Source organism: Amycolatopsis orientalis (assembly GCF_000943515.2).
GTDB classification, from domain to species: Bacteria; Actinomycetota; Actinomycetes; order Mycobacteriales; family Pseudonocardiaceae; genus Amycolatopsis; species Amycolatopsis orientalis.
This window is the reverse complement of sequence record NZ_CP016174.1, coordinates 1,535,690-1,593,360: the sequence shown is the minus strand read 5'-3', so window position 1 is coordinate 1,593,360 and position 57,671 is coordinate 1,535,690. Positions and strand designations below refer to the sequence as shown.

Below are 57,671 nucleotides of genomic sequence, written 5' to 3'. Positions count from 1 at the left end.
TGAGTGTTGAGTGTCGTTCTAACGACACTCAACACTCACGACCAGCCCCCGGACCTCAGACTGCGGCGGACGGCGGGGTCACGAGCCCACTCGGATCAGAAGGCGAACGCGGTACAGACCGACGTCGCCGTCTTCGCCGGGTCGGCGATCGACGTCGCGGTCAGCTTGATGTGCGCGACGTGGTCACCGCCCGCGGCCCGCTTGGCGTGTGCCGTCGCCGAGGACCGGCCGCCGAACGGGACGGTGGACAGCTCGTTCGGCAGCCGCACTTCCCAGCCCTTCGCGCTGGTGGACGCGCTCAAGCGGTAGGTGTCGGTGTCGTACGGCGCCGCCGCACCCTTCGCGTCGCCGGTGTTGAACACCGGGAACGAGCAGCTCGCGAGGCCGTTCCTGGCGAACGCCGGGGCCGACGGCCACAGCGAGACACCCCTGGCCTGCGCTCCGGCGCCGTCGAGCGAGGCCACCGTGACGACGTAGGACAGCACGCCCTTGCGGTCGCGCTCGACGTCCGAGACCAGGAACTTCAGCCGGTTCGCCTGATCGGTGTACTCGTACTTGCTCGCCGAACCGGTGCCCGCCTTGAACGCGGCGTCGTTGAGCTGGCGGTAGTCGCCGATGGGGATCGGCACCGGGGTGCCGTCCGGCTTCTTGTAGTCGGTCATGCCGATGTCGGCCGGGTTCGCGTCGACGATCCATTCGAACGGCGCGTTGTCCTGGTTCTTGGTCTTCGCGATGAGGACACCGGAATCGGGTGCGAAGGAATCGCTGCCCATCCGGTCGACGACCTCGACGGTGTAATTGTTGTATCCGCCGCCGTCGCAGAACGGATCCTTCGAGCGGTCGCATTTCGGCGAAAGGTCCCCGCCGGTGAGCGCGATGTTGATCCCGCTGTACGCGCCCTGTCCCGGCAGCACCGAACGCGCCGTGATCCGCGCCGAAACCGGGCCGGACTTCGCGAGCTGGTTGCGGTCGAGTTTGAGCACGTCTTCGGGGTCGATGATGTCGAGCTTCATCTTGGTGCGCAGCATGTGGTGCGCACCCATCGAACCGCCCTGCGTCGCCGGGATCTGCCAGCGGGTGTGCGGTCCGCCCGGGCCGTTGAAGGTGCCGCGGGACATCATCTCCCACGGCCCGGTGTACGCACGGGACGGCGGGTTGCCGAACGGGTTGTTGTAGTTGTCGCCGATGCCGAGAATGTGGCTGAATTCGTGCGCGTAAACGGCCTGACCCGAGCTTTCCGCCTGGGTCGAGGAGCCGGTGACCGCGTTCGGCCAGATGCTCGACGCGGATTTCCACGACGTCCACGGAACGTACCGGGTGGACGCGGCGTTCGGCATTCCTTCGACACCGGGGCCGAATTCGTCGGGGACGTTGCCCGGCTCGCCGAATTTCATCACGCCGAATTCCTGCCAGGTCGAACTCTCGTCCTGACCGGCGGAAAGATAGAAGATGAAGTCGAACTGCTTGGCGACGTCACCGACGTCGGCCCGCCAGGCCGCGCCCGCGTCCGCGCGCAGGTCACGCTTGCAGTTCGCGGTGGGCGGGCAGGCGTCCGGCTGGAACTCCATGCCGTATTCGAAGGACTTGCCCGGCAGCCGGTACGGCCCGAACGCGGTCAGTTCGACGCCCAGCCTGCCGCCGGAGTCCTCCATCCAGTATTCGTTGATCGTGTGGCCGTGGTTGAGCGCCTGCGGCTTGTTGAGGAAGTCCTGGTAGAACTTCGCGACACCATCCCGGGGGATGTTGCTGGCGGCGGGGCCGGGGTTGCCGAACACCGTCGAGTGCGGGGCCTGCGTGACGGCGAATTCCTGATCCGGGTAGTCCGCGAGCACCACGGCGCCCTTGAACATCCGCTTGGTCGGCTTCAGCGCGGGATCGGCCCAGTTGGTGCCGGGTGGCTTGCGGTAGTCGTCCCACGTCATGTGGTCCTGGTTCTCCCAGGTCGACCCGTCGATCGGGGCCGGCCAGCCCCGCACGGGCGCCGCGGCGGACGCGGGCTCGGCGAGAAGGCCCGGCAGCAGTACGGCGGTGGCGAGGACGGCGAGTGTTCTGAGTGGGGTTCGTCGGAGAGACGATCGCATCGGGGTACACCTCCCAGTCGGACCGCCGATCAGGCGGCCTTGGTCGACGTTAGGAGGTGGGCTTTGCCCTGGGCACCGCCGGAAGTCGTGAGTCCCGCTAACTACCCGGCGCCGCTCTCCCGCGTTTCGTCCTCTGGATGCGGTGGTTGCACGCGCAAGTACCGCATCCAGAGGACGAAACGCGAGGGGAAGGACGTCAGGAGACGCGCAGGGCGGTGACGAACCGAGGGCGTCCCGCGAGGTCGAGGTGCCCCTGGACGTCGGTCAGCACCCGGCGCGCCCGGACCAGCGCCGGGACGGCGGAGCCGTGCGTGTCGTCGTGTTCGATCGCCATCCCGCCGGTGGGCCGCAGCAGCCGCGCGGCGGCCGCGATCGCGTGCCGGATCACCGCCAGGCCGCTCTCCTCCGCGAACACCGCCCGCGCCGGGTCGTGCTCGGCGACCTCCGGCGGCACCGGCGTCCCTTCCGGCACGTACGGCGGATTGCACAGGACCAGGTCGACGAGTCCGTCGAGTTCGGCGAACATCGTGCTGTCCGCGACGTCGCCGGAGTACAGCCGGATGGGCGTGTCCCCCGCGTCGGCGTGGACGTCGGCGTTGTGCCGGGCCCAGGCGAGCGCCTGGGCGTCGATGTCGACGGCGTAGACGACGGCGTCCGGCCGCGCGTGCTGCACGGCCAGCGCCAGCGCGCCGGAGCCGGTGCACAGGTCGACCACCACCGGGTACTCGCGTCCGTGCAGCAGTTTGAGGCCCCATTCCAGGAGCAGTTCGGTCTCCGGGCGCGGGACGAAGACCCCGGCGCCGACGTTGACCGTGATGTCGCCGAGCGCGGCCCATCCGGTCAGGTACTGCAGAGGGATCCGTTTGGCGCGCTGGTTCACCAGCTGGCCGATCGCGTCGATGACCGGCGGGTCCACCAGCGGCACCATCGGCAGGCGGCCGCGGTCGACGCCGAGGACATGGGAGGCGATGATCTCCGCGTCCGAGCGCGGTGACGCCACACCGGCCTCGGTGAGGATCCGGGTCGCTTCCATGATGGCGAGGCGCAACGGCTGCCGGTTCACTGATGTTCCTTCACAGAGTCAAGCCTGACACACGAGGCACGCGTGCCGGGGTCGATACACGCGGGCTCAGGGTATCGATTCCCTTCAGCGCACCCGCCACGAGAGCGACGACAACGTCAGCGCCGCTTCGGCCACTCGCCGCGCGAGGTCGGTCTGAAGGCTCTTCGTCGCCGAAGCGATCCATTCGTCGACGTTTTTTACGCCGATATCGCGGTACTCGACGGCCTGAAGCAGCATCTCGAGCTTGTCGGCGTCGCGCGCGTACAGGGCCTCCGGGCTCTGCGCGGTTTCGTACTCCTCGACGGCGTCCCGCACCGAGTCACGGGCGGCGCCGGGCAGGGCCGACGTCTGCGCCGCGGTGATCGCCCGCGGATCCGGCTTCTCGACGAAACCCTTGATCGTATGCGGGAGGTCGCCGGTCCGCGTTTCCTGCGTGTCGTGCCAGAGCGCGAGGTACGCCGCCCGCGCCGGGTCGGCGCCGCCCTCGGCAGCCAGCAGCCCGGCCAGCTGCGCGACCCGCGTGGTGTGCTCGGCGACGGATTCGGGATCACGGACCCCGGCCTGCCACCAGCCCGCCCGCCGGATCCGCTTGAGCACGCCGAGTTCGAATCCGAATCTGGCCAGGGCTTCCACACTGCTCCCTACGCGTCGACGACGAGATATCCGGCCAGTGTCCCCCGCCGCTGCCGGAGCGTGTCGATCCGGTCGTCCATCTCGGCCAGTTCACGGCGGATCTCCGTCACCACCGTCGGGCACAGGTCCAGTTCCGGGAGTTCCCCGTTCGCGCAGGGCAGCACCTTGGCGATGACCTGGGTGCTCAGCCCGGCCCCGAGCAGCGCGCGGATCTGCCGCACGGTGGTGACCGCGTCGTCGTCGAAGGTGCGGTAGCCGTTGGAATCGCGCCGCGAGACCAGCAATCCCTGTTCCTCGTAGTAGCGCAGCAGCCGCTGGCTCACGCCGGTGCGACGGGACAGCTCGCCGATCAGCATGTGACCCCCATCATCCGTGGTTGACCTTCACATCGATGTCAGTACTTAACGTCGCCGGCATGACGAATCATTTCGCTCACGTCGTCCGCGGTTCCGGCCCCGGCCTGCTGCTCGCCCACGGTGGCGGCGGCAGCGTCGAGGGCAACTTCGGCGCCATCCTCGACGACCTCGCACGCACCCACACCGTCGTCGGCCCCGACTATCCCGGCTCCGGGGCCACGCCGCGCGCCACCGGCCCGCTGGACCTCGACTCCGTCGCCGACGAACTCGTCGCCATCGCCGTCGACGCCGGGCTCGAACGCTTCGCGATCCTCGGCTACTCCCTGGGTACCGGCGTCGCCGTGCGGATCGCGACCCGGCATCCCGAACGGGTCACCGGCCTCATCCTGACCGCCGGGTTCACGAAGCCGGACAACCGGCTCCTGCTGGCCGTCGACATCTGGCGCGAGCTGCTGGACGGCGACCGCAGGCTGCTGGCGAAGTTCCTCACCTTCGCCGCCACCGGTGAGCGGCATCTGAACGCCCTCACGCCGGCTGAACTCGAAGCCGCCATCGACGGGCTGGCCGGGTACATCCCGGCGGGCAGCCCCGAGCACGTCGGCCTGGTCGCCGGCGTCGACACCCGCGCCGAGCTGGCCGGGATCTCGGTCCCGGCCCTGGTCATCGCCACGACACAGGACGGCCTCGCCCCGCCCGCGCATTCCCGCGAACTCGCGGCCGGGATCCCCGGTGCCGAACTGATCGAGATCGAGGCGGGACACGGCATCGGCGTCGAGGCCCGCGACGAATGGCTCGCCGCGATTCAAAAGTTCCTCGACGCAAGTGTTGGAGAGGGTACGAACTGATCACCCTGCGGAATCTTCTAAGGTGACGCGGGTGAAGATCCGGGAAATCCGACTGACCCTCGGCGTGTTTTTCGCCGCCCTCGGGGTGTTACTCGTGCGTTTCCTGGTGCCGCGCCCGATCGGCATGGCGGACAACGGCGACGGCTGGCGCATCCTGTGCCGGCTCGGCGCCCGCGAACTCGACAGGCCTTCGGAGTACTTCGTCCGCTTCTCCTACGGCCCCGCCCCGGCCTGCAACAGCGAGTACATCTCCAGCCAGAGCTGGATCGACAAGATCGCCAGTGAGATCGGGCAGCTGCTCGGCTCGTCCGCGATCCTGAACCTGCTCGTCCTGGGTGTGCTGGGCTGCCTGCTGGTCGCGGGCGGGATCGCCGCGATCGTCGTCGGCCTGCGCCTTTCGGCCCGGAACAGCGTCATCGCCACGGTCGCGCTGCTGCTGGTCGCCGCGGACTCGGCCTTCTTCGGATACTTCGCCTCCGTGCTGAGCGAGGGCGCCGCCTTCGTCGGGATGCTCCTGCTCGCCGGCGGGCTCCTGCTGATGCACCGCACCGGGCCGTGGCGCTACACCGGCGCCGCGGTCACCGTGCTCGGCGCGATGATCGGGATCAACGCGAAGTCGCAGACGCTGCTGCTGATCCCGCTGTTCGCGCTCGCGCTGCTGTTCGTCCGCCCGCCGGGCACCCGGGGCCTGGCGCGGTGGGCGCTGCCGCTGGCCGTCCTCGCCGTCGTCGGCACGGGTACCGCGCTGGTGCAGGGCGCGGGCGACTCGGCCAACGCGGAATACCGCGAGGCCAACATGTACCACGTCGTGTTCAACGGAATCGTGGACGGCAAGCACGACACCGCCGGCGATCTCGCCGCGCTGGGCCTCCCACCGGAGTTCGCGAAGTACGTCGGCACGGGCTGGTGGAGCGCGAACGCGGCCTGGCGCTCCCCCGAGTACGCCCAGTACCGCGACAAGATCAGCCGCCGCAATGTCGCCCAGTACTACCTGGAGCACCCGGTGCGCGTGGTCGAGATGCTGCACCGGTCCGCGCAGGAGACGCTGACCGCGCGGGTGCCGAACCTGGGCAGCTTCGGCGAGCACGCCGGGCAGCCGCCGCTCGCCAAGGAGTACCGGATCCCCGTCCTGTCCGGGATCACCGGCTGGATCGCGCCGCTCGGCCTGTTCGCCCTGCTGCCGATCTGGCTGCTCATCGGCTGGGCGGGCTTCCGTGCCTTCCGCAACCGCACCGGCCGCCGTGACGTCGGCATCGTGGTGCTGATGTTCCTGTTCTTCGCGATGGGCCAGCTCCTGGTCTCCGGCCTCGCGGAAGGGATCGAGAACGTCAAGCACCAGCAGCTGACGATCTACCCGACCCTGCTGGCCGCCGCCTTTGCCGCCCTCTCGTTCCTGCCGCGGCGCAAAGAGGAGCCGCCGGTCGTCGAGGAACACAAGCCGGAGACGGCGTCCGTCTCGGGTTGACGCTCATCCGCAGACTTGCGCCTTGTCGGGATTGCGGTCGTAGCGCAGTCCGCTTCGGCCGACGGAGTGGATCAGGTTGTCCCAGAAGCGTTCGAAGGTCAGCGGTGCACGGACGGAGTCGAGCATCTCCTGAGTGTGCGAGCAGGCCAGGGTTCTCCGGATCGCGTCGAGATTGTCCTGCTTGTACTGGCCCCGTGCCGCCAGGTCCTCGGTCGGTCCTTCGGCGAGGCCTGCGACCTCCCAGTTGGAACCGGCGAACTTGCTGTGCCCGATCCGTCGCCCTGGCACGGTGGTGCTGTGCGCGGCCACCGGGTTGGCGAGCCCGATCGGGTCGTGCACCCACACGTCGAGCGGCAGCAGCATGCCAGGGCCGCCGATGTTGAAGTAGCTGAGCACGTCACGGCCGTTCGCCGAGGGATACGCGACCCAGCCCGTGGGGGGCGCGTCCACGTGAACGGCCGGGGCCTGCTGCGCGGCAAGCTGCCTACGCGCGTCGTCGGCCATCTCCACGAACAACCGGAAATCCCGCGCCAAGATCGGGTACTCCGTCCCGCTGGCCGCGACGTAGGCGGCGCGCTCGTCGGCGATGACCTCACGCTCGTCGATCGGTTCCTCGAGTCCGGCATAGGGGGTTCGTAGCCAGCCACCGGCGACCACAGCCCAGACGGCGACCGCGACGACCGGCACGAAAGTCAGCCTGGTGACCCTGATCGCCATCACCGGTAGCAGCAGACAGAACGTCGCCGGAAGCAACATCCTCCCGTGCATGAAGTCGCCACCGACGCGGACGACATACGCCGCCAGCATGACGGCACCCGCCAGCGGCACGGCCACCAGCACCACGATCTGGCGATTCACGGACTTCCGCCAGATCAAGGTCACCCCGGCGAGCAGACATCCGGCGATCGGGATCCACAGCAGATAGGGGTCGGTGAAGTCGCCGAAGTACGCCCATCCGCTGTCCCACAAAGCCTCGGAGGCTTCCTTCACCAGCGCCGTGTTCGGCGTGATCAGACCGTAGTAGCCCATCCGGAACACCTGATACGACGCCGGAAGCACAGCCGCGGCCGCCAGCGGAACCAGAGTATGGCGCCAGCCCCGCCACGTGAGCACCAGCAACCCGGCCATCGCCGTCAAGCTGAACAGAGCGAGATCCGGGCGCACGAGCGGACCGAGCCCGATGACCACCGCGGTCGACCACACCGGGCCGAACGGCCGCTCGGTTCCCCTGCGCACCAGAAGCCACCACGTCCCGCCGAGCCACAGGCCGATCAGCCCGGTCTCCAGACCAGAGGTCGCGAAATCACGAAACGGCGGCAACGCCAGGACGACCAGTGCGCCAGCCGGGAACACGAAGGTGGACGCGGCAGGCCCGGCGAGCCGCCGCGCCCCGTCGAGCCCCAAGAACAGCCCCCCTGCCGAGAACACCAGCCCGACGAGCACCGCGATCCACTCAAGGCTGATGCCCGGGATCCAGCCGACCAGGACAAGTACCGCCGTCCATAGCGTGCTGGTGTTGGCCTCGACCCGCTCGCCCACGTTGAAGACCGGGCCGTTACCCGCGAGGATCTGCCGGACCGTCCGCAACACGATCAGCCCGTCATCACTCATCCAGCGTCGCTGCCAGGCCAAAAACACAAAGGCCACGAGCGTGGCCGCCATTACGCCCCAGTTCCACATCCGAACACTGCTTCGAATGCGAATTTCACCGGCCCCGTCGGGCAGGGATACGGATTCAGCGGTGACTGTGCTCAACTGGTTCTCCAGGTAACTGAAAGACGAACAACCACCCAGAGTTCCGTGACGCGACAACGCTGTCGATGACTGGGCAAGACCCGTAAACGATCTTGCCTCACTCTATCGTGTACACGAAATGGACGTGCGCCGGGCAGGGCAATGGCGCTCTGCCCGGCGCAGGACGGACAAATCAGAATCCGAGCGCGAACGCCCTTGGCACGGTCACCTCTTCACCGAAGGCGAAATCGCCATGCCACAGAACGGACGCACCGACGAACTTCGTCCCATCGGACGCCCCGACATACACATCGCCCCTGGTGCCGCGCGTGTAGGTCACGATGTCAGCCTTGCCGTCACCGGTGAAGTCACCGATCGCGGGCAATTCGGTCCCATAGGCGAAGTTGTCGTGCCACTTCACCGAATTCCCGACGAATCTCGTGCCGTTCGAAATCGCCACATAGACATCGGCCGCCGTCCCACGCGTGAATACCGCGATGTCGTCCTTCCCGTCGCCGTCGAAATCGCCCGACGCGGGGATCTCGTCACCGAATGCGAAGTCACCGTGCCACTGAAGCGAATCGCCCACAAACTTGGCGCCGTCCGAAAACGCCACGAAGACGTCGCCCGCCGTGCCACGGGTGAAGGTGGCGATGTCATCCTTGCCGTCACCGTCGAAATCACCCACCACGGGAACCTCGGCGCCACCGGCGAATCGGCCGTGCCACTTCACGCCGTTGCCCACGAACTTCTTACCGTCCGACAACGCGACATAGACAGACGCAGTCGTCCCACGCGTGAAGACCGCGATGTCGTCCTTCCCGTCGCCGTCGAAGTCACCGACCGCCGGAATCTCCTCGCCGAACGCGAAATCGCCGTGCCACTGCTGCGAGTCACCGACGAACTTGCCACCATCTGACAGCGCCACATACACGTCGCCCAGCGTCCCCCGCGTGAAGGTCACAACGTCCGTTTTGCCGTCCCCGTCGAAGTCACCGGCCAGCGGTACCTCGTTGTTCGTCGCGAACCGGTCATGCCACTTGACCGAATTGCCCACGAACTTGGCACCATCGGACACGGCGGCGTAGACATCCGCTGTGCTACCGCGGGTGAAGGTAGCGATGTCATCCTTGCCGTCACCGGAGAAGTCACTCACCGTGGGGACCGGCGTGGTCGCCGAAGCCACGCCGGACGCCAGATCCGTTCCGTTGGCCAGCGTAGTGACGACCCGGTAGTACAAGGTCTTCTTGGCGGGCAGGGACTTGTGGATGAAGCTGGTTCCAGTCGTCGAACCGATGCGGCGAGCCTCGGTCACTGGAACCGAGGGCTCCTCTCCCGCGTAGACCCGGTACGTCAACTGACCCTGACCCGAGACCGGCGCCCACGTGACCGTGATCGCGTGATCGACCGCCTTGACCGTCGTGACGAAGGTCTGCTGCCGAATCCACTCGCCAAGATCGTCGGTGCGCGTGGCCGTCGTGCCCTGCTGCGTTTCGGTCACGGCGAGACAACCGTGCTGCCAGGAAGTGCTCACCACACCTGCCAACTCGGCGCGGCCGGCAACCTCCCGGAAGACCGCACCCCCGGCGTCACCCTTGCAAGCGTCCGCACCGTTGTCTCCGATGAGCGGGATCTCGGTCGCTGTCGGCGTCCCGACGGCGAAAAGTGCCGAGTGCAGCTTGTCGGGCACCCACTCGGTCGCCGTGCGACCGTAGCCCGCCAGCCGCAGTTTCTCTCCACTCGCGGCGGCGGCGCCCACGGGAACCGGCGTGATGTCGGTGATCGTCGCGTCCAGCCTCGCGAGCATCACGGCTCGACTGGGATGAGCCACGAGGTTCGTCACCTTGGCGACTCGACCGGCGGTACCGGCGAGATTGGTCCGGCCCACAGTGACCGTGGCCGGCTTGGCCGGGACGCCACCCTGCGGATTTCCGGCGAAACAGGATGCCGACGTGATGACCCACTCGGACGCCACCAGAGCCCCGCTACAGGCGGCACCCTCAGTGTTGATCTTGGCGGCGAAGGCGTAGCTCCCGTCCGCCGCCGGAGCGCCACCGGTGACGGCGTTCGCGGTCGCAGCGGCCAGCAGACCACCTACGAGCAAAGTAGCGGTGAGCGCGCCGAACCCCGCGACTCTCGAGCGATGCATCAAGACTTTCCCCTCAGATCGTGATGGCGAGCGAGTCAGCCGACTACGTCGAGCTGCAGAAGCGTGGTGGGCTGGTTCCCAGGACCCGCGCCCACGCCGACGGGAGTGTTTCCGCTCGGATTGACATCGACGACCGTGCGCTGGCCCGCATCCGTCGTAAGCTCGGCCTTCGCCTTGTGACCCGCGCCGGACACCAGGCCGTCACCCCGGATCTCGAACACGGCTGGGATCTTCAGCTTCAGCTGCCCGGTGGCTCCGAGGACCTTGAAGCAGACCAAACCATTCTGCCCTACGGATTCCGTAGTCCGAACCTTCATCAGGCCAATATTTCCCTCGGCCGGTGTCGCGCAATCGGCGAACACGATATGCCCATCACCGGAGATCAGCGTCACTCCATATGTCGTAAAAATCTCGTCCGCGCCGGGGTAGGCAAAATTCTCAACCAACGAAGTTTGCACGTCGGTCACCCCTTGCGCCTCGGAACGACTCGACTGCCCGGCAGTGACACCGCCAATCAGAGCAATCGTCACCGCCCCCAAAGCCAACAACACGTTCCTGAACTTCATAAGGCCTTCCCCCATCTCCGCAGGTGGTCACGTACTACGACCGCCTGACTTATCGACGAGAGGGATGAACCGTTATCGCACACCGAGGTGATCCTAATCACATTTTACTGTAATCTTGCTCTGTGTAGCGTTGGAGATACTCGCTCAAATTCAGTGCGATACAAATATTCCCATGGCGCGGAAACGCGTACGGCGAGTCACACCGCAAGTCAACCTGGGGAGCTCACGGTGCGGATTTCAGCAAAAAGACGCAGCAGACCAAGAATCTTATTCGCGACGCTTGTCAGTGCGATACTTGTCGGTTCTCTGACCATTGTTCCGCCTGCGACGGCAGCCCCTGAACCGGCAGCCGAAGAAAACGCGGGCGAGCGTGCTCAGGTCGTGGCCCTGTGGCGTACCGCCGGGCCGACGGTCCAAGCAGCGGCCGCCCGAGTCCTTGCCGGAACCGACTCGGAGATTCACGCGTTTCTGACCACCGAGTTACCGCGGGCGATGAAGCTCGATGAGCGCATCAGCGTCAATCGTATGCTCGCCGCAGGCGGAACCACCACCAAAGCCGCCGCCCAACTGGCCCTGGATTCGACCAGCGCGGAAGCGCTGACGACATTCCTGAAAACCGGCTGGCAGGCGCCGTCGGCCGTGGACCTGCGCATACGCGTCAACCAGATGTTCGCCGCGGGCGGCCCCGAGGTGCGCAAGGCGGCGCAGGCCGCATTGGACGCCGATACCACCGAGGCGTTGCAAAAGTTCGTGGAAGAAGGCTGGAAGCGGCCGCACGAGAACGACCTACGGATCCGAGTGAATCAATTCCTCGCCGGCGGCGGCACGGAAGTGAAGAAGATCGCTCAACGTTCCTTGGATGCCGGAACGGTCGATGCCTACAACCAATTCCTCGATCATGATCGAGCCATAGCCGAATCGCGCGACGAAGAAGCGGCCACCATCGAGCAACTGGCCAATGCCGCCAAAGACGCGGGCGAACTGGCGACAAGAGAGACTCAAGCCGCGAAAGACGCCTCCGCCCGCGCAGTAAAGGAGGCCGAGCTCGCGAAGGCCGCCGCTCAGGCGGCGGCGGTGGCCAGCGCGAACGCCCAAGGCAATGCCGAGCTGGCCGCCTCTGCCGCGACACAGGCCGCCGAGGCTGCCAACAACGCCGCGATCGCGGCGAAGGAAGCCATCCGGGCCGCGAACACCACGAGCTCCGCCGCTCGGGTAGCAGCCGGGGCCGCTTCTCGCGCCGCCGCGGCTGCGCTCAAGGCCGGCGATGCGGCCTCGAAGGCATACTCCGCGGCAGCATCGGCAATCACCGGTGCGGTCGACGCCGAGGATGCCAGCCGCGCAGCACAAACGGCACGTGGAGCAGCGGTCGGCGCCGAGAAAGCGGCCGAAGCGGCTGGACACGCGGGTATCGCCGCCAACAACGCGAAGGCGGCGGCGGACTCCGCCAGCGCGGCAGGCAGCAGCGCCGCAGACGCGGCACGGGCGGCGGTGGACGCGGGCAACAACGCCGCCAAGGCCGGCGCGAACGCGGCGAAAGCACGAAAGGCGGCCGCTGACGCCCAGGCAGCCGCCGCTCGTGCCGACCGTGCGGCGCGTGCGTCCAGTGCCTTCGCGGCAGCCGCCGCAGCAGCGGCGTTCACGGCTCGCGACGCCGCCAACCGGGCCGCGTCGGACGCCAGGTCGGCGGCCGACGCGGCGGAAGACGCGGCCGCTCACGCGGGTAACGCCACTGACGCGGCCCAGCAGGCCACCAACCATGCGAATGCGGCGACACAAGCGGCACAAGCCTCCGTCGCGGCGGCCAACCGGGCGACGGATGTTTACAAAGCTGCACGAACCGCCGACGCGGAACGCCTGGCCGTCGAGACGGACCAGAATGTCACCACAGCTCTGTCGGTGAGCACGGCGATCGACCGGCTCAACGTGATCAACCGCTGGAATGCCACTCAGGTAGAGCTGCGCTCCGCGGAGACGAACCGGCTGATCGCAGAGGCGACAGCGGAAAACGCCGACCCTGTGGTCGCTGTTCCCAAAGCTCGCAAGGTCGCCATGGCCTTGGCGTCCACCGGTGGTGGCTCGTGGACGAAGACGGCGGCGAGCGACGCCTTGGCCGGTAATGACGCCATCGTGATGGAGTTCGTGCGGGTAGGTATCGCCGTCGCCGCGGGACAAGATGACAGGACAACACTCCGAAACCTGATCCTCACCGGGACCGAGGGATTCAAGACCGCCGCGGAAGCGGCGCTCGCGGGCAGCGATTCGGCTGTACAAGCGTTTCTGCGCAGCCAGGACTACCCTGGTCGCGAGAGCGACGACCGAATCGCGGTGAACCGTGTCCTCGCCACCGCTCAGCAAAATGGCAGTGCCACGCTCCAAGCCGCGGCGCAAAAGGCTCTTGACACCGGAACCGCCCAGGCGTTGCGCGGGTTCCTGAAAACAGGTCAGTTCAGTGCCTCGAGCAGCGACGAGCGAATCAAGGCGAACCAGATCCTGGCTTCACCTGGCAGCGGCCCGGAGTTGAAGGCGGCCGCGCAGGTAGCGCTGGACGGTTCCGCGGGCATGCTGCAACAGTTCCTGGCGGTCGGTCAGTACGCCGCGGCGCAACGAGACCAGGACAGTGCCACCCACAACGCCGCGATGGCGGGTCATCTGGCCCGGGCGGCACAGTTCGCGACAACCGCGACACAAAGCGCGAACGAGGCGCAAGCGACCGCCGCGACAGCACGCGGCGCCGCCGCTGAGGCAGTAGGCTATGAAAAGCAGGCGAAAGCCGATGCGGCCCAAGCTTCGGTCTACGCTCAGAACGCCGCGAAGTCGGCTCGTGATGCCGAGGCGTCCGCTACGCAAGCCGCCCAGTCTGCCGCGACCGCTCGCAATGCGGCGAATTCGGCCAAGGAATCGGCACAAGACGCCTCGCGCTCCGCGGCCTGGGCAACAGCCTCCGAGCGCCAAGCGGCCAGTTTCGCCGCTGAGGCATTCAGGTTCGCGTATGTCGCGTTCAACGCCGCCTTGGATGCAGGAAAGAGTGCCCGCGACGCGGCGACAGCTGCCAGCGACGCCGTTGACAGCGCCATCAAGAAGGTGAACGAAGCCAGAGGAAAGGCAGCGTTCGAACAGGGCATGAACTGCCAGCAGTACAAGGCGATGTCCCAGAAGTTGTACGACGACTGCATAAATCTGATCACGGCGTCCGATTTCGATAAACGGACGCTGATGCTCGCAAACGGCGCCGAATGCGAGCGTCTCTACAAGAAGGGGACCGAGAAGCACCAAGGGTGCCTGCTCAATGTCCTCAGTCCCAGCTTCGCCGCGGATCAAGCTCTCGCGATCCTGCAGCCTGTTCTCGACGAATCGGCGAAGTTCCTCTTCATGGTCGCGAGCATCGAAGCCGCAGGACTGTGCGCGCTCATGGAACCCTGTGGGCTTCTGGCATTATCCATCGTTCCCGAAGGAACAGCGTTCACGTCGTGGTTGACCGCCGCCGGGGCCGGAGCCCTCGCCGCTTCGCGCGTCGGGGCCATGCTCGAGAGATCGGGCGTAGAGACGCATGCTACGCAAGCGCGTCTCGCCGAGGCCTTGGCAGGCCTCTTGAAGCTCTGCAAGACGAACAGTTTCACCGGTGACACCCCGATCCTCCTATCCGACATGTCGAGAAAGCCGATCAAGGATATCCGCGTCGGCGACAGGGTACTGGCCACCGATCCTGCCTCCGGCAGATCGGCTGGCAAGCCGGTCACTCAGTTGATCAACGGCCAAGGCTCGAAACACCTGGTCGAGATCCGACTCGCCGACTCCGCGGACGGATCGGTCCTCCGAACCACCGATGAGCATCCGTTCTGGAACGAGGACACCCGCTCGTGGGTTTCCGCGAAAGACCTTCGGCCGGGCTCGCACCTGCGGAACTCATCAGGGACTTCGGAGCGGGTGGCTTCGGTCCGAAGCTACGACGAGTCGATTCAGGTCTTCAATTTCACCGTCGCCGACCTGCACACCTACTACGTGGCTACCGGAGCAACATCCGTATTGGTCCACAACACCGGTTGCACAGACATCGCCTTGGGGCGCGACCTCACGGTTGACGGGATTTCTTCGCTGGAACTTTTCGCCTGGGAATTAGGCGCGGCTAGCTACAAGCATTGGGACAGAGGAACACCATGGTACCAGCATATTTTGAACGCCATTGAAGATGGAGTAACCAGAATCCACTTCAATCTTGACGGAATTCCCGACCCCATCAAGTTCGCAAATGGCGGCATCAACCGAAACCCGCGTACCGACTTTGGACACCTTACCGCCTGGGAGCTCAACGAGATCAGGAATGCGGCACACTCCTGGAACAGGGTCATCTTCTACTGCAAGGGAAAGGTAGTGGTCAATCCGTTCAACACCGGAGGCCAGCCAGTAAAGCCATGCTCTTGAACCGCAAGGTAGACTGCTCACCACACGTAACCGGGAGGCGGTGTCCAATCTCTTCAGACAAGCAGTCAGTCGACCTGAAGTGGTCCAGCGATCGCGCGTTCAGCCTGTGGCAGTACACGCTCAGTCACTCGCAATTGTTCTTTCATGGCTACAGCGAAAGTAGCGACGACGTCATTCAGGTCTTGTTCGACGGTGTCGAGAGAATTGAATCGGACCGTCACTACCTGCCACCATTCGGGTTCACTTTCGTCGAAGAGCACGGAAGATACCCCGGAGTTCTTCACTTTTCCCGCCTATTGGTCAAGTTGATCGGCGCCAATTCCGACGGATTCGTGGCAGCTTCCGGAATCCGCATCACCAGGAATTCACGAGAAGGCGAAGAACTCGAGTTGTTGTACTTCACATCGAAAACCGAGGAAGATCAACGTTCTTCCTGAACAGGCACCACGTGCGCGTGGTGGATCACTACGATCCACCACGCGCGCTGTGGGCGTGAACACGACGGCCCGATCGCCAACCGCTCCTGTCACCCGTAAGCTGGAAGCACCTGTTGTCGCCGAAGGGCTCGCGAAATAGTCATGGATCTCCGAGAAACGGAAGCCGTCACGCGGATATCCGCGAGTATCGGGACGGACGATTTCGCGGTGGCCATCGAGCTGGGCGAGCGGCTGATCGGCGAGTTCAAGGCCACCGAGCTGGAGATCTGCCGGGCGGACCCGGAGGATGGCTGGAAGGGTTACTCGGTCTCCGTCGGCTATCGCACGGCTCCGGCAGACGACGAGGAGCCTGCCGAGACCCTGCAGCGCGCCGCGGTACCGGCACTTTTCCACTTCGGACTGAACGCGGAGTTCTTCCTGATTCGCGGAACGCCGGAGACCGGCCAGTACGGTAGCTACGATGCCAACGACACCCAGGCCGACGGCTACACGGTCTATTCGCTCATAACGACCTTCGGCGGCACCGACCCGCGCGAGCCAGCGCACGTTCCCCGGCACGATTTCACGCCGCGCGCGGAAACCGACGTTGTCTCACGGGTGCATCTTTACGTTCCCACCGACGACCTGCAGACCGCCGTACGTCTGTGCGGCGCGGCCGCGACGGACATTTCGACGTCGCTGATCAGGATCAGCACGGACGCGGGGCCCTGTGAAGCGGTGCTGCTGTCAGCATTCCCGACAGGCGCCGGAGAGACCGGCGCGGAAGCGCTCAGCCGGGTCGAGAACGAGGTGACCAGCCGGCTTTCCGACGTGGGCATGTCAGTCCGGGCCATCCACACCGGACTGGAAGACGACCCGTTCACCACGGAACCCGGTTAGCGGGCCTTCCCTTTGCCGGCGAGATACGCCAACCGTTCCGCGTCGGTGCGCCGCTGAGCGGTGAACGGCTGCTGGGCCGCGAGCCGAACTGACCGAGTCCGGACGAAGAAGCGTTCTCCGGCAAGGCATCCAGCACCCACGGGACCAGTTCCCGCGGCGCGATCCACCCGCCCCGGGAAGGTGGTCGTCGCAGCAGAGGTAGTAACCGAGCAGTGATCGCCCCGGCATTGAGTCGGCGGAAGCCCAGTTCAGCTCCGCTCACCTGGCCAGTTCCGCGACCCACGGGGCATCCCGTCGGCCGAAGCGTTCCACCAGAACTACGGATACGACGGATTGGTGACACGAGGACGATGTCGCCTGGTATCGGCCCGTCAGCCCGCGTGGGCGGCGAGCCGTTCCTCGCGGTCCGCCGTGATGAGCGCGTCCAGCACACCGTCGAGGTCGCCGTCGAGGACCTGGTCCAGGTTGTACGCCTTGTAGTTCACCCGGTGGTCGGCGATGCGGTTCTCGGCGAAGTTGTAGGTGCGGACTCGCTCGGAGCGGTCGACGGTGCGGACCTGCGAGCGGCGCGCGTCCGACGCCTTCGCGGCGGCCTCCTCCTCGGCGATCGCCTGGAGGCGGGCCTGCAGCACCTGCAGGGCGCGGGCCCGGTTCTGGATCTGCGACTTCTCGTTCTGGCACGAGACGACCACGCCGGTCGGGAGGTGCGTGATCCGCACGGCCGAGTCGGTGGTGTTCACGCTCTGGCCGCCGGGGCCGGAGGACCGGTAGACGTCGATGCGCAGGTCGTTCGGGTCGATCTCGACCTCGACGTCCTCGGGTTCGGGGTAGATGAGCACGCCGGACGCGGAGGTGTGGATGCGGCCCTGCGATTCGGTGGCGGGCACGCGCTGCACGCGGTGCACCCCGCCTTCGAACTTCAGCCGGGCCCAGACACCGTCGACGTCGGCCGAGCGGCTCTTGATGGACACGGTGACGTCCTTGAAGCCGCCGAGGTCCGAGTCCACCGAGTCGAGCACTTCGGCCTTCCAGCCGTGACGCTCGGCGTAGCGCAGGTACATGCGCAGCAGGTCGCCGGCGAACAGCGCCGACTCCTCGCCGCCTTCACCCGATTTGATCTCCATGACCACGTCGGAGCCGTCGTACGGGTCGCGCGGCACCAGAAGCTCGGAGAGCTTGGCCTCGAGTACGGGGATCTTGGCGGTGATCTCCTCGGCCTCGGCCGCGAAGGCGGCGTCTTCCGAGGCGAGTTCTTTCGCCGCTTCGAGGTCTTCGCGGGCGGCGTCGAGCTCACGGATCGTCTTGACGACCGGGCTCAGCTCCGCGTACCGGCGACCGAGCTTGCGTGCGCGCGCCTGGTCGGCGTGCACGGACGGGTCGGCCAGCTGCTCTTCCAGCTGGGCGTGCTCTTCGAGCAGACCCTTCAGCGAACTCGAATCCACCACTTCACCTCTCAACGGCCTGGACGGACAAAACCATGAAAAACGGCGCCCACCCGGACATGCGGGTAGGCGCCGTCGTTCAAGCTACTTGGCGTCTTCGGCCTTCTTGCGCTTGCCGTAGCGAGCCTCGAAGCGCGCGACGCGGCCGCCGGTGTCCATGAGCTTCTGCTTGCCGGTGTAGAACGGGTGGCAGTTCGAGCAGATCTCGACGTGGAGCTTGCCGGAGGTCTTGGTGCTACGCGTGGTGAAAGTGTTACCGCAGTCGCAGTCCACGTTCGTGACCACGTACTCGGGGTGAATACCGCTCTTCATGGTGTCCTCTCTCGTTGGCCCCGGGTCCCCAGTGCGGGGTGAACCGGTGCCGGACTTCAGCGGATGATTTTGCCAGATGCGCTGGCAGTGGGGTTAACGCACCCCTCCCCCGGCATATTCCATCACGTTGAGTTATCAACTATCGACGCCTGGTTGTACGGAATTTGTATTCGTTCACGAGACGGTCCTCCAGTTGGTTATTCCTCAACAGGAGGTACTGATCATGCGCACCATCCTCGCCAAGGTGGCGAAGCCGGCGTCCGTCGCCGCGCTGGCCATCGCGGCTCTCGCCATCGCTCCCGTGGCCGGGGCCGCTCCGGCCGCTCCCGAAACGGGCACCGTCATCACCGCCGCCGACATCAACCCAGCGGCCGGCACGTTCACCACGGTGCCCGAAGGCGACTTCGCGATCCAGGGCGCCGGGGACGGCACGCCCGCCGGCGCCGTCCAGTGGTTCAAGAACCACGCCGGTTCCACCGCGTACCAGGGCCTCTGCGAGAAGGCCGTCGAGAACGCCTACGGCACCACCGGCGTCTGGGCCTCGGCCAACGCGCACTGGAACGGCGCGAGCCCGAAGCACACGACCGGGACGCCGCCGAAGGGCGCCTTCGTGTACTGGAACATCAGCCAGTGGGGCCACGTCGGCATAGCCGACGGCTCCGGCGGGATCTACGCCTCCAGCATCGGCGGCAAGATCGGCCACGCTTCGAGCGTGCACTACTTCAACAACTACCGCGGCTGGACCCCCGCCGCTGTGCCGCACCGCTGAGCCTTTCGGGCTCGTGAGTGGTAATGACGGTTCTAACCGTCATTACCACTCACGAGACGCGACAAAGGGGCCCTCCGCCACAGAGATGCGGCGAAGGACCCCTTCGGCTTGTGTCAGTCGTCGTCGTTCGAGCCGAGGGCCGTCTTCGAGACCTGCATGAGGAACTCGATGTTGGTCTTCGTCTTGCGCAGTCGCGAGATGAGCAGGTCTATGGCCTGCTGCGAGTCCAGCGCGTGCAGCACCCGGTGCAGCTTGTGGGTGACCGCGAGTTCGTCCGGCGAGAGCAGCAGGTCTTCCTTGCGGGTACCGGACGGGTTGACGTCCACCGCGGGGAACACCCGGCGCTCGGCGATCTTCCGGTCGAGCTTGAGCTCCGCGTTACCGGTGCCCTTGAACTCCTCGAAGATGACCGTGTCACCGGTGGACCCGGTCTCGACCATCGCCGTGGCGAAGATCGTGAGCGAGCCGCCGTTCTCGATGTTGCGCGCCGCGCCGAGGAAACGCTTCGGCGGGAAGAGCGCGGTCGAGTCGACACCACCGGAGAGGATCCGGCCGGACGCCGGGGCCGCGAGGTTGTACGCACGGCCGAGGCGGGTGATCGAGTCGAGCAGCACGACGACGTCGTGGCCCATCTCGACCAGGCGCTTCGCCCGCTCGATCGACAGCTCCGCGACCGACGTGTGGTCGGACGGCGGGCGGTCGAAGGTCGAGGCGATGACCTCTCCCTTCACCGACCGCTGCATGTCGGTGACCTCTTCCGGACGCTCGTCGACGAGGACGACCATCAGGTGGCACTCGGGGTTGTTCGTGGAGATCGCGTTCGCGATGTCCTGCATGATCGTGGTCTTACCGGCCTTCGGCGGCGACACGATCAGCGCACGCTGCCCCTTGCCCACCGGCATCACCAGGTCGATGACACGGGTGGTGAGCTTGTGCGACTCGGTTTCGAGACGCAGGCGCTCGTTCGGGTACAGCGGGGTCAGCTTGGTGAAGTCGGGGCGGCGCTTGGCCTCGTCCGGCTCCAGGCCGTTGATCGAGTCGACGCGCACCAGCGGGTTGAACTTCTGCCGCTGCTGCTCACCGTCACGCGGCTGACGCACGACACCGGTGATGGCGTCACCGCGGCGCAGGCCGTACTTGCGGACCAGCGAAAGCGAGACGTACACGTCGTTCGGCCCGGCGAGGTAGCCCGAGGTACGCACGAACGCGTAGTTGTCGAGCACGTCCAGGATGCCCGCGACGGGCAGGAGGACGTCGTCCTCGCGGATCTCCGTGTCGGGCGAACCGCCCTGCTCGCGGCCACCGCCGGCACCCCGGCGGCGACGGTCGCGGAAGCGACGGCCGCGACGGCCGCCTTCCTCGTCGTCGTCACCCTGCTGGCCCTGGCCCTGACGCTGGCTGTTGTCCTGGCCGCCCTGCTGGTTGCGCTGGCCCCGGTTGTCCTGGCCCCGGTTGTCCCGGTTGCCATCACGGTTGCCGTCGCGGCCGCCGTCCCGGTTGCCCTGGCGGTTTCCGCCCTGCTCACCCCGGTCGCCACGTTCGTTGCGCTCGGCGCGGTCGCCACGCTCGTTGCGCTCGCCACGCTCACGCTGGTCGCCGCGTTCCCGCTGCTCCCCGCGCTCACGCTGCTGGCCACCCTGGTCGGGCGAACCCGCGGCGCGGTTGGAGCCGCGACGACGACGGCTGCGGCCGCCCTCTTCCTGCTGCGGCTGGCCGTCCTGCTGGCCGTTGTCCTGCTGGGCGAGCCGCTCGGCGGACGGCGCGGAGCCGTTGTCCGTGACCTTCTCCGCCTTCTCGGCGCGCGGGGCTTCGGCCGGAGCGGCTTCCACCTTCGGCGCGTCGGCCTTCGAGGCCTCGGCCTTGGGCGCTTCGGCCTTGGGAGCCTTCCGTGGTGCTTCGATCCCCTCGAGCGGAAGCGTTTCGCTCGCCGCGGCGGGGGACTTGCGCTTGGTCTTGCCCTGGCGCTCGCGAATGGCCGCGATCAGGTCGCCCTTACGCATACCCGTCGTCTCGCCGATGCCGAGGTCCCCAGCGATCGAGCGCAGTTCGGCGACGGTCTTGCCGGTCAATCCGCCGACCGTGCGCTTGGGAGCGACGACGCCGTTCGACTCGGCGGCGCCACCTTCGACGTCGCTCAAAAGATCGGTGTTGCTCACAAATGTCCTTCCTGACCGATCCACGCCTCCAGGTGGATCAGCGGACCGCCGCTCGCGTCCGATTGCGAAACGGCGTAATTGGCCCCCGATACGGGCGAGCAACTCCTCGGCCGTGTTGAACACAGCTAGAAGGCCTCCAGCACAGGGGTTTGCGTCCTCCAAATGGAGGAAGCGGAATTCGGCACCGCCGGAACCGGGAACCCGCCTGCGTCCCTCCGCCACTCCCGTTTGCCAGACGGTGTGCGGAACTGGCGGATCAACGAAGGATGCGGGCCAAGGATGTCACTGTTCACCTGGACCGGCACCGGGTGCGGAAACGCACGGTGATCGAACGCCCCCGAGGGTAGACCGCGCCACGGCCCGGTGCAACAACCACCCCCCGCGTGGCGGTCCGGGGCTCCCGCACGTGACCGAGGCTTTACTGAGCCGCAACCTGAACGCCGCCCGGATCGATCGGCAGCTCGGTGACGTCGAAAGATGTAACGTCGACAGCGGCCGGGAGTATTCCGCCGGTGGTCAGCGCGAGCACGGTCGGACCGGCCCCGGAGATGGCCGCCGCCACCCCTTCGGCCCTCAGCGCGCGCACCAGTTCACTGCTCGCCGGGTACGCGGATGCCCGATAGTGCTGATGGAGCCGATCTTCGGTAGCGGAGAGCAACAGGTCGGGGCGCGCCGTGAGCGCGTGGACCGCGAGCGCCGCACGGCCCGCGGTGAACGCCGCGTCGGCATGCGGGACCCGGTCGGGCAGCAGTCCGCGCGTCGCGTCGGTCGAGGACCGCAACGCCGGGATCGCCACCACGGGCCGGATGTCGTGATGCGGCTGGAGCCGTTCGGCGCGGAACCGCTCGCCTTCGTTCCAGGCCACCACGAAGCCGCCCAGCAGGCTCGCCGCGGCGTTGTCGGCGTGTCCCTCGAACTCGGCCGCCAGCTGCAGCGCGTCGTCGTCCAGGGCCTTCTCCGCCAGCGCGTACGCGGCCGCGACACCGGTGACGACGGCGGCCGCCGACGAGCCGAGGCCGCGGGCGTGCGGGATGGCGTTGAAGCAACGCAGGTGCAGGCCGGGCGGCCGGAGCCCGAGATGCTCGCAGCCCCGCCGGAAAGCCCGTACGACCAGATGCGATTCGTCGGTCGGCACGTCGTCCACGTCACCCGCGCCGGCGTCGATCACTTCGATCTTGAGCCCGGCGTCGGTGATCTGGAGTTCGACCTTGTCGTACAGCGCCAGCGCGAGCCCCAGCGTGTCGAACCCCGGGCCGAGGTTCGCCGAAGACGCCGGGACGGTGACCTTGAGCAGCGTCATCGCAGGTCCAGCGCGGCGGCGACGGCGGTCGGGTCGACGGCGAGCGGCTCGACCTCGACGTTGCCCTCCAGCGCCGTGGCCGGGTCCTTGAGGCCGTGCCCGGTGACGGTGCACACGACGGTGGAGCCCTTCGGCAGGCGGCCGTCGGCGGCCGTGGCGAGCAGGCCCGCGACGCTGGTCGCCGAGGCGGGCTCGACGAACACGCCTTCCTTGCGGGCGAGCAGGCGATACGCCTCAAGGATCTTCTCGTCGGTGATCGCTTCGAAGAGCCCCGAGGAGGCGTTCTTCGCCTTCATCGCGCCGTCCCAGGAAGCGGGGCTGCCGATGCGGATCGCGGTCGCGATGGTATCCGGATCGGCCACCGGCTCGCCGTGCACGAGGGGCGCGGCGCCCGCCGCCTGGAAACCGAACATCCGCGGGGTGTTCTTCACCACACCGTCACCCGCGTACTCGGAATAACCCGCCCAGTACGCGGTGATGTTGCCCGCGTTGCCGACCGGGAGACAGTGGATGTCAGGTGCCCGGCCGAGCGCGTCGCAGATTTCGAACGCCGCCGACTTCTGGCCGGCGATGCGCACCGGGTTGACCGAGTTGACCAAGGTCACCGGGTAGTCGATCGCGGTCTTCTGCGCAAGTTCGAGACAGTCGTCGAAGTTCCCGTCCACCTGCAGGATCCGCGCGCCGTGCAGGACGGCCTGGGCGAGCTTGCCCATCGCGATCTTGCCCTGCGGGACGAGCACCGCGCAGGTGAGCCCGGCACGCGCCGCGTAGGCCGCGGCCGACGCCGACGTGTTGCCCGTGGAGGCGCAGATGACCGCCTGGAGCCCGCTGGCGAGCGCATGCGTGATGGCCACGGTCATCCCGCGGTCCTTGAACGACCCGGTCGGGTTCGCCCCTTCGACCTTGAGGAAGACCTCGCAGCCGGTGAGTTCCGAAAGGTGCGGCGCGGGCAGCAACGGGGTGTTGCCTTCGCCGAGGGTGATCACCTTCGCGCCGGACGGGACCGGGATCCGGTCCGGGTAGGCCTGGATGATTCCTGGCCATGGTTGGGGAATCACTGGTCTTCGCCTTCCACCCGCATCACACTGACGACCTGGTTCACCACATCGAGCTTGGCAATGTCGTCCACAGTGGACCGCAGTGCCGCGTCCGGCGCCAGATGGGTGACGACGACCAGGCTGGCCGTGTCGTTGGCGTCCCGCTGCCGCACCGCGGCGATGCTGACGCCGTGCCCGGCGAACGCCTGGGCCACCTGGGCGAGGACGCCCGCTCGATCGGCCACGTCGAGACTGACGTGGTACCGCGTCGGCGTCTGGCCCATCGGCCTGACCGGGAGCGCGGCGTGCGCGGATTCGCGCGGGCCACGGCCGCCGACGACCCGGTTTCGAGCCACCGCGACGAGGTCGCCGAGCACGGCACTCGCGGTCGGCGCGCCACCGGCGCCCTGACCGTAGAACATGAGCTCACCGGCGGCGTCGGCCTCGACGTAGACGGCGTTGTACGCGCCGCCGACCCCGGCGAGTTGGTGGTCGCGCGGGATCATCACCGGATGCACGCGCGCCGAAACGGATTCGGTGCCGTCGTCGGCGGTGACGCGCTCGCAGATGGCGAGCAGTTTCACCGTGCGGCCCAGCACCTTCGCCGCGGCGAGGTCCGACGCGGTGACGTCGGCGATGCCCTCGCGGTGCACGTCGGAGGCCGTGACCCGGGTGTGGAACGCGAGCGAGGCGAGGATCGCGGCCTTGGACGCGGCGTCGTAGCCGTCGACGTCGGCCGTCGGGTCCGCCTCCGCGTACCCGAGCCTGCTGGCCTCTTCCAGCGTTTCCGCGTAGCCCGCGCCGGTGGAGTCCATCGCGGAGAGGATGAAGTTGGTGGTGCCGTTGACGATGCCCATCACGCGGGTGATGCGGTCACCGGCCAGCGATTCGCGCAGCGGGCGCAGCAGCGGGATCGCCCCGGCCACGGCCGCCTCGAAGTACAGGTCCACGCCGGACGCGTCGGCGGCCTCGAACAGCTCCGCCGAATGCTCGGCCATCAACGCCTTGTTGGCCGTGACAACGGACTTCCCGGCCTTGAGCGCGTCGAGCAGCCACTGCCGCACCGGCTCGATCCCACCGACCAGTTCGACGACCACGTCGACGTCGTCGGAAGTGACGAGCTTCGTCACGTCGGAGGTCACCAGTTCCGGCGGCAGCTCGGGGTGCTTGTCGGGACGCCGGACCGCGATCCCCGCCAGCTCCACCCTGGCACCGGCCCTGGCGGCCAGCTCCTCGGCCTGTTCGGTGAGCAGCCGGACGACCTCCCCGCCGACCGTCCCGCAGCCCAGGAGGGCGACCCTGATCACACGTCCGTCCACAGTAGACACTTGCTAGACCTCCAGGCGCAGCATGTCGTCCGTCGTCTCCCGCCGCAGCAGCACGCGGGCGCTGCCGTTGCGCACGGCCACCACCGCGGGCCGCGGCTGCCGGTTGTACCCGCTGGCCATCGAGTAGCAGTACGCCCCGGTGGCCGCCACGGCGAGCAGGTCGCCGGGAGCAAGAGTGTCGGGGAGCCAGCAGTCCCGGACGACGATGTCGCCGGACTCACAGTGTTTTCCCACGACCCGGGACAGCGCGGCGGAGACCTGGCCGTCCCCGTCGTCGTCCGAGGTCCGGGATACGAGACGGCAGTCGTACACCGCGTCGTAGAGCGCGGTGCGGATGTTGTCGCTCATCCCGCCGTCGACGCTGACGTAGCGCCGGGCGGCCTTGTCGCCGAGCGAGACGTCCTTGATGGTGCCGACCTCGTACAGGGTGATCGTGCCGGGACCGGCGATGGCGCGGCCCGGCTCGCCGGCGATCTTCGGCACCGGAAGGCCCGCGTACTCGCATTCCTTGCGGACGATCTCGCGGATCTGCGTGATCATCTGCGCGGGCGGCGGCGGGTTGTCCTTGTCGGTGTAGGCGATACCGAAACCACCGCCGAGGTCGACGATCGCCAGCTGGTCGAGCAGGTCGGTGCCGTGTTCCTTGGCGAGTTCGGCCAGCAGGCCGACCACCCGGCGGGCGGCGACCTCGAAGCCGTCGGCGTCGAAGATCTGCGAACCGATGTGGCTGTGCAGGCCGATCAGCTTCAGCGACGGCGCGTTGAGCACGCGGCGCACGGCCTCGGCCGCGTCACCGGAGGCCAGCGAGAAACCGAACTTCTGGTCCTCGTGCGCGGTCGCGATGAACTCGTGGGTGTGCGCCTCGACGCCGACCGTGACCCGGATCAGCACGTTCTGGACGATGTCGTGCCGGGCGGCGACATCGGCCAGCCGCGCGATCTCGTAGTAGGAGTCGACCACGACCGTGCCGACCCCCGCCTCGATGGCGGCTTCGAGTTCGGCGACCGATTTGTTGTTGCCGTGGAAGGTGATCCGCTCGGCCGGGAAGTTCGCGCGCTGCGCGACGGCGAGTTCGCCGCCGCTGCAGACGTCCAGGCTCAGCCCCTGCTCGGCCACCCAGCGGGCGATCTCGATGGACAGGAACGCCTTGGACGCGTAATGCACGAGCGCCGGGTCGTCGAACGCCTCGGCGTAGTCGGCGCAACGCGACTTGAAGTCGGCCTCGTCGACGACGAACAGCGGCGTGCCGTACTTCTCGGCGAGTTCGCGGACGTCGACGCCGGCGATGCGCACGACACCGTCTCCGCCGCGGAAGGTGTTACGGGGCCAGACCTTCGGATACAGCCTGTCGAGTTCTTCGGGACTCGACGGCGGGAAACCGGAAGCGTCGGCGTGGGGGTAGACGTCGGCGTGGCGGGGGCCCGCGGGGTGAGCCATTGCTTTTACATCCGTTCCGGAGCGGAGACACCGAGCACGGTGAGGCCGTTCGCCAGCACCTGGCGGGTCGCTTCACACAGCGCGAGCCGGGAAAACGTGAGAGGGGTGGTCTCCTCGTCGCCCTTCGGCAGGACCCGGCCGACGGCGTTCCACTTGTGGTAGGCGCCGGCGAGTTCTTCGAGATACCGGGCGACGCGGTGCGGTTCGCGCAGCTGCGCCGCTCGGCGGAGGACGGTCGGGAATTCGCCGATCGTGCGGATCAGATCGCCCTCCGCGGGCAGCGTAAGCAGACCGAAGTCGACGTCGCCATCGAATTTGAGCCCGAGGTCGGAAGCGTTGCGCTGCAAGGAGGCCAGCCGCGCGTGGGCGTACTGGACGTAGTAGACCGGGTTGTCGTTCGAGTGCTTGCGCAGCAGATCGAGGTCGATGTCCAAAGTGGAATCGACGGAGTAGCGGATCAGCTCGTAGCGGGCCGCGTCGACCCCGACGGTGCCGACCAGGTCCTCCATGGTGATCACGGTGCCGGCCCGTTTGCTCATCCGGACCGGCTTGCCCTCGGAGACCAGGTTGACCATCTGGCCGATCAGCACCTCGACCACGGCCGGGTCGTCACCGAAGGCGGCCGCGGCGGCCTTGAGCCGGGCGATGTAGCCGTGGTGGTCCGCGCCGAGCATGTAGATGCAGAGGTCGAACCCGCGCTTGCGCTTGTCCTGGAAGTAGGCGAGGTCACCGGCGATGTAGGCCGGGTTGCCGTCCTTCTTGATGACGACGCGGTCCTTGTCGTCGCCGTGTTCCTTGGACTTCAGCCACCAGGCGCCGTCTTCGAAGTACAGGTTCCCGGAGTCCTTCAGCTGCTGGACCGACGACTCGACCGCGCCGGACTCGTGCAGCGAGTTCTCGTGGAAGTAGACGTCGAAGTCGGTGCCGAAGTCGTGGAGGCTCTGCTTGATCTCGGTGAACATCAGCTCGATGCCGACCCGGCGGAACGTCTCGGCACGCTCGTCGTCCGGCAGCGACAGCGCGCTCGGCTCCTGGCGGATGACCTCGGCGGCGATGTCGTTGATGTAGCCGCCCGCGTAGCCGTCCTCCGGCGCGGGCTCGCCCTTGGCGGCCGCGATCAGGGACCGGACGAAGCGGTCGATCTGCGCGCCGTGGTCGTTGAAGTAGTACTCGCGGGTCACCAGGGCGCCCTGCGCGGAGAGCACGCGGCCCAACGCGTCGCCGACCGCGGCCCAGCGGGTGCCGCCGAGGTGGATCGGGCCGGTCGGGTTCGCCGAGACGAACTCGAGGTTGATCTTGACGCCGGCCATCGCGTCACCGAGGCCGTACTTCTCCCCCGCGTCGAGGACCTGCTGGACGATCTGACCCTGCGCGTCGGCGGCGAGCCGCAGGTTGAGGAAGCCCGGCCCGGCGACCTCGGCCGAGTCGATCCCGTCCGCGGCCGCGAGCGCCTCGGCCAGCGCGTCGGCGAAGTCGCGGGGCTTCATGCCCGCCTTCTTGGCCACCTGCAACGCCAGGTTGGTCGCGTAATCGCCGTGCTCGGGGTTGCGGGGACGTTCGATCGTCACCTTCTCCGGCAGCACGGAATCGTCGAGGCCGCGCGCGGTGAGAACCTGCACGGCTGAGTTACGGACCAGGTCGGCGAGAGCTGCGGGAGTCACTCGCGGAATTCTAGGTGTGACCAGGTCCGGGCTTCGCAGCGACCGCCGGAAGGTGTGAGCCAAGCCGGTGATCTTGCGGCTGTTCACCGTGATCAGACGCGCGGTCTCTACACTGGCCCGCGCAGGGACCACCCCCTTTGGAGAACGCAGGAGCCATGGCTAACGGGACAACCAGAAAAAAGGGCGCGCCGAAGAACGCCATGAAGGCAGCCCGTAGTTCCGTCGTGTCCAAGAAGGGCACGCCGTGGGGCACGATCATCGCGGTCGTCGCGATCGTCGCCCTGGCGGCCTCGGTGGTCACCTATTACATGGTCGCCTCGGCGCCTAAGCGTGAGCAGAAGACCCGTGAAGAGGCCGCGGCCGCCTTCGCGCCGTCACAGCAGGACCCGGATCCCTCCAAGCGGATCAACGGGGTCGTCACCACGAAGTACGAGGGCAGTGTCCACGTCACGGCCGCCGAGCGCGTCGCCTACGACAAGACCCCGCCCTACGGCGGCCCGCACGACCAGGCATGGGCCGCGTGCAACGGCGTCGTCTACCCGAACGCCGTCCGCAACGAGAACATGGTCCACGGTCTCGAGCACGGCGCGGTCTGGATCGCCTACAACCCGCAGCAGGTCACCGGTGAGCAGCTCGACCTGCTGAAGGTCCGCGTCGAGGGCAAGCCGTACACGGTGATGTCGCCGTACCCGAACTTGGACAAGCCGATCTCGCTGCAGTCCTGGGGTCACCAGCTGAAGCTGGACAGCGCTTCGGACGAGCGCATCGACCAGTTCATCGCCGCCCTGCGCACCAACCCGTACGGCGCGTACCCCGAGCGTGACGCCACCTGCGACGCGCAGATCGAGCCGGGCGAGTTCAACCCGGCCCCGCCGGGACCGGACGCCAAGCCGATGGACTACAAGGGCACCGCGGGCACGCAGCAGGACGGCCAGCCCGGCGCCGGCCAGCCCTCGCAGCCGCCCGCCAGCCAGCCGTCGGCGCCCGCGACCAAGTAAATGAGCCAGATGGACCCCGATCTCCAGTACGTCGACGAACCGGACGACACTTCGCGGTCGGCCAAGAGCCGATGGCTGGTGATCGGGGCCGCCCTGGTCGTCATGCTGATCCTGGGCTTCGGCCTCGGCGCGCTGACGACCAGGCTGATCGACTCCGATCCGGAAGCGACGACCCCGGGGGCGGGCTCGGTCGAGGTCGGCTTCGCGCAGGACATGTCGGTGCACCACCTCCAGGCCGTCACCATGGCGGGCTGGGCGCGGGACCACACGACCGATCCGGCGATCAAGACCCTCGCGTTCGACATCGAGCGCACGCAGACCGGTCAGGTCGGCCGGATGAAGGGCTGGCTGGGCCTGTGGGGCCAGCCAGAGCAGGCGACCGGCGCCTACATGACCTGGATGACCGAACCGATGCCCGGCCACCCCGGGCACGGTGGCGCCGACGCGAAGCCGTCGAACGGCACGCCGATGCCGGGGATGGCGACTTCGGCCGAATTGGCCAAACTGCGGTCGCTGACCGGCAAGGAGATGGACGTCTTCTTCCTTCAGCTGATGTTGCGGCATCACCTGGGCGGGACGGCGATGGCGCAGTACGGCCACGACCACACTTCCGTGCCGGACGTGAAGTCGCTGACGCAGAGCATGCTCGTCTCGCAGGGCGCCGAAGTCACCCTGATGAAGAGCCTGCTGCAGGAGCGCGGCGCCGCTCCCCTCCCCGACTAGAACGCGTTTCGTCCTCTGGATGCGGTAGTTCGCGTTGCCAACTACCGCATCCAGAGGACGAAACGCATGACGGGGCGGGAGTTACCAGGAGAGTTCCCGGCAGCGTCGCGCGCACTGGGGCACTTCTATCTGCAGAGTCGCGTGCTCGATCGAGTAACGGTTCGCCAAGAGGTTCTGCGCCTCGGTCAAGACCGCGGACTGCTCGACGGTCGGCGCGATCGTGAGGTGCGCCGACGCGACCTCCATCCCCGAAGTCAGCGTCCAGACGTGCAGGTCGTGGACGTCCTCGACGCCCTTCAGCGCGCCCAACTCGGTCTGGATCCCGGCGACGTCGACCCCCTTCGGCGCGTGCTGGAACAGGATCCGCAGCGCGCGGCGGGCGAGGGCGTAGGTGCGGGGCAGGACGAACAAGCCGATCGCGACACCGATGATCGGGTCGGCGTAGCGCCAGCCGGTCAGCAGCGTGATCGCGCCGCTCAGCAGTACGCCGACGGAGCCGATCAGGTCGGCGAGGACTTCCAGGTACGCGCCCCGGACGTTGATGCTCTCCTCGGCGCCCTTGCGCAGGATCAGGAACGAGACGATGTTCGCGACCAGACCGGCGGCCGCGGCCAGCAGCACGGGCAGGCCGGGCACGGCGGGCGGGTCGCTGATCCGGCCGACGGCCTCGAACAGGACGTAGCCCGCGACGCCGAACAGCAGGATGGCGTTGGCCAGCGCCGCGAGCACCTCGGCCCGGTAGAACCCGAACGTGCGGGTGTGGGTCGGGCCGCTGCGCCTGGCCAGCATGATCGCCGCCAGCGCCATACCGACCCCGAGGACGTCGGTGAACATGTGCGCGGCGTCGGAGATCAGCGCGAGCGAGCCGGTGGCGAACCCGACGATGAACTCCATGACCATGAAGCCGGCGCCGATGAACAGGGCGATCGTCAGGCTCTTGAGGTAGCGGCCTGACGCGCTCGACGGCGAGGCCGTCCCATGCCCGTGCCCGTGACCCATTGCTCCGCCTCTCGTGAAGTCGACAGGCCGAATATATTGTCACATGCGCATATGTGCAATACAGGTGAGCCTAAGTTCACCATGTCTTAAGCCACACAAGGAAGCCATCCCCCAGGAGGGCCTTCCCGAAACCTGGAACCGACACGGACTGCTACCGAAGCGACCGGAAGAACCCCCTCACCTGGCCGACAAAGGCCTCAGGCTGCTCGAACGCGGCGAAGTGACCGCCCTTGTCCAGCACCTCGTACCAGCGGAGATCGGTGTAGCGCAGCTCCGCCCAGCGCCGGGACGGCCGGATGTTCTCGCGGGGGAAGATCGAGATCCCCGAAGGGACCGCGACCTCGGAGACGTCCCGCTCCTTGTTCTCCCAGTAGATCCGCGCCGACGACGCCGCGGTCCCGGTGAACCAGTAGACGGAGATCGCGTCGAGCATCTGCCGCCACGACAGCGCCGTCTCCGGCGAGCCGTCATTGTCGGTCCACGCCCAGAACTTCTCGGCGATCCACGCCGCCTGCGCCGCCGGCGAGTCGGTGAGCCCGTAGCCGAGCGTCTGCGGGCGTGTGGCCTGCTGCTGTGCGTACGCGGAGCCGACCTCCCGGAAGCGCGCGAAGTCGGCGATCGACTCCTTTTCGGCCGCCGTCGGCTCCCCCAGCTTGGCCGCGTCGTACGCGACACCCGCCATGTTCACGTGGACGCCGAGCAGCCGTTCCGGGACGAGCTTGGCGAGCATGTTCGTCACCCCGGCACCCCAGTCGCCACCCTGCGCGACGTAGCGCTCGTAGCCGAGGAGGTCCATCAGCTCGTCCCAGGCCCTGGCGATGCGCTCGACGTTCCACCCCGTCGACGACGGCTTGTCGCTCCAGCCGAAGCCGGGGAGCGAGGGCGCCACGACATGGAACGCGTCCGCGGGGTCGCCGCCGTGCGCGGCGGGATCGGTCAGCGGGCCGAGCACGTCGAGGAACTCGACCACCGAACCCGGCCAGCCGTGCGTGAGCACGAGCGGCGTCGCGTCCGGCTCCGGCGAGCGGACGTGCAGGAAGTGGATCCCCAGACCGTCCACAGTGGTCTTGAACGCCGGGAAAGCGTTGACCCGGTCCGCCAAACCGAAGTCGTAGTCCTCGGCCCAATACCGGCACAGCTCTCGCGCGAAGTCCAGCGGGACACCCTGCTCCCAATCGTCCACCGTCGCGGGCTCGGGCCAGCGTGTCGCACGCAGCCGGGTCCGCAGGTCGGCGATGGCGGCTTCGGGGATCCGCACCTCGAACGGTTCGATCACGACGTCCTCCCAGTTCGTTGGTCCACCCCAACGCTAGCGGCTGACGGGACCTCTCCGCAGCGACGACCGAAGCGACTGGAAACGCTGGTCAGAGGCACGTAAGGCGCCTTCGTCGCCCGTGCTGCACGACACCGCCGCGTTTAGGACCACCGCGCGCGAAGACGCTGGACGGGATGCGCTAAGCTTCCAACGTCGCCCAGGCGGCAACGCCCTCGTAGCTCAGGGGATAGAGCACTGCCCTCCGGAGGCAGGTGTCGCAGGTTCGAATCCTGCCGAGGGCACACTTCTGACGGGAACAAGATCATCGGCCGCAGCCGGTGAGCCTTGTTCCCTTTTTTGCTGTTCGCGCTGTTGTGCGACAAGTGCCTCCAGGACAGGAAACAGCGACGATCGGCGCGTGATCTCGGCGGAATGCCCGACGCGTGGCGGGTGATCCCGTTGGTGGCGACCAGAAGGATGGTCGACATGGATCCCGAACTTGAAGCATTCGTCCCGTTCTTCCCGCGGGCCGACCTGACCGACCCGGTCGCCGACCGCAAGATCTACTCCGAGCTGGCAGGCGCGCGGCCGGTACCGGACACGACCGGAATGGAGATCGAGGACCGCACGGTGCCCGCCGATCCGGACGTGCCCGTGCGGATCTATCGCCCTCTCCAGGCACAGGGCGCCATCATCTGGTCGCACGGCGGCGGACATGTCATCGGCGACCTGGACACCGAGCACCCGTTGGCGATCCGGATCGCCGACGGGGCAGGCGCGGTGGTGATCTCGGTGGGCTACCGCCGGGCCCCCGAGCACCCGTACCCGGCCGCCCTCGACGACGTCTACGCCGTGCTGACCTGGGTGGCCGAGAACGCGGCCGAACTGGGCATCGACCCGGAACGGATCGCGGTCGGAGGCCACAGCGCGGGCGCGAACCTCGCGGCCGCGGTGGCGCTGCGGGCTCGCGACGAACAGGGACCCGCGATCCGCTTCCAGGTGCTCAACGAGCCCGGACTCGATGACCGGCTGGAGACGTGGTCGGCCCGGAACTTCACCGACACGCCCTGGCTGTACCGCGACAAGGTCGCCCGGTCATGGACGTACTACCTGGGCTCCACGCCCGCCACGCAGTACGCCGCACCGGCTCGGGCCACCGACCTGTCCGGCCTGCCACCGGCCTACATCGCCAGCGCGGAGTTCGACCCGAACCGTGACGAGTGCATCGCCTACGCGCTGCGGCTGCTGCAGGCGGGCGTGTCGGTCGAGCTGCACCAGTGGCCCGGCACCTTCCACGGATCGGGGGCGGTCCCCGCCGAGGTCTCGCAGCGGCAGTTCGCCGAAATCACCGCGGCCGTGCGCCGCGCCCTGGCCCATTGAGAGGACGAATCTTGAAGATCCAACTGGTGGCAATGGCAAGCGTGGCCGCACTGGTCGTCGGTGCGAGCACGGCGGCAGCGGCCCCCACGCCCAGTCTCGATCGCGCCGCACTGCAGTCCACATTGGACGCTGTGCATCGCGCCGGAATGCCGGGCGTGTACGCCGAGGTGCGCGATGCGGGCCAGACCTGGCGCGGCGCGTCCGGGGTCGCCGATGTCCGGACCGGCCGCCCCATCCGGGCGGACATGCGACAGCGCGTCGGCAGCATCACCAAGACCTTCGTCGCCGCCGCGGTCCTGCAGCAGGTCGAACAGGGCCGGATCCGGCTCGACGCGCCGATCGGCGGCTACCTGCCGCACCTGGTGCCGGGTGAACGCGGCAAGAAGATCACGGTTCGCATGCTGATCAACCACACCAGCGGCCTCGCCGAATACCTCCCCTATGCGTACCCGTCGTTCAAGGCGTGGCCTTCGCTGCCGGATATCTCGGCGCAGAGCGTGGACGACAACCGGTTCAAGCAGTTCCGCACGGCCGACCTGATCGAGATGGGGGTCCAGGCGCCCGCCACCGGCGAGCCCGGGAGCACCCCTGGGGTGTACTCGAACACCAACTACCTGTTGCTCGGCGAGCTACTGGAGCGGGTGACCGGCACCACGGCCGAGCGGTACATCACCCGCAACGTCATCGAGCGCGCCGGGCTCCGGCACACCGAGTTTCCGGACGGTCCGTGGATCAAGGGGCCGCACTCGCGGATGTACGAGGCACTGTTCGGCCTGGTCGACCCGCCGCGCGACTACAGCGTCTACAACATGTCCTGGGTGATGATGGGAGCCGGTCTGGTCTCGACCGTCGAGGACCTCGACCGCTTCTTCAGCAAGCTACTCGCCGGCGGAATCGTGAACCGGTCGTCGCTGGCGCAGATGCAGCAGACGGTCCCGGTCATCGCCCAGGACGGGCAGCTGATCGACTACGGCCTGGGGCTGCACAAGGCCGAGATCCCCGGCTGCGGGACCTTCTGGGGCCACGACGGCTCGACCTGGGGAGCGCAGTCGGAGTCCTGGATCCGAGCCGACGGGAAGCGGCAGATGTCCTTCGCGGTGAACCTGTCGCGGTGGAACAAGCTGGACTCCTCCGGGAATCCGCAGCCCCACCCCATCGACGGCGCGCTGTCGGCCTTCAAGCAGCGCGCGATGTGCGATGTCCGCGACTGACGCCGCCGTGATGGTCCTGTAGGTCCTCGGCGCTGTCGCGAGTCTGGCGCCGCTGCCGGCGGTCGTCGAACCGGGCGCACCCTGTTGTCACCTGACCTGGTGATCGAGGCACTTGCCTGCTGTCAGGTAGTGAAGGCCTCCTTCCCTGCCTTCAGGGTCAGGGTCCCCGCGCGACGATGTGGGAATCTGGACACTCAATGTCCCGATTCCCACATCGTCAAGCCCCGCAGCCGCGAAACCACCACCTCACCGGCCAGCGGTGCCGACGCTGGAGTTGCGTTCTCGGGCAAGGCGCAAGGTTCGTACGGGCAAGGTTGATGCCCGGTGGTCCGCGAAATCGGCGGCGCTGCCCTAGGCTCCGCGTCGTCGGCCCCTTCCCCAGTGGCGACCCTGTCGGATCGAGCCCGAGGCGGCGCATGCACCCCAATTTCGAAGCTGGCGAGGACTTCGCTCTGCTCTTGGAGCGGGAGGCCAGGAAACTCCAGGAAAAGGCCGGCGCCCTGGCCGCCGCGTTCACCGCGTCCGCCTCCACGGCACGGTCCGCGGACGGTTCGGTGACGGTGAAGGTCGAGGCGAACGGCTCGCTGAGCTCGATCGAATTCGGCAACCGGGCGTGCGCGCTGGGCCCGGCGAGACTCTCCGCGCTCGTCATGCAGACCGTGCGCGAGGCCCAGCGCATGACCGCGGTGCGGGTCGCGGAGTCCTACACCGAGATCAACGGCGACGACGAGGCCGCGCAGCTGGTCCGCACGTTCCTGCCGAAGATCGAGGACGACGAGGAAGCCGTCCCGGACCACCCGGAGCAGAACAAGTGGGCTCCGGAGGCGCACGACGAGCCGCCGCAACCGGGCCGTTGGACCCCGCCACCACCGCCAGCGAGCCCGCCGAAGCCACCGGCACCGCGGACCCGGCGGCCCGCCAGCCCCGACGACGACGAAATGAGCCCGTGGTGAGCGGATTCGACGTCACGACGGAGGCGCTGAAGAAGTACGCCACCCATCTCGACCAACTCGAAGAAGCGCTGCAGAAGAGCGCCGACATGGTGGGCAGCTGCGTCGCCGACCCCGGCCTTTTCGGCATCTTCGGCGGCCAGGCCTACGGTGCGGGCGCGAGCATGCACTGCGCCAAGGCGCGCGACCAGCTGCACAAGTATTCGGAGAACGTCCAGGAGTTCTCGGACAAGGTGCGTGACGCCGCGAAGAAGTACGAAGCCAACGAACAGGAAACCGAAAAGCTGATCACCGCCGCCGGTGACGGGATCGGGGACGTGAAGGTCAAGTGAGCGACGAATACCACCGCAACGATTTCGGGAACGGCAGCGGGGTCCACGCCGACGACTTCAAGGATCCGAAGAACAATTTCCTCGCAGGCAGCGGGGACACCGCGGGTGCGGGCTTCTTCGATTCCGCGTTCGGCCTGAAAAGGGCGGTCGACGAAGGCGACAGCCTCAGCATCGGCATGGCCTCGGCCGGTATGGCGATCGAGATCCTCGGCATGGTCCTCGATCCGATCGGATCGTTGCTCACCGCCGGGATCGGCTGGCTGATCGAGCACATCGTCATCTTCCGCTGGCCGCTGGACTTCCTGCTGGGCGACCCGAAGGGCATCGAGGCGGCCAAGGCGGCGATCTACGCCGAGGGCCAGGCCGTGAAGCAGTGGTCGGAAGACCACGCGAAAGCCACCAAAGACCTCATGGAGTCCTGGGAGGGCGCGGCCGCCGACCAGTTCCGGACCGACATGGAGGGCGTGGCCGCGCAAATCGACGCGCTCTCCGACTACGTCAATTTCGCCGGTAAGCAGATGGGCATCGCGGGTGCCATGATCGGTGCCGTCCGCGGCATCGTCCGCGACATCATCGCCATGACCCTCGCGGGCATCCTCAAGGCCGCGATCGTCGCGGTGGCACTGGCACCCGTCACCTTCGGCGGCTCGATCATCGCGGCGATCACCTCCATCATGACCACGGTCGGCGTGGCCATCGCCAAGATCGCCAAGCAGATCGCCGACGTCGCCAAGCGGCTCGCCGAGATGCTCAAGCTGCTGGCGAAGACGCGCGGAAAGGCCGACGAGGTCGTCAAGCTGAAGCTCAGCGGCAACATCGACAAGATCAAGGTGCCCAAGCCCGGTTCCGGGGGTGCCAAACCACCGCCGAGCGGCGGCGCCGGTGGGCACAAGCCGATCGAGGACGTGAAGAAGCCCGGCCTGTCCACGGAGAAACCGAAGAAGCTCAGCGACATCGCCACCTGGGTGGTGCGGGACAAGCTGTCGAAGATGCCCGACGCCACCCCGGAGATGATGAAGAAGTTCGACTACTGGACCAGCATGCCGATGCCCGAGCTGACCAAGAGGCTCGGCAAGAGCGCGGAAGTGCTGGAAAAGGTGGTCAAGATCCTGAGCGACCCGACCTACGGCGCCTCGGGGATGGCAGGCAAGACCGTCATCGAGATGATGAAGTCCATCCCGCCCGCCGCGAAAGAGCCGCCGCCGGAATGATCACCGGCACCGGAGCCCCGTACCGTTCGCGGTACGGGGCTTCCGTGTTTCCGGTCAGCGGCAAGGGCCGGCTTCGGCGGCGGTCTTGAGGTCCTTCAGCCAGATTTCGAGGCCTTGGCCGAGCATCTCGGTGGAAGTGGGCACGTCCTTGTCGACCTGGGGCCCGGTGTGGCTCTCCTCGGTGCGGACGATGACGCCGCCGGGGACCTTCACGAAGTTCCAGACGTGGATGCCGTCGATATGCATGCCGCCGGGGCCGTCGAGGGGGCCGGTCCAGCGGATGCACTTGCCGGACTGGAGCTGTCGGACGGTCGAGGTGATGACCACGTCGCCGGGCGGGAAGGGAGTGCCGGGCGGGACCGGAATGGTCCACTGGAATTGGGAATGCTTACGCAGCGGCCCCGGATCCAGGCGCTTCATGGTGATGGGGATGACGGGGTTCTGCCAGGACGGCCAAGCCTCCACATCGGTCTGCAGATTCCAGATCGTGCGCAGCGACGCCTTGATGAAGGTCTCGGTCCGATAGTGCACCTGGGCCGCCGGATCGATGCCTTTGCCCTGGCAGGTAAGCGAAGCGGGCTTGGTGTCGTGAGCGGAAGCGGCGGCCTGGGCGGGCACCGTGCCGCCGAGGACCCCGGCGATGGCCAACGGGAGCGCGAGCAGGGCGGCGCGCGCTCCGGTGCGAGTTCCGAACATGATCTTCCTCCGATCCCCGGCTGCTCCCGCCTGCCGAGTTAATGGTTCTTGCTGTAGTTAGAAGCTATAATCAGGCGGAGGTGGGTGTCAAGAGGAAGAGTGAGAGGTTCTAACTGGGGTAAGTCAAAAGTGAAGTGACCGAGTCCTGTAGCGCGTGAAGGCTCCTCGATAAGGCACGGCGCGTCCCACGAGTGTCCCTTGTGGACAAGCAGCGTGCTGCTGACTCCCGCCGCCCAGTCAGAACCACGCCATATTGGGCTTACTCTCTACAACCAGAGATGTCCGATGGCACGGCTGTCCTCCACGTCGGTGGCGGCCGACCGGCCACTGTCACCGAGTCGGCCAACCGTTACTCTCGGCAAGCTGCGGTGAGCCACACATGTCAACGCACCTTGGTGGGCGATGGAATCGAGGGTGACCGATGTTGACTCGCCGGAGAACCTGGCAGGGACGGGCGATGCTCCGTCCCGGCATGCTGATCTACGCGGGTGAGATCGCGTCCGCGCACCGGCATCGGCACGCCGCGGTGCAGATCGTCGCCACTCGTGACGTGGTCGAGTTGCGCGACGCGTCGGGCGACAGGGCCCGCGGCGGCTCGATGGTGATTCCGGCGGGTGCGGAACACGAGATGGTCGGCGGCTCGGCCGGGCTGCTCGTGTTCGTCGATCCGGCCGGGGTCACCGGGCACGCGCTGACCGCGCGGGTGCGGCGGACCGGGCTGCCTGTCGACTCGGCCGCGGCATGGGCCGCCGCGGGGCTGGCACCACCCGACGTCGAGTTGTCCTCCCTCGAACCAGCGCAGTGGGCGGACCGGCTGCTCGGTGAGGTCGGGGGTGACATTCCGCCGCGCTCGGTGCACCCGGCGCTGCGCCAGGCGATGGCCCTGCTGCCGTCGATGCTCGACGGTGAGGCCGGACTCGCTCGGCTGTCCGCGGCCGTGGGTCTGTCGGCATCGCGACTCGGACACCTGTTCGGCGAAGAACTCGGATTGCCGTTTCGCGCGTATGTGCGGTGGGCCCGGCTCCAGCGCGCGATCGATCACGCGCGTGCGGGTGGAACGCTGACCTCGGCGGCGCATGCCGCCGGGTTCGCCGACAGTGCCCATCTCACCCGTGTCAGCCACGAGATGTTCGGCCTGGCGCCCTCACATCTGGTCGGCACGGTGCGCTGGTGTGAGCCGGATCGCGAGGGTTAGCGAGTTCGTTCAAGCCGCCGCCCGCCTGTGACCAGCAGGCTTTGGGCATGCGAACACTCGTCAGATACGGCTACGTGCCGTTCATGCTCCTTGCCGTCAACGGCGCCGGCGTCGCCATCGCCGCGGCCGGGGCTTCCAAGTTATGGTTGGTCGGTCTGGTCTTTCTGGCCATAGCCGTGTCCTTCGCCGCCGAGCGCGTCCTGCCCTACCGGCAGGAGTGGAACGCGGCGCGTGGCGACGACCGGCGCGATGCCGTCCACGCGGCGGTCAACGAATCTCTCACGATCGCCAGTCTTGCCGTGGTGCCCGTGCTCACCGCGATCACCCCGTTCGACGGGATCTGGCCCGGCGAGTGGCCGTTCGTCGTGCAGGTGCTGGCCGCGATTCTCGTGGCCGATCTCGGGATCACGCTGGTCCACCTGGCCAGCCACAAGATTCCGGCACTGTGGCGGCTGCACGCGGTGCACCACAGCGTGAAACGCGCCTACGGGTTCAACGGGCTGATGAAACACCCACTGCACCAGACCCTGGAGACCGCCGTGGGATTCACCCCGCTGATTCTCCTCGGCATGCCCACCAGTGTGGCCTACGCGGTCGCACTCTGCGCCGTCGTGCAACTGTTGCTGCAACACTCCAATGTGGACTATCGGGTCGGGCCGCTGCGGCTCGTGCTGGCGCTGAACCAGGCTCACCGCTTCCATCACCTGAAATGGGCGGGCGTCGGCGACGTCAACTTCGGACTGTTCACACTGCTCTGGGATCACCTGCTCGGCACCTACTCCTACGATCCCAAGCGTCAATTCACCAGCGACGACCTCGGTATGGCCGCCAAGCCCAACTATCCGGACGCCTACTTGGCCCAACTCGCCGAACCATTTCGTTCCAGCGGGGCCTGCACGTCCGACGACGCGAAGGCGCCCACCGAACCGGCAGCGCCCACTTCACACTGACCGCCCGCGTGAGCTCGCTGCAGGCCACCGCCTGCAGCGAGCTCACGTGTTTTGTCAGCGCGGCAAGCACGTGGAGCCGCCGCGGCGCCTCCGTCGCGCAGCGCCGGGAGAACCAGCCGATGGGGTCCGCCCCGGCCGTGTACAGCAGCCGGACGAGCAAAACCGGGCGCACCCTCTTGTGGACGCCCGGAGCTACTTCCCGAACGAGCCGACCAGCGCTTCGGGCGCGTCGCGCTCGGCCTGGAGCTTCCAGAAGGCGTCGGCGAAGACGTCGGGGTGGATCACCTCGGGCTCGAAGTCCAGCGGCCCCGAAGTGAGCGTCAGATGCGGAACGCTGCCCTCGATCAGCGCCCCGACGTTGACGGCTCCGGCGTAGACGCCCTTCTCGGCGAGCACGGAATTCAGATTGTGGAAGTAGTTCCGCAGCGCGGCCTGCGCCATCCCGGCGTTCCCGAGGAACGGCGCCGGGTGCAGACCGGATTGTCCCGCGGTGAAGAGGATCGCGCCGTCGCCCCGTTCGGCCATCCCCGGCAGCACGGCGCGCACCAGCGCCACCGCGGACACCAGGAACCGGTCGAGGATCAGCCGCAGGTTGTCCGGATCGACGTCGAGCACCGGCACGATGCCCTCCCCCATGTTCCCGCCGCCGGGATTGAAGGCGGCCACGTCGATCCGCCCGATGGCGGCGACGGCCGCCTCGATCTGCTCGGGTTCGTAGACGTCGGCGGCGAACCCCGTCGCTTCGATGCCGTCGCGGGCGAGTTCGGCGACGAGCGCGTCGAGGTTCTTCGTGGTCCGCGCGACCAGCGCGACGCGGAACCCCTCCCGGCCGAAGCGCCGCGCGAGCGACAGCCCCAGCACCGGTCCGGCGCCGAAGATCGCGAGCGTCTTGGTCATGTCGTCCTCCCAGAAGAATTAAGTTGAGGATGCCCTCAACTTCTTCGAAGGTACACACAACTTGAGACTGCCTTCAACTTGGCTAGGATCCCGGCATGGCCAAACCACTGCGGAAGGACGCTCAGCGCAACCGCGACCTGCTGGTCGAGGCCGCCAGGGGCCTTTACGCGGTGCGCGGTCTCGACGTCGCGCTCGAAGAGATCGCCAAGACGGCGGGCGTCAGCATCGGCACGCTGTACAACCACTTCCCCCAGCGCGCGGAGCTGGTGAACGCCGTGTTCGCGGACCGGACGAAGACCGTCGTGAGCATCGCGGAACACGCGCTGGCCCTCGACGACCCCTGGGCCGGGCTGACGCATTTCGTGGAACGGATCTGCGAACTGCAGGCCACGGACCGCGGCTACAACGAACTGGCCTCGACCCGGCCACCGCCGGCTGGCGATCACGAACGCGGGTACGAGCTGATGACCCGGATCGTCGACCGCGCCAAGGAGAGCGGCGCGCTGCGCGCCGACTTCACCCTGGAGGACATGGCCTTCGTGACCTGGGGCATCGCGCGCACGGTGGAGGCGACCGCGGCCGTCCGCCCGGAGGTCTGGCGCCGCCACCTCGCGCTCTTGTTCGACGGGATGCGGGCCACGGCCGCGAGCCGGCTGCCGGAACCACCGTTGCGGCCCGAGGAGCTGGCGCGGCTCATGGGGGACTGCGGCTGAGAAGCCGTGGCAACCTCCGGCCCCTTCGGTGCGTATTCACCCCGGAGGGAGATCCCATGAAGACGAAACTTCTGCTCGTATCCCTGATAGGTGCGTTGTCCGTGGTGACGGCGTGTTCGGGGGAAGCGCCGCAGGCGGCACCCGCGACCGTCACCGTCACCCCGTCGTCCCCGGCACCCACGTCCCCTGCCGGGCCCGACTCGAAGACGGTGGCCTGGCTCGACGGGATGTGCGGCGCGCTGTTCGGCTATATCAAGGCCAGCAACGATTACGCGAGCAAGCAGGGATCGGGTGTCGAGGTGACCCGCAGCTGGCTGAGCGAAGACCTCGGGGTTCGCGCCGGACTCGCGGGCAAGGTCGTCGACGAGCTGGCCACCCTGCCCGCGTCACCGATCCCGGGCGGGGACGCGGCGAAGAAGTCCACTGTGGACCGCTTTGTCGCGGCACGGGACGCGGCGGCCGAAGGGAAACGGAAACTCGACGCGTCCAAGAGCAAAACCGCGCTGGACCAGGGACTCAAAGCCCTGGAAGCGGCTCAGAAGCCGCTGACGGAGACCACCGATCCCTTCGCGAACCTCAAAATGGACTCGCCGGAACTGCTGGCCGCCGCCGCGGCCGCCAAGAAATGCGCTCCTTCCTCCTGAACTCAGGCCGGCGGGGTGAAGCCGGGCGGCATCGTCATCGGCCGCCCGGCGTTCAACCCGCCGTCGACGAGGACGGAAGTACCGGTCAGGTAGGCGAAGTCCGGTGAGGACAACGCCAGCACGGCGGCAGCGATCTCCTTGGCCTCGCCCATCCTCCGCAGGCCGTGGACGTTCAGCGGCCCCCAAGCCTGTTTGAACTGCGCCCACAGGTCGTCCGGGAGCCCCGGTGGGCGCACCAGCCGCGTGTCGGTCGTCCCCGGGTCGATCGAAAGCACCCGGATACCCTTGGCGCCGTAGTCCAGCGCGGCCGCGCGCACCAGGCCCTGGACGGCCCGTTTGCTCGCGGTGTAGGCGGCGTGGCCGGGCCGGGTATGGTCCGCCTGCGAGGACGCCGTGCAGACGATCACCCCGCCGCCCGCCTTCAGCAGATGCGGGACCTCGTACTTGATCGCGAGGAACATGCCGCGCGCGTTGGTGCGCTGGACGTCCTCCCAGTCGTCGAGGGAGATCTCGTGCACCGGCTTCGCGAGATGGATCCCGGCGTTGTTGAACGCGATGTCGAGCCTGCCGTATCGGCGGACGACGTCGTCCACGAACGCCTGGACCTGCTCCGGCACCCGGACGTCCGCCTTGAGATAGGTCGCCTCCCCGCCCGCACGGCGGATCTCCCGCTCGACCTCGCGGCCGAGTTCTTCCCGCCTGCCACAGAAACCGACCTTGGCGCCGGCCGCGGCGAAGGCGATGGCCGTCTCGCGGCCGATGCCCGACGTCGCCCCCGTGACGAGCACGACCTTGCCCGCGAACCGGCCCCTGCTTCGCTGAGCTTCCTGCGCCGTGGCGGTGTTCCCGGCCAGCATCGCCACACCGGCGGCCGCCGCACCCCCGAGTACCGCCCGCCTGCCCACTGCTTCGCCCACAGTTCCTCCCAGATGGATAGCTTCACTTCCCGAAACAGAAAGTAGAGCTATCCATCTGAGAGAACTCTCAAGAACCGGGGAACGGCTCGATCTCGGGGGTGATCCCGCCCGCCGCGGCGAGCGCACGATGCAGGGCGAGTTCCGCCGTCGGCCCCTCGGCCAGCACGATCCCGGTGCAGGACCGCTGATCCGCGAGGTGCCGGATCTCGTCACCGGGACTCGCCGTCGGGTACCACTCCGGCGCGCCGGGCAGGCCGGGCAGCCGATCGAGCCCGGACCAGCCCTTGAGCACACCTTCCATCGCGGGATACGCCAGGACGAACCCGATCCCGGGTCCGCCGCCGATTTCCTGGGTGAGCAGTGCGGGTTCTTCGCCGAGTGCCAGGGAGATCATCGCCGAATAGACGTTGGTGCCCAGCGACCGGCACAGCGCCTCGCCGAGCATCGCCCCGCCGATCCGGATGTTGATCTCGACGACCTCCGGCCCGTCGGCGGTCAGGACGAATTCGGTATGCGCGAAGCCCTGCTCGTGCCCGGCGGCCTTGAGCACCTGGCCGATCCATTCGGCCAGCTGGGCGTGCTCGGTGTGCGGGAAGGCCACCGGGAACGCGGCGGCCTCCTCGCGCCGCACGGGTTCCGGCGACAACTGACGGGACAGTATCCCGAGCAGCCTGGTCCTTCCTTGCCAGGTAAGGGTTTCGGCGCTGTAGAGCGGACCGGCGAAATAGGGTTCGGCGATCAGATGCCCCTTGAGCTGCGTTTCCTTCGCCGCCAGCCTGACTCGTTCGAGTTCGGCGGCGTCGCGGACCAGCCATACCCCGCGTGACGACGTACCCGAGGAATCCTTGACCACCAAAGGGAAGCCGAGTTCTTCCGCGACCATCACGGGCGCCGGTCGGCCGCGGGTGAGCCCGTGTTCGTACAGCAACTCGCGCACCGCGCCCTTGTCCCGCAGTACGCGGACGGCCGCCACGTCGGGACCGGGCAGGCCGAATCGGGCGGTGAGTTCGGCGCCCGGCAGGGCCCAGGTGTCGGTGGAGTTGATGATCCCCGCGAGATCCGGGATGGCGCGCAACGCGGCTTCGCAGGCCGTGAGATCGGTGGTGTCGATGTCGACGACCTCGACCCTGTCCGGGCCGAGCATCCCGAGTTCGTAGCGGTAGATGTCACGGTTTCCGGTGAACAGCACCAGCTTCCGCCCGGCCTCCGCCGCCGCGTCGGCCAGCCTGCCCAGGCCGAAGGTGAGCGCTTCCAGCAGCACGATGGTCATGACGCTCGTTCCTTCCGGTACAACGGTTGTGCGGGTTTCCCGAAGCGGCGCCGCCGCCAGTCCATCGCCGCCCACGGCAGGGCGAGGTCGTCCAGTGAGGCGATCTCACGCGGCGCGAGCCCCGCCGGATCGAGCGCCTCGCGATGCCGGGCGAAGACCCTTGCCGTGTAACGATGTCCGGTGTCGGCACCGATCACGACGTGGGTCCGATCCGGGTTACGGGCGGCCTCCCAGCCCGCGACGAGATACGCGGCACCGGTGGAAAGCCCGGCGAACACGGCGTGCTCGCGCATCAGGCCGACGGTCGCGGCCATCGCGTGCACGAAGTCCAGCCAGTGGATCCGGTCGTACAGCTCGTGGTCGACGTTGTCGAACGGGATGGCCGAGCCGATCCCCGCGATGATCGCGTCCGGATCGGTGAACCGCTCACTGCCGAACGTGACGCTGCCGAACGGCTGGACCCCGATCAGGCGGACGTCCGGATCGCGTTCGCGCAAGCACCGGGCGATCCCGCCGGTCGAGGCGCCGGTGCCCACGCTGCCGACGACGGTCAGCGGCCCGGACGGCAAGGCGCGGGCGACGAGACCGGCGACCTCGCCGTAGCCCAGGTAGTGCACGGGATCGTGGTACTGGCGCATCCAGTGCATGTCCGGATGGCGCTCCAGCAGTTCGTGCACGCGGGCGACCCGGCGCCGCTGATCGAGGCGGAGGTCCTCCGACGGCGGCATCTGGTCCACCGTCGCGCCCAGGATCTCCAGCTGCGAACGCATCGTGAGGTCGACGGTGGTGGACGCGACGATGTGGCACCGCAGGCCGTAACGGTGACATGCCATCGCCAGCGCGAGCGCGTAGATCCCGCTGGAGCTGTCGATCAGCGTCTGTCCTTTTCGGACCACACCGTCGGCGAGCAGCGACCGGACCGCGCCGAGCGCCGCGTAGACCTTGAGGGTTTCGAACCGGAGCAGCACGATGTTCGGCGCGATGCGGATCAGCGCCGGTGTCTTGATCGCGTCGGTGACGTGGTCGTGGATCAGCCCGGTCATTGCGATCACCGGCCGATCGAACGCAGGTACGCGGCCAGCGATTCGGCGCCAGCCGCGTTGCGCGGCCCACTCACGAGATCGCCGTAGGAGATGACGTGGAACCGGTTGTCGCGTACGGCGGGCGTGTTCTTCAGCTGTGGCGCCGATTTGATGAACGCGATCTTGTCCTGGGCGGGCTGGTCGGCGTAGTCGACCACGACGATCACCTCGGGCTCCGCCTTCACCACCGCTTCCCAGCCGACACTGCCCCAGCCGTCCTGGAGCTCACGGAAGACGTTCGTCCCGCCCGCGGCGTCGATGATGTCGTTGGGAGCGGCGTGTTTCCCGGAGGTGAAGGGCTGATCGGTGCCGGAGTCGTAGACGAACACCTTGGCGGGCGGGGTCTTCGGCGCTCCGGCACGGACCTTGTCGAAGCGCCCCTTCAGTTCCGCGACCAGTTCGTCGGCCCGCTGGCGGACGCCGAAAATGTCACCGAGGTTGCGCAGATCGGTGTAGAGCGCCTCCAACGGCGTCACCTCGGCCTTCGCCGCCGGGTATTCCCAGCAGGTCTCGGTATGCAGATAGCTGCGGATGCCGACCTGGTCGAGCAGCTTCGGGGTGATCCCGCGTTCCTCGCTGAACCCGGAGTTCCATCCCGCGATCACCCAGTCCGCCTTGGCGTTGACCAGGATCTCGCGGGTGACCCGCGAGGTGCCGAGCCGTTCGACCCGCCCGTAGTCCTCCTTCCACGGCGAACCGGCGATCGACGGGTCGCCGAGTGAGTTCATGACGTACCCGCGCATCCGGCCGGCGAGCCCGAGCGCGAACATCTTCTCGGCGCCGGAGACGTCGTAGGCCACCGGACGTTGCGGCGCGGGGAAAGTGACCTGTGCGCCACAGTTGGTCACCGTGGCCTGCGCCGGCGCGGTGGGCCCGGCTTCGACCTGGGCACCGCAGGCGCTCAGGAGCAGTGCCGCGGTGAGGAGCGCGGTCACCCTGGACGGCTTCATCGTGAGATCCCCTCGGTTTCTTCGGTCGAAAGGTCGTAGAGCAGCTGAAGTGCGCCGGTCGCGGGATGGGTCACCGGCGTGACCTGGACGCCGAACACCGCGCGGACCGTTTCGGGCGTGAGGACTTCGGCCGGGGTGCCGCAGGCGGCGAGGGATCCACCGCGCAGCAACGCGATCCGGTGACAGACGGCGGCGGCGAGGTTCAGGTCGTGCAGCGCGACGAGCACGGTGAGCCCGCAGTCGCGCAGGAACTTCAGCAGTTCGACCTGATGGCGGACGTCGAGATGGTTGGTCGGCTCGTCGAGGATCAGCACCTCCGGCTCCCCGACCAGCGCCCGCGCCACCAGCACCCGCTGGCGCTCGCCGCCCGAAAGCGTCAGCACGCTGCGCTGGGCGAGGTGGGTGATGTCCATGCGGCGCAACGCTTCCCGGCACAGCGCGCGTTCGCGGGCCGAGAGCCGGAGGTTACCGCGCTGATGCGGCGACCGGCCGAGCGCGACGACCTCCTCGACGGTGAAATCCAGATCCGCGCGGCTGTCCTGGGTGAGCGCGGCGATCCGGCGGGCGGTGTCGCGCAGGCCCTGCTCCGCGATGTCGGCGCCGTCGAGCAGGACGACGCCGCTGGACGGCGTCAGCGCCCGGTAGACACAACGCAGCGCTGTCGACTTGCCGCTGCCGTTGGGCCCGAGGAGGCCGACGACCTCACCCGCGCCGACGTCCAGGTTGAGCGCGCGGATCAACGTCGAACCCGCGACTTCGACCGACAGTTCGCGCAGGGACAACATCAGCGGCCCCCGAACGCGTAACCGCGGCGCCGCATCACCACGAGGAACACCGGGACGCCGATCAGCGCGGTGATCACGCCGAGCGGCAACTCCTCCGGCGCGACGAGGGTGCGGGCGAGCAGGTCGACCCAGACCAGGAAGACCGCGCCCACCAGCGGGGCGAGCGCGAGTACGCGACGGTGCCCCGAACCGGCGACCATCCGCACCACATGCGGCAGGACCAGCCCCACGAACCCGATCGATCCGCTCACCGCCACCAGCAACCCGGTGACGATCGCGGTGAGCAGGAAGAGCCAGCGGCGCAGCGCCGCCGCGTCGATGCCCAGGCTGATCGCGGTCTCGTCGCCCATGGACAGGACGTCGAGCGCGGTGCCGTAGCGCAGGAGGACCACGATCGCGACGACCACCCCGAGCGCGGCCAGCGGCAGGGACGCCCAGGTCGCCGCCCCGAGGCTGCCGAGCAGCCAGAACAGCACAGTCTGCGCGGCCTGGCCGTTCGGTGAGAGGTAGACGAGCACGCTCATCACGGCCTGGAAGGCGTAGGTGAGCGCGACGCCGGTGAGCACGAGACGCAGCGGCGTCAGGCCGAATTTGCTGCGGGCGGCGAGGTACACCAGCGCCGTCGCGCCCAGTGCCCCGAGGAACGCGGCCGTGGACAGCGCCAGCACCCCGAGCCCGGCGAACAGGCCGAACACCACGACCGCGGCCGCGCCGACCGAGGCACCCGAGGAGATCCCGAGCACGAACGGATCGGCGAGGGCGTTGCGCACCAGGGCCTGCACCGCGACCCCCACCACCGCGAGCCCGGCGCCGACCACGGCCGCGAGCAGGACGCGCGGGGTGCGGACCTGCCAGACGATCGAGTACCCGGTGACGTCGTCGGCGGTGATGGTGCCTCCGGTGATCGCCTTTCCCAGGTAGCGCAGGACATCCGGGAGGGCGACGGTGGTCGGGCCGAGCGCGATGCCCGCGACCAGCGAAAGCACGAGTGCCGCCGACAGCAGGATCACCGGACCGGTGAGCCGGAGCGATCGGACGGTCTCGTCGTCGGGCTCCGCGAAGAGGCGGAGCGGCTCAGCCCGCACGGACGCCACGCACGATCAGGCGGCGCGCGCTGTCGTCGTACGGCGAGCCGTCGAAGTCACCGAAGCACTCGACGTCCGTGAAGCCCACCGCCTCGAACAGCGCCTTCAGTTCCGCGGCGCTGTACAGGAAGGACAGAATCGACGCCTGCTTCACTTCGCCGTCCCGGACCAGGGTCCAGTCGGTCTTGAGGCGGGTCCAGTCGTCGAGAATCGTGTCGCGCATGAACACCGTCCCGCCGTCGATGTCGACCGCTTGGGGGCGGCCCACCCAACCGGCCAGCACCTCCTTGCCGAGCACGTCGACCAGCAGCGAGCCGCCCGGCGCGAGACTGGTGAAGGCGTTGCGCAGCACCGTCCGGTTGTCGCCGGGCTCGGTGAAGTAGCCGAACGACGTGTACATGTTGATGATCAGGTCGTACGCGCCGGGCTCGACGTACTCGAGCATGTCGGCCTGTACGAGCTTGACGCTGACTTCGGCCGCTTCACACGCTTCGCGCGCGCGTTCGAGCATGGCCGGGCTGAGGTCGACGCCGGTCACCTCGGCGCCCTTCTTCGCCAGCGGCAGGACATGGGTCGCCGGGCCGCACGCGAGATCGAGCACCCTCGCGCCCTCGGCGACCTTGAGCAGCGGCGACGTGGCCGTCAGGCGCTCGGCCTCTTCGGCCCGGCTGGGCGGGAACATCACGTCCGCGAAGCCGACCCACAGGTCGTCGTCCTCGTACCAGTGCATCTCTCTCCGCTCGCCGGGCCACAGGATCCAGCCCCACAAGTCGTCGGAAGGTCGTCCTCGGTTCCCGGGGTGGCGACCTTTCTCGTGGAGTGATCACGTTCGCCACGCTGCGTGCCGGGCGGCAGTGGTCTGGACCGCCGACGTTCCGCTTCGCAGCGTAGCCGTGCCGTTCCCCGCGAATCACTCTTCAGTATTAAGTTCGTCGTTTTATTGTTGCTTAAAATTACGAACATGTGTTCGAATTTCTTTGGTATTATGGAGTCGTGTCCGAGACGATCCTTCCCGAGTTGCCGCAGGAGTTGTGGCGCGCCGGCAAGCTGGAGCTTGCCCATGGCGTGCAACAGTTCCTGCAGGTGATCAGGGTCGCCACCGCTGGGCTGGGGCAGTATCTGGCGGAGATCGAGTCTCGGGGCGCGAAAGACCTGTACGGGTACGGATCGACGATCAAATGGTTCGCCGATGTGGCGGGGCTTTCCTTCGGTGAAGCGCGGCCTGTGGTGAATCGCGCGATCGCGCTGAATCCCACACGAGGGTTGGATGGGACCGAGCTTCCGCCCTCCGCGCCCGCTACCGCTGCTGCGGCTGCGGAGGGGGCGGTCGGGGACGAGCGGATCCAGCAGATTCTGGACTTCCTGGCGAGCTTGCCGCTCGATACGTCGGCAGAGGACCGGGAGAGCGCGGAGAAGACTCTGGCCGAGCTGGCCCGGCACGCGGGTCCCCGGCAGCTGGCGGAAGCCGAGGAGAACATACTCGGCTGGCTCGACCCCGATGGTGCTGAGCCGAAGGAGCCTGAGCCGAAGCAGCCGCGTCGCGAGTTGACGTTGGAGCGCCGCAAGGACGGGTTCTGGAAACTGAACGGCCTCCTCGACGACGAAGCCGGTGCCCGCACCGCCGCCGCCCTGGAGGCCCACGCCGCGCCGCGCCCAGTGGACGAGTTCGGACAGGCCGATCTGCGGACGAAGTCCGAACGTCTGGGTGATGCGTGGGTGGACCTGGTCGACCTGGCGATCGCCTGCCCCGACCGACCGGGGACCTCCGGCTACCGGACCCTGGTGCATGTGACCGTCGGCCTCGACGAACTCAAGTCCGGCCTCGGCACCGCCTGCGTGGACTACGTCGGAACAATGACCGCCCGCGAGGCCCGCATGGCGGCCTGCGACTGTCTGATGCTGCCGGTCGTTCTCAACGCGGCTGGTGAGCCGCTGGATGTCGGGCGCCTGAGACGGTTCGTCACCCCCGGTCAACGCCGAGCCCTCAACATCCGGGACGGGGGCTGTGCGTTCCCGGGCTGTCATCGGCCGCCGAAGAACTGCCACGCCCACCACATTCACCACTGGGCAGACGGCGGACCGACCGATCTCCGGAACCTGACCCTGCTGTGCGGGTTCCACCACCGGCTGATCCACCACGGCGACTGGGAAGTCCGCATGGCAGCCGATGGGCTACCCGAGTTCATTCCACCCCAGTATCTGGACCCGCTACGACGAACCCGGCGCAACACCCTCCACCGCGCCGTTGCTTAACCCCGCACCACCGAGGAGCCCGCGCCAGCCACACCGGCGACGGGCCCCTCGCCATGCCCACACCCCCTCGGCCAAGCCCTGAGCGCATTTAGCCGACTAAACGCGCTCCCCGACCGCACCGGACCGGGTGGATCGTGAGTGCTAAGCGCCGTTCTAGTGAGGGGTAAGTCAAAGGTGGCGTGACCGAGTCCTGTAGCGCGTGAATGCCTCCTTCACTACCTGGCCGCGGTTAGTCGACTAAATGCATGGAGGGCGAAGGGTCAGAGGGTTCCTTCCTCTGATTCGCCGGGCACCAAGGCGGCCAGTTCTCGCGCGACTCCCTCCACCGTCGGCTCGGCGAACAGCGACCGCAGCGGCAGGACGACGTCGTAGCGCTGCCGCACCGTCTCCAGCATCCGGGTCGCGCGCAGGCTGTCGCCACCGAGTGTGAAGAAGTTCTGCCGCCGCCCGACGGTCTCCAGCCCCAGCAGTTCCCTCCACAGCCCGGCCACCGCCGGTTCCCATTCCCCCTGCGGCTCCTCCATGACCTCGACGGGCGCGGGCGCGGCCAGTGCGGCGACCGCGGCGCGGTCGAGTTTCCCGTTGGTGCTCAGCGGGATCCGGTCCACCGGGACGAGGCGTTCCGGCACCATATGCGACGGCAACCTGGTGGCGGCGTCGGCGAGGACACTGTCCACTTCGGACGTTCCGGTGACGGCAGCGACCAGCCGCCGGTCCGCGCCCGTGCCGTGGACCGCGGCGACGGCCTGCGTGACGCCGGGCGCTTCGAGCAGCGCCGCCTCGATCTCGCCCAGTTCGATCCGATGGCCGCGGATCTTCACCTGCTGATCCCGCCTGCCCAGGAACTCCAGGGTGCCGTCGGGCCAGTAGCGGCCGAGGTCGCCGGTCCGGTACCAGCGCGTGCCGTCGACCTCGACGAACCGGTCGGCGGTCAGGTCCGGGGCGCCGCGATAGCCCCGCGCGACACCTGCGCCGCCGATCCACAGCTCGCCGGGCACCCAGTCCGGGCAGTCGCGTCCCAGGTCGTCGACCACCCGGAAAGCCTGGTTGCGCAACGGTTTCCCGTACGGAATGGACCGCCATGGCGGGTCCACCTCGGTCACTTCGGTGAAGTTCGACCAGATCGACGCCTCGGTCGCCCCGCCGAGCGCGACGAACCGGAGGTCGCCTGCCCGGCCGGGCAGGTCGAGGCCGACCCAGTCACCGGAGACGAGCACGAGCCGCAGCGACGGGACCGACGGCGCGACGACCAGCAGCATGTCCAGCAGCGCGGGCACGGTGTTCCAGATCGTCACCCCGTGCCCGGTCACCAGTTCGTGCCAGCGCCGCGCGTCGCGACGGTCGTCCTCGTCGATCGTGACGATCGAGCCGCCCACGGAGAGCAGGCCGAAGACGTCGTACACCGACAGGTCGAAGTCCAGCGCCGACACGGCGAGCACCCGGTCGTCCCCGCCCACGTCGAAGCGCGCGTTGAGGTCGTCGATGGTGTTCAACGCCGACCGATGGGTGATCTCGACGCCCTTCGGCTCGCCGGTCGAGCCCGACGTGAAGATCACGTACGCCGACTCGTCGGGATCGGGCATCGCCGCGGCGGGCAACGGCGGGAACGACGCCGCGGCGGCCGGGACGACGGCGACGGCCGTGCCCGCCCGGGACGTGTCGTCGGTGATCGCCAGCCGGACCTCCGCCAGTTTCAGGATGCGGTTACGCCTGGCGGGCGGCTGGTCGACGCCGATCGGCACATACGCGCATCCTGCCGCGAGCACCCCGAGCACGGCGACGACCTGCTCCGGGCCCTTCGGCAGCACGACCGCGATCCGGTCGCCGGGTCGTGCCCCCTGAGCGAGCAGCGCGGACGCCGTCCGCAGGGCCCGTTCGGCGAGTTCGCCGTAGGTCAGGCTTCCCACCAGCGCGACACGGCCGGGATCCGAGGCGGCCAGCCGGAAGAAGTCCGCGTGCAGGGCGCGCTCCGGCAGCGGGCCTTCGGTGGCGTTGACCGCTGCCCGCACCGACGCCTGGGCGGCGGGCAGCAGATCGGCCACCGGCGCACGCCAGTCCTCGGTCACCAGGAGGTCGATCAGCTTCAGGTACGCCTCGAACATCACGTCGAGCAGCCCCGGCGGGAACAGTTCGTCGACGGCGTCCCAGTTGATCGCGATCCCGCCGTCGGCCTCGGTGACCTGGTGGTCGAGCCACACCTGCGGGGTCTGCGAGACACCCCAGACCTGGTCGGCGAACAGCCCGCCGGACGACCGGTCCGCGCCCACGCCCAGCGCGCTCGTGAACACCACCGGCATGACGACCTCGGGGTCGCCTGTGGCCCGGGCGAGCTCCCGGCGCAGGTGCACGGCCGAAACGTCGCGGTGGTCCAGCGCCGCCCACAGTTCCTCCTGCACTCGGCGGGCGCGATCCAGCCAGCCGTCGCCGGGTTCGGGCCGGTAGCCGACGAGCAGCAACGAGGTGAAGTCGCCCATCACCCGGCCGATATCCGGATGCACCTCGCGGCGGTCGAACAAGGTGAGGTTCAGCGTGAGGTCGGCACGGGCGCTCCACCGGCCGACCACCTCGGAGAACGCGCTCAGCAGCACCGCCGACGGCGTCACGCCGTGCTCCCGCGCCTGGTCCGTGATCTTCGTCCACCGGCCGGCCTCGATGACGGCGGCGCGACGGCTGAAGCGCGGCACGCCGACCTCGGCCGGTTCCTTGGCCAGCGGCAATTGCGGGGCGGGCGGCAGTGTCGGCAGCTGCTCGCTCCAATAGCGCTCCGCCGCCGGGGAAGGAGGCGGGGTGGAGAGGACGTAGTCACGGAACGACAGGTCGACAGGCGGCAGCTCGGCGTCTGGATCCTCGTACAGGGCCGCGAGTTCGGCGTAGAAGGTGAGGATGCTCAGCGCGTCGAGCACCAGGTTGTCCATGCCGATCGCGAGCCTGGTCCGGTTGCCATGCCGTACTCCGCGAACCGTGAAGAGCGGCCAGGAGGACGGGTCGAAAACCTGATGGGACAAGGCCTCCCTCAGCGCTTCGGGCGTCTCGTCGGTCACTTCCACCCGCAGCGGGGGTACTTCCGGCAGAATCCGCTGATCACCACGTTCGTCGAAGACCGCACGGAGCATTTCGTGCCGCCGGATCAGCTTTCCGAGCGCGTCCTCCAGCCGCGGCACGTCGAGATCGTCGACGTCGTACTCGCGATAGAAATGACAGCCGATGCCGCCGAGGGTGAACCCGCTGTCCCGGCCGAGCCAATAGGCGCGCTGGACCGGTGTCGGCGGGAACGGCTCGTGCCGGTTCTCCGGATCGGCGACCAGGACACCTCTGTCCACAATGGATCTGTCGATTCCGAGTGAGGCCGCGAAGTCCCTGAGCACCGGGGCGGCGAACAACGCGCTCAGCGAGACCCCGGTCAAGCCGTCGGAACGGAGCCTGCCGATCAGCCGGGTGGCCAGGAGCGAATCCCCGCCCAACGCGAAGAAGTCGTGCTCGCGACCGATCCCGGGGACCCGCAGGATCTCGGCCCAGGCGGCGGCGACCAGGCGTTCGGTCTCCCCTTCCGGTGCGGTGACCGGACGCTCGTCGCGATGTTCGGCCAGCCTCCGCCGCAGTGCGGCCCGGTCGATCTTCCCGTTGGCGGTCAAGGGGAACGCGTCGAGTGCGACGACGACGTCCGGCAGCATCGGCGCGGGCAGGCGCTGGGCGAGGAAGTCCGTGAGCCCTTCCGGCGAACCGACCATCGCGACGGCCAGCCTGCCGTCCTCGGTCACCACTGCGACGGCTTGGGACACCTCGGGATGCGCGGCCACCGCGGCTTCGATCTCCCCCAGTTCGATCCGGTGGCCGCGAAGCTTGACCTGATGATCGGCCCGGCCGAGGAAGTCCAGCGTCCCGTCCGGCAGGTACCGGGCCAGGTCGCCCGTGCGATACCAGCGCGTGCCGTCGACCTCGACGAAGCGATCCGCCGTGCGGTCCGGATCGCCCCGGTAGCCGAGCGCGACACCGGCGCCGCCGATCCACAGCTCGCCGGGGACCCAGTCCGGCCGGTCCCGGCCGAGGCCGTCCACCACTCGGCAGACGACGTTGTCCAGCGGTGTCCCGTACGGTACGCAAGTCCACTGTGGATCGACGACTCCGACTTCGAGGACTGTCGAGTGGATCGCGGTCTCCGTCGTCCCGCCGAGACCGGCGAACCGGCAGCCGGGCGCGCGGGCGGCGAGCCTGCCGGGGAGATCCGTGGTCACCCGGTCGCCGCCGAGCAGCACCACCCGCAGCGGCAGCCCTGGCAGCTCTTCGGTCACCAGCATCAGCATGTCCAACAGCGCGGGGACGCAGTTGAGCACCGTCGCGTGATGCCGCCGCGCCAGCTTCGCCCAGACGGTCGCGTCACGGCGACCTGTGTCGCGCGGGCAGATCACCGCGCCACCCGTCGAAAGCGGGCCGAAGATGTCGTACACGGAGAGGTCGAATTCCAGCGCGGACAACGCCAGCGTCCGATCCCCTGCGCCGATTTCGAAGCGGGCGTTGAGGTCGTCGATCGTGTTCACCGCGGCCCCGTGGGAGATCTCGACTCCCTTCGGCTCTCCCGTCGACCCGGAGGTGTAGATGACGTACGCGAGTTCCGTGCCGAACTCGGGTCTCGCCAAGGGATCCCCGGACGACGGGAGCGAGTCGAGTACGAACCGGACGCCCGCCGACGAGAGGATGCGTTCGCGGCGCGCGGGCGGCTGATCCACCCCGACCGGTACATACGCGCAGCCCGCGGCGAGGACCCCGAGTACCGCCACGACCTGCTCCGGTCCCTTGGGCAAGGACACCGCCACGAGGTCACCGGCGTCGACTCCGCATGAACGCAGATACCCCGCGACCTCCAGCGCCCGCGCGGAAAGTTCGCCATAGCTCATGACGCCGTCGGTCTCCCACAACAACGCGGGAGCGCCGGGATTCGCCTCGGCGAGTGAGAAGAACGGTTCGTGCAGCGTGTGCGCGGGCCGGTCGACCGTGGTGTCGTTGGCGATCGCGCGCACCTCGGCCTGGGACGACGGCAGCAACGGCGGTACCGGCTTCGACCAGGCCTCGGAACCGGCGAGCAGCCGATCGAGCAAGCGGCCGTAGGCGGCGAACATCGCCTGCGGCACCCCGGGGACGAACGCGTCCTCGCGGACGTCCCAGTTCACCAGCAGGCCGCCGTCGAGTTCGGTGACCTGCGCGTCCAGCCACACCTGCGGGCCTTGCGAAATGATCCAGACGGCGTCGCCGAAACACTCGCGGACCTCGCGGGAGAACAACTCGCCCAGCCCGAGCGCGCTCGTGTACACCACCGGCGCGAGTACCTGTTCCCCGTGCGAACGCGAGAGATCGCGCAGCACCTCGACGCCGGAGTACCCGGTGTAGGCGACGTCGGTGTGGAACCGGTCCTGCAACCTCCGCGCGCGTTCGGCGAAGGTGCCCGGCACGCTCCCGTCCCATTCCAGCAGGACCGACGAGGTGAAGTCACCGACGAGGGCATCGACGTCCTCGTGCAGTGGATCGCGGTCGAACAACGGCAGGTTGAGCAGGAACCGGGGTTCGGCGCTCCACGCGGTCAGCGTCTCGGCGAAGACCGCGGCCAGTGCCATGGCGGTGGTCAGGCCGTGACGCCGGGCGCCGTGTTCCAGCGTCCGGACCTCGTCCGCGGTGAGCTTCCGGTGCAGCCGGGTCACCCGGGCGGTGGCACCGGGCTGCCCGGCGACCGGGAGCTGCGGCGCCCCGGGCATGGTCGGCAGCCTGTCCCGCCAGTGCTCCGCACCCGCACCGGCACGGCGGCGTTCGGCCAGGTAACGCGGATAGCTGTAGTCCAGCGGCGGCAACGGTTCACCCCGGTAGGCGCGGGCGAGATCGGCCAGCAGGACCCGCAGGCTCAGCGCGTCGGCCGCGATCATGTCGAGGTTGACGTGCGTCCGGGTGCGGCCGTCCGGCAGCAATGACAATTGGACGTCGAACACTTCGCCCGCGCCGATGTCCATCCGGCGATGGGACAGCCGATCACGCAGCTCGTCCAGCACAGAGAGGTCGGTGACGTCGCGGAAGTCGTGGACCCGCAGACCCGGCCAGCCACCCGGTTCGGCGATGCGCTGGGTGCCGTCGTCGTTGATCACCACCCGCAGCATCCCGTGTCGCGCGAGTACCGCGCGCACCGCCGGTTCCAGCCTGCCCGGTTCGACGCCGGTGCCGTCGAACTCGTGGTAGAAGTGCGCCGCGACCCCGCCGAGCCGCTGTCCCGGTTCCCGGCCGACCCAGTAGGCGTGCTGCATGAGCGCCAGCGGGAAGGTTCCCGATTCGTCCACAGTGGACTCGCACACCGGCTCGGGTTCCGGGGCGCCGTCGGCGAGGAGCTTTTCCCAGGCCGAGAGGGTCGGCGTGGTCACCAGATCGGCGAACTTGACCTTCGCCCCGGCCTTCCGCCAGCCACCGGCCAGCCGCATCATCGTGATCGAGTCCATCCCCAGCTCGATCAGGTTGTCGTCGGCGCCGATCTCGTCCAGTTCGAGCAGTTCGGCGACCTGCCCGCGCAAATCTTCGACAGACACGGAAAAGTCCTTTCTCACCAGGTGACGGGCATGCTCAGGGGGCCGCGGAAGAAGGTCGCGGTCTTCCACTCGATCTCGCCGGCCTGCCGGAGTCCCGGCAACCGGGTCACCAGTGCCCGCACCGCTTCCTGCAGCTCGACACGGCCGAGCGGCGCGCCGACGCAGTGGTGGATCCCGTACCCGAAGGCCAGATGCCCTTGGGCGTTCCGGCTCAGGTCGAGCACTTCCCCCTGCTCGAAGCGCGCGGCGTCACGGTTGGCCGAGCCGATCGACACCAGCACCGGCTCTCCCTGGCGTACCAACGTTTCCCCGACCTGAACGTCTTCGGACGGGTAGTGCGCGAACATGGCGCTCGACGCCAGCGGGACGAACCTGAGCAGTTCCTCCACCGCGTCCGGGACCAGCTCCGGTTCGGCACGCAACCGGGCGAGCTGATCCGGATTCCGCAGCAGTACATGGAGGAAGTTCGGGATCTGCGACGCCGTCGCCTCGTACCCGGCGACGAGCAAGGCGATGCACAACAACATCAGGTCCTTTTCGGACAGTTCG

The 57,671-nt window shown here is 68.1% G+C and carries 46 protein-coding genes and 1 tRNA gene (1 of these 47 cut by a window edge); 18 read left to right on the top strand and 29 right to left on the bottom strand.

Annotated features, from left to right (window positions below; translation table 11 throughout):
* Positions 1 to 95: 95 nt before the first annotated feature.
* The 4 genes from SD37_RS07585 to SD37_RS07570 form a co-directional block, all read right to left on the bottom strand.
* The gene (locus SD37_RS07585; protein ID WP_044852446.1) at positions 96 to 2,081 is read right to left on the bottom strand and encodes a M6 family metalloprotease domain-containing protein; all 1,986 of its coding nucleotides are present in this window, start codon (positions 2,079 to 2,081) and stop codon (positions 96 to 98) included.
* Between the two features lie 196 nt (positions 2,082 to 2,277).
* A complete protein-coding gene (prmC, locus tag SD37_RS07580; RefSeq protein ID WP_044852445.1) occupies positions 2,278 to 3,144 on the bottom strand; it encodes a peptide chain release factor N(5)-glutamine methyltransferase in 867 nt (288 codons plus the stop codon).
* Between the two features lie 84 nt (positions 3,145 to 3,228).
* Positions 3,229 to 3,777, bottom strand: coding sequence for an HD domain-containing protein (locus SD37_RS07575; RefSeq protein ID WP_044852444.1), 549 nt, complete (start codon positions 3,775 to 3,777; stop codon positions 3,229 to 3,231).
* A gap of 8 nt (positions 3,778 to 3,785) precedes the next feature.
* Positions 3,786 to 4,133 carry a MerR family transcriptional regulator gene (locus SD37_RS07570; protein ID WP_044852443.1) on the bottom strand — a complete coding sequence of 116 codons (348 nt, stop codon included), beginning with the start codon at positions 4,131 to 4,133 and terminating at the stop codon, positions 3,786 to 3,788.
* A gap of 59 nt (positions 4,134 to 4,192) precedes the next feature.
* Here SD37_RS07570 and SD37_RS07565 point away from each other — a divergent pair, with 59 nt between their 5' ends.
* Both SD37_RS07565 and wsfD read left to right on the top strand, forming a co-directional pair.
* Entirely contained in the window at positions 4,193 to 4,978 is a 786-nt protein-coding gene (locus tag SD37_RS07565; RefSeq protein WP_044852442.1) for an alpha/beta fold hydrolase, read from the top strand.
* 31 nt (positions 4,979 to 5,009) lie between these two features.
* A complete protein-coding gene (wsfD, locus tag SD37_RS07560; protein ID WP_044852808.1) occupies positions 5,010 to 6,443 on the top strand; it encodes a glycan biosynthesis hexose transferase WsfD in 1,434 nt (477 codons plus the stop codon).
* A gap of 3 nt (positions 6,444 to 6,446) precedes the next feature.
* Here wsfD and SD37_RS07555 read toward each other — a convergent pair whose 3' ends face one another.
* From SD37_RS07555 to SD37_RS07545, 3 genes are all read right to left on the bottom strand, one after another.
* A complete protein-coding gene (locus SD37_RS07555; RefSeq protein WP_052675006.1) occupies positions 6,447 to 8,054 on the bottom strand; it encodes an arabinofuranosyltransferase AftB family protein in 1,608 nt (535 codons plus the stop codon).
* A gap of 316 nt (positions 8,055 to 8,370) precedes the next feature.
* Positions 8,371 to 10,326, bottom strand: coding sequence for an FG-GAP-like repeat-containing protein (locus SD37_RS07550; protein WP_044852441.1), 1,956 nt, complete (start codon positions 10,324 to 10,326; stop codon positions 8,371 to 8,373).
* 35 nt (positions 10,327 to 10,361) lie between these two features.
* A complete protein-coding gene (locus SD37_RS07545; RefSeq protein ID WP_052675005.1) occupies positions 10,362 to 10,892 on the bottom strand; it encodes a hypothetical protein in 531 nt (176 codons plus the stop codon).
* A 228-nt stretch (positions 10,893 to 11,120) separates the two neighbouring features.
* Between SD37_RS07545 and SD37_RS07540 the strand changes: the two genes are divergently transcribed.
* Complete coding sequence (locus SD37_RS07540) at positions 11,121 to 15,311, top strand: polymorphic toxin-type HINT domain-containing protein (protein WP_145926548.1); 4,191 nt, start codon at positions 11,121 to 11,123, stop codon at positions 15,309 to 15,311.
* A 65-nt stretch (positions 15,312 to 15,376) separates the two neighbouring features.
* Here SD37_RS07540 and SD37_RS42485 read toward each other — a convergent pair whose 3' ends face one another.
* A complete protein-coding gene (locus SD37_RS42485) occupies positions 15,377 to 15,571 on the bottom strand; it encodes a hypothetical protein (protein ID WP_145926547.1) in 195 nt (64 codons plus the stop codon).
* A gap of 384 nt (positions 15,572 to 15,955) precedes the next feature.
* Here SD37_RS42485 and SD37_RS07535 point away from each other — a divergent pair, with 384 nt between their 5' ends.
* A complete protein-coding gene (locus SD37_RS07535) occupies positions 15,956 to 16,627 on the top strand; it encodes a hypothetical protein (RefSeq protein WP_236725290.1) in 672 nt (223 codons plus the stop codon).
* A 371-nt stretch (positions 16,628 to 16,998) separates the two neighbouring features.
* Here SD37_RS07535 and prfA read toward each other — a convergent pair whose 3' ends face one another.
* The gene (prfA, locus tag SD37_RS07530; RefSeq protein ID WP_037320124.1) at positions 16,999 to 18,069 is read right to left on the bottom strand and encodes a peptide chain release factor 1; all 1,071 of its coding nucleotides are present in this window, start codon (positions 18,067 to 18,069) and stop codon (positions 16,999 to 17,001) included.
* An 84-nt stretch (positions 18,070 to 18,153) separates the two neighbouring features.
* On the bottom strand, positions 18,154 to 18,381 hold the full coding sequence (rpmE, locus tag SD37_RS07525; RefSeq protein ID WP_044852438.1) for a 50S ribosomal protein L31: 228 nt from the start codon (positions 18,379 to 18,381) through the stop codon (positions 18,154 to 18,156).
* A gap of 223 nt (positions 18,382 to 18,604) precedes the next feature.
* Between rpmE and SD37_RS07520 the strand changes: the two genes are divergently transcribed.
* Entirely contained in the window at positions 18,605 to 19,150 is a 546-nt protein-coding gene (locus tag SD37_RS07520; protein WP_044852437.1) for a hypothetical protein, read from the top strand.
* Positions 19,151 to 19,263: 113 nt separating this feature from the next.
* On the opposite strand, the gene rho is transcribed toward SD37_RS07520, so the two are convergent.
* The 6 genes from rho to argS form a co-directional block, all read right to left on the bottom strand.
* Positions 19,264 to 21,306: a transcription termination factor Rho gene (rho, locus tag SD37_RS07515; RefSeq protein ID WP_044852436.1), complete on the bottom strand. Its 2,043-nt coding sequence runs from the start codon at positions 21,304 to 21,306 to the stop codon at positions 19,264 to 19,266.
* Positions 21,307 to 21,724: 418 nt separating this feature from the next.
* A complete protein-coding gene (gene thrB, locus SD37_RS07510) occupies positions 21,725 to 22,606 on the bottom strand; it encodes a homoserine kinase (protein ID WP_044852435.1) in 882 nt (293 codons plus the stop codon).
* Positions 22,603 to 23,664, bottom strand: coding sequence for a threonine synthase (thrC, locus tag SD37_RS07505; RefSeq protein ID WP_044852434.1), 1,062 nt, complete (start codon positions 23,662 to 23,664; stop codon positions 22,603 to 22,605). The genes thrB and thrC overlap by 4 nt, the downstream gene beginning before the upstream one ends.
* Positions 23,661 to 24,971 (bottom strand): homoserine dehydrogenase, encoded by a 1,311-nt coding sequence (locus SD37_RS07500; protein ID WP_044852433.1) that lies wholly within the window; start codon positions 24,969 to 24,971, stop codon positions 23,661 to 23,663. Before SD37_RS07500 ends, thrC begins: the two co-directional genes overlap by 4 nt.
* 3 nt (positions 24,972 to 24,974) lie before the next feature.
* Positions 24,975 to 26,408 (bottom strand): diaminopimelate decarboxylase, encoded by a 1,434-nt coding sequence (gene lysA, locus SD37_RS07495; RefSeq protein WP_037320010.1) that lies wholly within the window; start codon positions 26,406 to 26,408, stop codon positions 24,975 to 24,977.
* A gap of 5 nt (positions 26,409 to 26,413) precedes the next feature.
* Positions 26,414 to 28,069 carry an arginine--tRNA ligase gene (gene argS, locus SD37_RS07490; protein ID WP_044852432.1) on the bottom strand — a complete coding sequence of 552 codons (1,656 nt, stop codon included), beginning with the start codon at positions 28,067 to 28,069 and terminating at the stop codon, positions 26,414 to 26,416.
* A 200-nt stretch (positions 28,070 to 28,269) separates the two neighbouring features.
* On the opposite strand from argS, the gene SD37_RS07485 reads away from it, so the two are divergent.
* A complete protein-coding gene (locus tag SD37_RS07485) occupies positions 28,270 to 29,067 on the top strand; it encodes a DUF3105 domain-containing protein (protein WP_037320006.1) in 798 nt (265 codons plus the stop codon).
* Positions 29,068 to 29,076: 9 nt separating this feature from the next.
* On the top strand, positions 29,077 to 29,790 hold the full coding sequence (locus SD37_RS07480; RefSeq protein WP_044852805.1) for a DUF305 domain-containing protein: 714 nt from the start codon (positions 29,077 to 29,079) through the stop codon (positions 29,788 to 29,790).
* An 81-nt stretch (positions 29,791 to 29,871) separates the two neighbouring features.
* Here SD37_RS07480 and SD37_RS07475 read toward each other — a convergent pair whose 3' ends face one another.
* Both SD37_RS07475 and SD37_RS07470 read right to left on the bottom strand, forming a co-directional pair.
* On the bottom strand, positions 29,872 to 30,789 hold the full coding sequence (locus tag SD37_RS07475) for a cation diffusion facilitator family transporter (RefSeq protein WP_044852431.1): 918 nt from the start codon (positions 30,787 to 30,789) through the stop codon (positions 29,872 to 29,874).
* Between the two features lie 151 nt (positions 30,790 to 30,940).
* Entirely contained in the window at positions 30,941 to 32,065 is a 1,125-nt protein-coding gene (locus tag SD37_RS07470) for an epoxide hydrolase family protein (RefSeq protein ID WP_044852430.1), read from the bottom strand.
* A gap of 208 nt (positions 32,066 to 32,273) precedes the next feature.
* Here SD37_RS07470 and SD37_RS07465 point away from each other — a divergent pair.
* The 6 genes from SD37_RS07465 to SD37_RS07440 all read left to right on the top strand — a co-directional run bounded on the left by SD37_RS07465 (position 32,274) and on the right by SD37_RS07440 (position 37,128).
* A tRNA-Arg gene (locus SD37_RS07465) sits at positions 32,274 to 32,346 on the top strand.
* A 184-nt stretch (positions 32,347 to 32,530) separates the two neighbouring features.
* Positions 32,531 to 33,424 (top strand): alpha/beta hydrolase, encoded by an 894-nt coding sequence (locus SD37_RS07460; RefSeq protein ID WP_145926546.1) that lies wholly within the window; start codon positions 32,531 to 32,533, stop codon positions 33,422 to 33,424.
* 11 nt (positions 33,425 to 33,435) lie between these two features.
* The gene (locus SD37_RS07455; protein WP_236725289.1) at positions 33,436 to 34,635 is read left to right on the top strand and encodes a serine hydrolase domain-containing protein; all 1,200 of its coding nucleotides are present in this window, start codon (positions 33,436 to 33,438) and stop codon (positions 34,633 to 34,635) included.
* 416 nt (positions 34,636 to 35,051) lie between these two features.
* Positions 35,052 to 35,588 (top strand): YbaB/EbfC family nucleoid-associated protein, encoded by a 537-nt coding sequence (locus tag SD37_RS07450; RefSeq protein WP_044852429.1) that lies wholly within the window; start codon positions 35,052 to 35,054, stop codon positions 35,586 to 35,588.
* On the top strand, positions 35,585 to 35,917 hold the full coding sequence (locus tag SD37_RS07445; protein WP_335622505.1) for a type VII secretion target: 333 nt from the start codon (positions 35,585 to 35,587) through the stop codon (positions 35,915 to 35,917). Before SD37_RS07450 ends, SD37_RS07445 begins: the two co-directional genes overlap by 4 nt.
* Positions 35,914 to 37,128 carry a WXG100 family type VII secretion target gene (locus SD37_RS07440; protein WP_044852427.1) on the top strand — a complete coding sequence of 405 codons (1,215 nt, stop codon included), beginning with the start codon at positions 35,914 to 35,916 and terminating at the stop codon, positions 37,126 to 37,128. The genes SD37_RS07445 and SD37_RS07440 overlap by 4 nt, the downstream gene beginning before the upstream one ends.
* Before the next feature lie 54 nt (positions 37,129 to 37,182).
* Here the strand turns inward: SD37_RS07440 and SD37_RS07435 are convergent, their stop codons facing one another.
* Complete coding sequence (locus tag SD37_RS07435) at positions 37,183 to 37,824, bottom strand: SRPBCC family protein (protein WP_044852426.1); 642 nt, start codon at positions 37,822 to 37,824, stop codon at positions 37,183 to 37,185.
* Between the two features lie 457 nt (positions 37,825 to 38,281).
* Between SD37_RS07435 and SD37_RS07430 the strand changes: the two genes are divergently transcribed.
* Together SD37_RS07430 and SD37_RS07425 are read left to right on the top strand one after the other, a co-directional pair.
* Positions 38,282 to 39,019 (top strand): AraC family transcriptional regulator, encoded by a 738-nt coding sequence (locus SD37_RS07430; RefSeq protein WP_236725288.1) that lies wholly within the window; start codon positions 38,282 to 38,284, stop codon positions 39,017 to 39,019.
* A 47-nt stretch (positions 39,020 to 39,066) separates the two neighbouring features.
* Positions 39,067 to 39,969, top strand: coding sequence for a sterol desaturase family protein (locus SD37_RS07425; RefSeq protein WP_044852424.1), 903 nt, complete (start codon positions 39,067 to 39,069; stop codon positions 39,967 to 39,969).
* 192 nt (positions 39,970 to 40,161) lie between these two features.
* Here the strand turns inward: SD37_RS07425 and SD37_RS07420 are convergent, their stop codons facing one another.
* Positions 40,162 to 40,866 carry an SDR family NAD(P)-dependent oxidoreductase gene (locus SD37_RS07420; RefSeq protein ID WP_044852423.1) on the bottom strand — a complete coding sequence of 235 codons (705 nt, stop codon included), beginning with the start codon at positions 40,864 to 40,866 and terminating at the stop codon, positions 40,162 to 40,164.
* A gap of 95 nt (positions 40,867 to 40,961) precedes the next feature.
* Here SD37_RS07420 and SD37_RS07415 point away from each other — a divergent pair, with 95 nt between their 5' ends.
* Positions 40,962 to 41,579 carry a TetR/AcrR family transcriptional regulator gene (locus SD37_RS07415; protein WP_044852422.1) on the top strand — a complete coding sequence of 206 codons (618 nt, stop codon included), beginning with the start codon at positions 40,962 to 40,964 and terminating at the stop codon, positions 41,577 to 41,579.
* 56 nt (positions 41,580 to 41,635) lie between these two features.
* The gene (locus SD37_RS07410; protein ID WP_044852421.1) at positions 41,636 to 42,223 is read left to right on the top strand and encodes a hypothetical protein; all 588 of its coding nucleotides are present in this window, start codon (positions 41,636 to 41,638) and stop codon (positions 42,221 to 42,223) included.
* 2 nt (positions 42,224 to 42,225) lie between these two features.
* On the opposite strand, the gene SD37_RS07405 is transcribed toward SD37_RS07410, so the two are convergent.
* From SD37_RS07405 to SD37_RS07375, 7 genes are all read right to left on the bottom strand, one after another.
* Positions 42,226 to 43,140, bottom strand: coding sequence for an SDR family NAD(P)-dependent oxidoreductase (locus tag SD37_RS07405; RefSeq protein WP_044852420.1), 915 nt, complete (start codon positions 43,138 to 43,140; stop codon positions 42,226 to 42,228).
* Positions 43,141 to 43,207: 67 nt separating this feature from the next.
* Entirely contained in the window at positions 43,208 to 44,410 is a 1,203-nt protein-coding gene (locus SD37_RS07400) for an ATP-grasp domain-containing protein (protein ID WP_044852419.1), read from the bottom strand.
* Positions 44,407 to 45,462, bottom strand: coding sequence for a cysteine synthase family protein (locus SD37_RS07395; RefSeq protein WP_044852418.1), 1,056 nt, complete (start codon positions 45,460 to 45,462; stop codon positions 44,407 to 44,409). Before SD37_RS07395 ends, SD37_RS07400 begins: the two co-directional genes overlap by 4 nt.
* Positions 45,459 to 46,442: an ABC transporter substrate-binding protein gene (locus SD37_RS07390; protein ID WP_044852417.1), complete on the bottom strand. Its 984-nt coding sequence runs from the start codon at positions 46,440 to 46,442 to the stop codon at positions 45,459 to 45,461. The genes SD37_RS07395 and SD37_RS07390 overlap by 4 nt, the downstream gene beginning before the upstream one ends.
* Entirely contained in the window at positions 46,439 to 47,227 is a 789-nt protein-coding gene (locus SD37_RS07385; RefSeq protein WP_083254893.1) for an ABC transporter ATP-binding protein, read from the bottom strand. Before SD37_RS07385 ends, SD37_RS07390 begins: the two co-directional genes overlap by 4 nt.
* Positions 47,227 to 48,312 (bottom strand): FecCD family ABC transporter permease, encoded by a 1,086-nt coding sequence (locus SD37_RS07380; protein ID WP_418189804.1) that lies wholly within the window; start codon positions 48,310 to 48,312, stop codon positions 47,227 to 47,229. The genes SD37_RS07385 and SD37_RS07380 overlap by 1 nt, the downstream gene beginning before the upstream one ends.
* Positions 48,302 to 49,042: a class I SAM-dependent methyltransferase gene (locus SD37_RS07375; RefSeq protein ID WP_044852414.1), complete on the bottom strand. Its 741-nt coding sequence runs from the start codon at positions 49,040 to 49,042 to the stop codon at positions 48,302 to 48,304. The genes SD37_RS07380 and SD37_RS07375 overlap by 11 nt, the downstream gene beginning before the upstream one ends.
* Before the next feature lie 263 nt (positions 49,043 to 49,305).
* Here SD37_RS07375 and SD37_RS07370 point away from each other — a divergent pair, with 263 nt between their 5' ends.
* Positions 49,306 to 50,565, top strand: a complete 1,260-nt coding sequence (locus SD37_RS07370) for an HNH endonuclease signature motif containing protein (protein ID WP_044852413.1) — start codon at positions 49,306 to 49,308, stop codon at positions 50,563 to 50,565.
* A 260-nt stretch (positions 50,566 to 50,825) separates the two neighbouring features.
* On the opposite strand, the gene SD37_RS07365 is transcribed toward SD37_RS07370, so the two are convergent.
* The gene (locus SD37_RS07365) at positions 50,826 to 57,122 is read right to left on the bottom strand and encodes a non-ribosomal peptide synthetase (protein ID WP_201788871.1); all 6,297 of its coding nucleotides are present in this window, start codon (positions 57,120 to 57,122) and stop codon (positions 50,826 to 50,828) included.
* 14 nt (positions 57,123 to 57,136) lie between these two features.
* Positions 57,137 to 57,671, bottom strand: partial view of a cytochrome P450 gene (locus SD37_RS07360; RefSeq protein ID WP_044852411.1) — the final stretch only. 635 nt of this gene lie beyond the right edge of the window; the window shows 535 of its 1,170 coding nt (coding positions 636-1,170); the start codon falls outside the window, past its right edge; it ends in the stop codon at positions 57,137 to 57,139.

Coding starts and splice junctions, on each gene's coding strand:
- SD37_RS07585 (WP_044852446.1), bottom strand. CDS start 2,081: ATGCGATCGTCTCTCCGACGAACCCCACTCAGAACACTCGCCGTCCTC.
- SD37_RS07570 (WP_044852443.1), bottom strand. CDS start 4,133: ATGCTGATCGGCGAGCTGTCCCGTCGCACCGGCGTGAGCCAGCGGCTG.
- SD37_RS07565 (WP_044852442.1), top strand. CDS start 4,193: ATGACGAATCATTTCGCTCACGTCGTCCGCGGTTCCGGCCCCGGCCTG.
- SD37_RS07555 (WP_052675006.1), bottom strand. CDS start 8,054: ATGAGTGATGACGGGCTGATCGTGTTGCGGACGGTCCGGCAGATCCTC.
- SD37_RS07550 (WP_044852441.1), bottom strand. CDS start 10,326: ATGCATCGCTCGAGAGTCGCGGGGTTCGGCGCGCTCACCGCTACTTTG.
- SD37_RS07545 (WP_052675005.1), bottom strand. CDS start 10,892: ATGAAGTTCAGGAACGTGTTGTTGGCTTTGGGGGCGGTGACGATTGCT.
- rpmE (WP_044852438.1), bottom strand. CDS start 18,381: ATGAAGAGCGGTATTCACCCCGAGTACGTGGTCACGAACGTGGACTGC.
- SD37_RS07520 (WP_044852437.1), top strand. CDS start 18,605: ATGCGCACCATCCTCGCCAAGGTGGCGAAGCCGGCGTCCGTCGCCGCG.
- thrB (WP_044852435.1), bottom strand. CDS start 22,606: ATGACGCTGCTCAAGGTCACCGTCCCGGCGTCTTCGGCGAACCTCGGC.
- lysA (WP_037320010.1), bottom strand. CDS start 26,408: ATGGCTCACCCCGCGGGCCCCCGCCACGCCGACGTCTACCCCCACGCC.
- SD37_RS07485 (WP_037320006.1), top strand. CDS start 28,270: ATGAAGGCAGCCCGTAGTTCCGTCGTGTCCAAGAAGGGCACGCCGTGG.
- SD37_RS07480 (WP_044852805.1), top strand. CDS start 29,077: ATGGACCCCGATCTCCAGTACGTCGACGAACCGGACGACACTTCGCGG.
- SD37_RS07475 (WP_044852431.1), bottom strand. CDS start 30,789: ATGGGTCACGGGCACGGGCATGGGACGGCCTCGCCGTCGAGCGCGTCA.
- SD37_RS07460 (WP_145926546.1), top strand. CDS start 32,531: ATGGATCCCGAACTTGAAGCATTCGTCCCGTTCTTCCCGCGGGCCGAC.
- SD37_RS07450 (WP_044852429.1), top strand. CDS start 35,052: ATGCACCCCAATTTCGAAGCTGGCGAGGACTTCGCTCTGCTCTTGGAG.
- SD37_RS07435 (WP_044852426.1), bottom strand. CDS start 37,824: ATGTTCGGAACTCGCACCGGAGCGCGCGCCGCCCTGCTCGCGCTCCCG.
- SD37_RS07430 (WP_236725288.1), top strand. CDS start 38,282: ATGCTCCGTCCCGGCATGCTGATCTACGCGGGTGAGATCGCGTCCGCG.
- SD37_RS07425 (WP_044852424.1), top strand. CDS start 39,067: ATGCGAACACTCGTCAGATACGGCTACGTGCCGTTCATGCTCCTTGCC.
- SD37_RS07420 (WP_044852423.1), bottom strand. CDS start 40,866: ATGACCAAGACGCTCGCGATCTTCGGCGCCGGACCGGTGCTGGGGCTG.
- SD37_RS07415 (WP_044852422.1), top strand. CDS start 40,962: ATGGCCAAACCACTGCGGAAGGACGCTCAGCGCAACCGCGACCTGCTG.
- SD37_RS07410 (WP_044852421.1), top strand. CDS start 41,636: ATGAAGACGAAACTTCTGCTCGTATCCCTGATAGGTGCGTTGTCCGTG.
- SD37_RS07400 (WP_044852419.1), bottom strand. CDS start 44,410: ATGACCATCGTGCTGCTGGAAGCGCTCACCTTCGGCCTGGGCAGGCTG.
- SD37_RS07390 (WP_044852417.1), bottom strand. CDS start 46,442: ATGAAGCCGTCCAGGGTGACCGCGCTCCTCACCGCGGCACTGCTCCTG.
- SD37_RS07385 (WP_083254893.1), bottom strand. CDS start 47,227: ATGTTGTCCCTGCGCGAACTGTCGGTCGAAGTCGCGGGTTCGACGTTG.
- SD37_RS07375 (WP_044852414.1), bottom strand. CDS start 49,042: ATGCACTGGTACGAGGACGACGACCTGTGGGTCGGCTTCGCGGACGTG.